We start from the raw sequence: 57,671 nt of genomic DNA, 5'->3' as shown, positions 1-57,671 counted from the left end.
GATAGTTGTCCTGGACCCGCAGCAGGATCTTGGCGAGACGGCCGTAGGGCTGGTCAAGCTTCACGATCAGCGAGCCCGCCGGGTAGGTGCCCTCCTTCAGCTTCACTTCGCGCTCGGCCTGGCCGATCTCGATGCCCTGAAGCTGCAGGATGTCGGTCACGAACTTGACGCGCGTGGGATCGGCCTGGCCTGCGGGAATGATGAAGCCGTAGGGCGCTTCACCCGCGCCGACCTTGATGGCATCCCGGCTCTTCTTGTAAAAGTTCTCGAGGATTTCTTTCGGAAAGCGCGAGGTCATGTCGAGCGCGGTAAGGACGCCCGTTTCCATGAAATTGGTGTTGTTGCGCAGCGACCACATGACCTCCTTGTAGGGAGGATTGGGGCGGTACCACTTGCGCGTGGTCTGGTCGCGGCCAAGGCCCGAGGCCGGGTCCGGTGCGACATGGCGGTACATCGTTGTCGCCCCGCCATTGCCGAAGGTCTCGTACATGCGCAGCATACCGTTGTGGTTGGACGACATGAAGGCGAGGTAGCCCGGCGTCCAGGCATCGACATAGCCGTGGGTCCACACACCCGGCATGCCATACTTGGTGAGCTGCGCCATCTCGTAGTTGGAGAACCAGGGCAGCTCGGCGAAGAGCAGCGGATCGAGGTCCGGGTTCTGCGGCGCCATGCCCGAATAGATGTAGAGGAAGGGCACCGATTCATGCAGCTCGTGCATGATCGGGGGGTGCCATTCCAGGTACCACTTCATCAGCTCCTTGGCGCTCTTGTCCGACAGATTGATGTCGCGATTGTTGTCATGGTAGATGTACTTACCCCAGTACGGCGGGCCGCCCGGCTTGTTGCGGTCGTCGCGCTCGTCGATGAGATTGCGGTAGTACCAGTCGACATAACGGTCGCGCCCATCCGCCTCGAGCACGGGGCTGAGCGAGACGATGACGTTGTCGCGGATACGCTGGAAGGTCTCGCTGTCATCGGCGAGCAGGCGATAAGCCAGCTCCATGAGCATTTCGGGCGGGCCGGTCTCGGCGCTGTGGAGGCCTGCGGAGATGTGGTAGATCGGCGGCGTCTCGGCGATGACCGCCTTGGCCTCCTCTTCGGACACACCGCGCGGATCGGCCAGCTTGGCAAGGCCCAGCCGCGTATTCTCGATGTCGGCCATGTTCTGCGCCGACGAGATCATCACGATGATGTTCTCGCGCCCCTCTTCGGTCTTGCCGATTTCGACGATCTTGACCCGGTCGGGCGCGGCCTGTGCCAGCGCACGGTAGTAGCCCACGATCTGCTGGTAGTAGTGCAGCTTGTTGGGCGCGCCGATGTGATCGCCCAGCACCTCCTTGGGCGAGGGGATGGTCGAGGATGCAGGCAGGTGATCGACCAGCGGGCTCATGAACTCGGGCTTGGTGGTCCAGGACTTCACCGCCGCGGCATAGTCGCTGTCCATCGCCGGTGCGCTTCCGGCCTGCGCATGGATTTGCGCTGCACTGCACAGCAGCAGGGCGCCGAGCGCGCCCACGTGACTCTTGCGGAACATGAAGCCTCCTGTTGTCCCTGTCGTGCAGACGGTGGGCTGGCCGCCGGGAAGCGGCCGGGCGTGCCCTGCGATCTGTCTGCAATCCCGGCGCGCACCCTTGGCGCGCTTCGCCCCCGATGCAACCGGTTTTCATGCGACTTTCCGGAAACTTGTCTGCTTCCCGGACGTGCGCCCCGTCAAATCGCGCAGATTCTCGCCAGACGAGGACAAAACAGGCGTCCTTTTGCGCATTCGTGCACGTTTGTTGCGCAAAGCGACCCGACCAAAGCCTCCCGCAACAAGTCGACACGCGATCATGCCATCATTTTGTTGCGCCCTCCCCTCTTCCATTCAGGCGCCAACCGTGCAATCGGATCTGGCGATGTACGTCCTGTCATCACGATTGCGGGGGCAAAGCCGCTTCAAGGGACAACATACATAGGCGGGGAGAGCGAAGACGCCGGATGAGGGTGGCCGCACAGCGCTGTGCGGCCAACAGGTTTCGCGCGTGCAACAAAAGAAAGCGCGCGCCGAGGATTCAGGGGGAATACCGTGTTCACGAATACTACCACGACGTTGTCGGCCCGGGCCATGGGCCGGAGCCTCTTCACGGCTGCCAGCCTGATCGCGCTTGCCTGGGCACCGCAGGCCAGCGCCCAGGAGCAGGCCGCAACGAACGGGGACACTGTCGTCGGCGCCGACATCGTGGTGACCGCGCTCAAGCGTTCGAGCTCGATCCAGGAAACGCCGATCTCGATCTCGGCCGTCACCGGCGAGACCATGGCCAACTCGGGCGTGCAGGACATTGCCGACCTGGCCGCAAGCGCGCCGGGCCTCAGCTTCGTGGACGGCGGCCCTTCGCAGCGCCGCGTCGTCATCCGCGGTATCCAGGGCTCGGGCGAGCCGATGATCGGCACCTACTACGACGAGACGCCGGTGACCGGCATGATCGGCGCGGGCAACGACGCGGGCGGTTCGACGCCGGAACTCAAGCTCTTCGACGTCGAGCGCGTCGAGGTTCTGCGCGGTCCCCAGGGCACGCTCTACGGCGCAGGCTCGATGGGCGGCACCCTTCGCATCATCTACAACAAGCCTGACCTGACAGGGCTCGGCAGCGCCGTCGATGCCAGCCTTTCGAACACCCGCTACGGCGGCTGGAACTACGATGCCAGCGCCATGCTCAACGTGCCGCTCGCCACCGACAAGGTGGGCGTGCGCGTGGTCGGCTTCTACAAGCGCCAGGACGGCTACATCGACAACACCGCGCTCGGCATCGACGACATCAACGTCCTCAAGAGCTATGGCGGGCGCCTGATGCTGCGCATGCAGCCGTCCGACCGCTGGACCTTCGATGTCACCACCTTCCTCAACCGCACGCGCACCGACACGCCGCTGTGGACCCAGGAAGCGGGCAAGTTCAATTCGGACGCCTACACCCGCCAGCCGATCGTCGACGACACCGAGCTTTACTCGATCGCCTCGACCTATGAATTCGACTTCGCGACCTTCGTCGCCTCGGGTTCGTACATGCACCGCGAACTGTCCTCGGCAAGCGATGTCTCGCGCTTCATGCAGGCCCAGCGCAGCGAAGGACGCTGCGCCGCGCTCGTGGGCGGGGGCAGCCCGTGCAGCGACAGCCAGCTGACCGACTACTACGACCTCGTCGACTGGCAGTCCTACTCGGTGCTCTATCCCCAGCAGGAGATGGACGCCTGGACAGGCGAGCTGCGCCTCAGCTCCAACACCACCGGCATCCTCGACTGGACCATCGGCGGCTTCTGGTCGGACCGCAACATCGCGGTCTGGAACCCCCAGGTGAACACCGATCCCGTCTCGGGCGAGATCGTGCGCCCGCTGCAGGTCGTGACCGGACGCCACATCGACGATTCGCTGACCCAGCTGGCGGGCTACGGCGAAGTGACGCTGCATCCCTTCGAAGGCGCGCAGCTGACCGGCGGTGCGCGCTACTTCCACTACGACAAGGACATCGTGGGCTACACCGATGTGCCCTCGATCCTCGTTGGCGCGCGCATCACCCCGCCCACCGCGGTGGATTCAACCGAGAACGGCTGGGTGTTCCGCTTCAACGGCTCGTATGAGTTCACGCCCGACGTGATGCTCTACGCCGAAGCCTCGCAGGGTTACCGTCCGGGCGGCGCGAACCAGGTGCTGGGCCTTGACGCTGCGCTCACCGGCTACAATTCGGACAGCTTGTGGAACTACGAGGTCGGCCTCAAGACCAGCTGGTTCAACCGCGCGGTGCTCTTCAACATCGATGCCTACTGGATCGACTGGAGCGACATGCAGGTCACCCAGCGCACCCCCAACGGCGCGTTCTCCTACCTCGGCAACGCGGGCAAGGCGACGGTCAAGGGCGTCGAGGCCGAAGTGAACGCGATGCTGCTCGATGGCCTCTCGCTCCAGGGCAACGTGACCTACACCGACGCCACCCTGTCGGAAGACCAGAACACCGGCGCGACGGCGACTTCGGGCCTCAAGGGCGACCGCATCCCCTACGTGCCCAAGTGGATGGGCGGCGCTTCGGCGCAGTACGACTGGTCGCTGAGTGACAGCCTTGGCGGCATGGCCCGCGTCGATTTCAACTACGTAGGCGGTTCGTGGTCGGATTTCCGCCGCAACTACACCTTCGCACGCGAGGTCGAGGACTATGCCCTCGTCAACGCACGTCTGGGCGTGGAAGGTCCGGGCCAGTCCTGGGGGGCCTACCTCTACGTGACCAACCTGCTCGATGCGACCGCGATCACCCGCGCCAGCTCGAGCGCGATCGCACAAGGGCGCACGCTGGTGAGCAGCGCGACCCCGCGTACCATCGGCGTCAACGTGCGCCAGAAGTTCTGATCCCAGACCTTCGGACCAAAGCGGCGGGGAGAGCCCCCTCTCCCCGCCGCCGTCCCCCTGCGACCAACCGGAGTTTTCCCACCCCCATGCGACCCACACGTACCTCACTTCTTCGCGCCCTGCCCGTCGTGGCCCTGGCCCTGGCCCCGCTTGGCCAGAGCGCACTGGCCCGCGACGCCGTCGTCCACGCCGGCACCCTGTTCGATGGCCAGGCGACCCGTTCCAATGTCTCCATCGTCATTGCCGATGACCGCATCGTCGCGGTCGAGGACGGCTTCGTCACCCGCGAGGGCGCCGAGGTCATCGACCTTTCGGGCGAGACCGTGCTGCCCGGCTTCATCGATACCCACGACCACGTGACGATGGGCTACAGCGGCAAGAACCCTGTCGCCGAACGCGCGCAGAAGACCGACATCGACACCGCGCTGGAATCGGTCGCCTACGCGCGCGCCACGCTGCTCGGCGGCTTCACCAGCATCCGCGACGTGGGCGGCGAGACGTCGATCGTCGTCGGGCTCAAGAAGGCCATCGCGGCGGGCGAGATCGAAGGCCCGCGCATGTGGGTCTCGGGCTATCCGCTCGGCCCCACCGGCGGCCACGGCGACCCGCAGAACGGGATGAGCCCCGAGCTCGACTTCCATTCCGAAGGCCGCGTCATCGACGGCCCCATCGAGGCGCGCAAGATCGTGCGCGGCATGCACCGCGACGGGGTCAACCTCATCAAGATCATGCCCAGCGGCGGCGTGCTCTCGATCGGCGATGATCCCAACCACCAGACCATGACCGACGACGAGATCAAGGCCGTGGTCGACACTGCCCATAGCCTGGGCATCAAGGTCGCCGCACACGCCCATGGCAAGACCGCGATCCTTCACGCGTCGCAGCTGGGCGTCGATTCCATCGAGCACGGCTCCTTCGGCGATGCCGAGACCGACAAGGCGATGAAGGCCAACGGCACCTATCTCGTGCCCACGCTGCTCGTCGCCGAGACGGTGGTGCAGATCGCCAAGACCCACCCCGAGACGCTCAACCCTTCGGCCGCGGCCAAGGCGCTGGAAGTCGGCCCGATCGTGATGAGCAACCTGGGCCGTGCCTACAAGGCGGGCGTCAAGATCGCCTTCGGCACCGACCAGAGCCTGGCGCCCCACGGCACCAACGCCAAGGAGTTCGCCCTCCTCGTGCGCGCCGGAATGACCCCGCGCGATGCGATCCGCGCGGCCACCGTCAACGCCGCGGACCTGCTGGGCGCAAGCGATGTCGTGGGCTCGCTCACCCCCGGCCACTACGCCGACCTTGTCGCGGTCAAGGGCGATCCCTTCGCCGACATCACCCTGCTCGAGAACGTCGACTTCGTGATGAAGGGCGGCGAGGTCGTGAAGGCAGGCGGCGAGGCCCAATAATTCAGGACCAAAGGATTCAAGGGGCCATCGCCCCTTGACCCCAAAATCGTCTACCTCACCTTCCGCGCGCCAGGCTAGCTGCGCAAGGTGAGGTAGACGGTATGGGGAGCCCGAGGGCGATGGCCCTCGGAATGTTCCTTATTCTTCTTCCACTCCATTGCACCGCAAGCCCGTTCGCGGATATGATGGGCTCATCATGCACCGCGCCATCACCCTTCTCCTGTCCGGCTCTCGCGGAGGCCTCGCCTCTGTGCAGCGGATCGCGGTGTTCGCGCTGGTTGCGCTTGGGCTTGCCCTGTCACCCGTCCTTTCGGGCACGGGCGAGGCCAGCCCCGCGCCTTCGCACACGATGAGCATGGCCCATACCGGCTGCGAGACCTCGAGTCACGGCGCGGGACATGACAACGCCCACGGGGAAGCCCCGCTCGCCAACCTGCACTGCATGGCCTCGTGCCTGGCCGCAACCGGGCTTGCCCTGCCCGACCTTCCCGCGCCCCCGGCGCTGCGCCCGCTCCACCGCGAGCGTCCGCAGCCGCGCGCCATGGCCGCGCTCGCCTCGCACGCCTCCCCGCTCGATCCTCCGCCTCCGCGGGCTGTCTGATCTTCGAAGTCCGGCCGCACCTGCGCGCCCGGACCTTGCCCTGCATTTCGGATTTCAGACCCGGCTCCGCCGGAAGGATACCCCATGTTCCAGACACCCCATGACCGGCGCGCGCTGCTCGCCGGCGCGCTGACCGCAGGCGGCGGCGCGGCGGCCTCGCTGCTCTTCCCCCACTGGGCCCGCGCCCAGACTCACCACCACCACAGCGCCCATCCCGCAACCGGCACCACGACCGAAGGTGCACTGAGCGGTGAGCGCATCGCCCTCAATATTGCCCGTACGCCCTTCACGCTGGGCGGACGCACCGCCAGCGCGACCACCGTAAACGGCACCGTGCCCGGCCCGCTCATCCGCCTGCGCGAGGGGCAGGACGTGGAGCTAGCCGTCACCAACCACCTCGATATCGACAGCTCGATCCACTGGCACGGCATCCTGCTGCCCTTCCAGATGGACGGCGTGCCCGGCGTCACCTTCCCCGGCATCGCCCCGCACCAGACCTTCACCTACCGCTTCCCTGTGCGCCAGTCGGGCACCTACTGGTACCACAGCCACTCCGGCGGACAGGAAGGAACCGGCCTGTTCGGCCCGCTGGTGATCGATCCCGCCCACGGTGAGCGCGTGGAAACCGAGCGCGAGATGATCCTCATGCTCTCGGACTGGAGCTTCACGCCGCCCATGGAAATCTGGCGCAAGCTCAAGGCCCGCCCGGACTACTACAACTTCCAGCAACAGGCCCTGTTCGAGAACCCTTCGGGCAAGCCCTGGACACAGGAACAGAAGCTGGCCTGGGGCCGCATGCGCATGTCGCCCATGGACATCGCCGACGTGACCGGCGCGACCTACACCTACCTCATCAATGGCCAGGGCCCGGACGCCAACTGGACCGGCCTGTTCCGTCCCGGCGAGCGGGTGCGCCTGCGTGTCATCAACGCCTCGGCCATGACGATCTTCAACCTGCGTATCCCGGGCCTCCCCTTCACCGTGATCGCGGCAGATGGCAGCGACGTCGCGCCGGTCGAGACCGACGAGATCCAGATCGGCGTCGCCGAAACCTACGACCTGGTGGTGACGCCGGACGAGCGTGCATATTCCGTGATCGCGGAATCAAGCGACCGTTCGGGCTTTGCGCGCGCCACATTGGCACCGCGCGCCGGGATGGTCGCGCCCGCCCCCCCCTTACGCAAACCGCCGCGTCTCACCATGAAGGACATGGGTATGGATATGGGCAGCGGGTCGGGCGCGATGGACCATTCCGGCCACGACATGGACGGCATGGACCACGGCAATGGCGGGATGGAGATGAACCATTCGATGCGCGATCCCGCGACCGCGCCTGGCGTGGAGCTGACACCCGGCGTCGACATGCTGGCCCCCATGCCTACCGACCGCACCGGCGAGCGGGGCCTGGGGCTCGATGACGTGAAGCACCGTGTGCTCGTCTACACCGACCTGCAAACGCCCGAAGACCGGGACGATCTCATCCCGCCCACGCGCGAGATCGTCGTCCACCTTACCGGCAACATGGAACGCTACATGTGGTCCTTCGACGGGCGGCGTTTCTCCGAGATGGTCGAGCCGATCCGCCTTGCCCACAACGAGCGCGTGCGCTTCACCCTCGTCAACGAGACGATGATGACGCACCCGATCCACCTGCACGGTTTCTTCTTCGATCTCGTCAATGGCGCGGGCACACGGCGGCCGCGCAAGCACACGGTCAGCGTACTGCCCGCGGGCAAGGTCTCCTTCGACGTGACCGCCGATACGCCGGGCGACTGGGCGTTTCACTGCCACCTCCTGCTGCACATGATGTCGGGGATGTTCAACGTCGTCACCGTGCGTCCGATGGACGGAGGTCCGGCATGACAAAGGCCCGTTTCCTGATCGGCGCCCTCACCGGCGCGCTGCTGATCCCGGCTCCTGTCCTGGCACAGGACCATTCCGGTCATGACATGTCCAGCCACGCCATGGACCATTCGCAGCATAGCGAGGGCATGACGATGCCTTCACACGATGGGCATGACGCGCACGAGGGACACGCCATGCCCATGGCCCCGGGCGCGCCATCGATGGCGCAGGACATCCCGCAAGGCCCGCCCCCGCCCGAAGCGTTCTCCGGCCCGGACCACGCCGCCGACCTATTCTTCCCAGGTGAGGACATGGCTCACGCCCGCCATATGGTCCGGCACGAGATGGGCGGCATGGGCACCACCATCGTGATGCTCGACCGGCTCGAAGCGAAACTGGGCAAGGGCAGCGACGGCCTGTCGTGGGAAGGCGCCCTGCGCACCGGTGGCGACATCGACCGGTTGTGGATCAAGAGCGAAGGTGAAGCGGCCTTCGGCGAGGGCATCGAGGACGCCGAAGTCGAAGTCCTGTGGGGCCACGCCATCGGCGCCTGGTTCGACCTTCAGGCCGGGGTGCGGCAGGAACTGGGCCCGGATCCCGACCGCACGCAGGTGAGCCTGGGGGTCGAGGGGCTCGCGCCCTACATGTTCGACATCTCCGCGCAGGCCTTCCTGTCGACCAAGGGCGAACTGACCGCGCGCATCGAGGCCGAGACCGACCAGCGCCTGACCCAGCGGCTGATCCTGCAACCGCGCGCCGAAGCGCTGTTCTCGGCCCAGCGGATTGCCGACCGCGGCACCGGACGTGGGCTCACCTCGCTCGAGGCAGGCGTGCGCCTGCGCTACGAATTCGCACGCCAGTTCGCCCCTTACGTGGGTGTCGAATGGCAGAAGAAGTTCGGCTCCACCGCCGACTATGCCCGCGCGGTGGGGGATGATCCCGACCGGGTGGTTGCGGTCGCGGGCCTCAGGGCCTGGTTCTGAGGCGACCCGAGGGGCCGGTGCGGGTGCATCGGCCCCTTCTTGGCATCACTCCCAGAATCACTCCCAAAATCACTCGGGGTGGGGAAGCGCGTGCGCGGCCAGGAAGGTCTGCGCCGCCAGTGTGGCCAGTTCCTCCAGCTGTGCCTCGCCCGGCTGCTCGGGCGCGCCCATCAAGAGGGCGTTCCAGGGCCCTGCCCTGCACAGCGCCACGAACTGCTGGGCCAGGAGGCGCGGGGCGCGCGGCGCAAGTTCACCCCGCGCGATGCGCTCCTCCAGCCAGGCGGTCACCATGTCCTCGCCCTCTTTCTGGCCCTGCTCGAAGAAAATCTGGCCGAGCTTGGGGAACCGTCCCGCTTCCCCCACCGCCAGACGGTAGTGGGCGATGGCCTCGGGCATCACGAAGAAACGGGTGAGCGCGCGCGCGAGCGCGAAGATGGTCTCGGCAAGGTCGGCCTGCGGATCGTCGAGCAGCGCCAGCACGGGCAGCCCATGCTCTTCGCTGACATCGCGCACGACCGCCCCGAACAGCTCTTCCTTGCTGGAAAAATAGCCGTAGAGGGTGCCCTTCGAGCCTCCGACGAGCGCCGCGATGGTCGCCATCGAGGTCGCTGCATACCCCCCGTCAAGGAACGCCGCGCGGGCAATGGCGACGATCTCCTCGCGCTTGCTCTGCGTCTTCTTTCGCACCGCGTCCTCCCCCTTTTCAGATACCATACGGTACGTTCGCAATAGGAGCGAAGACCGCCCCTTCGCAAGACGCCCTGTCCCGCAAACGATAGAGCCCGGCCCACACACGGCGGCGTGGACCGGGCCTGTCGCGTCCTAGAGGGACGTCGCGTCGTCCTGCGGTGACCAGCCACCGCCCAGCGCCTGATAGAGCTGGATCTCGCCGGTCAGCTGCGCGAGGTGATCGACAAGGTACTGCTGCTGCGCGGAGAAGACCGTGCGCTGCGCGTCGAGCACGACGAGATAGTCGCGCACCCCGCCCCGGTAGGCCTTGTCGGCGAGGTCGAGATAGCCTTGCGAAGACGCCACCTCGCGCTGCTGCGCGGCCAGCTGCCGGCCAAACGTCACGCGTGCGGCAAGGCCATCGGAGACTTCACGAAAGGCGGTCTGGATCGACTTCTCGTAGGCCGCCACGCGCATGTCGCGGGTCAGTTCGGCGTAGCGCAGGTTGCCCTTCAGCCGTCCGCCGGTGAAGATCGGCAGGCTGATATGCGGCAGGAACGACCAGGTCCCCTGCCCATGACCGAAGAGCCCCGAGACGCCGTCACTCACCGTGCCTCCCGCACCCGTCAGGGTCACCTGCGGGAAGAAGGCCGCGCGCGCAGCGCCGATATCGGCGTTGGCCGCCATCAGTTGGTGCTCGGCCTCCATGATGTCGGGGCGGCGCTGGAGGAGGGCTGCAGGAAGCCCGGCGGGCACGCGGGCCAGGATCGTGTCGTCGGCGATGAAGCCGCTATCGAAGCCTTCGGGCAGCGCGGTCCCGACCAGCAGGCGCAGCGCGTTGGTGTCGGTCGCGACAAGGCGCGTGCCGCGCTGCACTTCGGCCTGGGTCTGCGCCACCAGCGTTGCGGCCTGGCGCCGGTCCAGTTCGGTCGCCGTGCCGACCTCCAGTCCACGTTCGACAAGGCCAAGTGCCTCCTCGTAGTTGGTGAGCGTGCGCTGGCTGAGGTCAAGGCGCTGCCGGTCGATCTCCAGCGTCAGGAAGGCGATGGCGATGTTGGCAACCAGCGTGATCTGGCTTGCGCGGCGCGCCTGCTCGCTGGCGAGGTAGGTCTGCATGGCCTCGGAATTGAGGCTGCGGATGCGGCCGAAGAGATCAAGCTCGTAGGATGTCGTGCCCACGTCCAGGCCATACTGTTCGAAGACATGGCCCTGCCCGGTCTGCGAGACATCGGCAGGCAGGCGCTGGAACGACCCGTCCGCGCCCGCTTCCAGCATCGGAAACAGGTCCGCGTGCTGAATGCGGTAGCGCGCGCGATAAGCCTGAACATTGAGCACGGCCTGACGCAGGTCGCGGTTGTTCTCAAGGCCAAGCCGGATGACCTCGCGCAAGGGGGCAGAGCGGTAGAACTCCTCCCAACGCAGGGTCTTTTCCGCATCCTCTCCTAAGGCCGGCTCTCCGGCGGCGGCTTGCAGGTGCTGGGGCCAGTCCTGCGCCACCGGCAGGTCCGGGCGTTCGTACCTGGGGGTGAACGAACAGCCCGCGAGGACACCTGCAAAGGTCAGGGCCAGAAGGCTTGTGAGGGGTGCCTTGCGCATGATCATGCCTCCTGTCCGGTGTGCTCGGGAATGTAAGGCGTGGGGCCTGAATGCGGCTTGGAGTAGTCCTGACGCGGCACGTTGAAGAGCCTCATCACGCCCACAAAGAAGGCAGGCACGAGGAAGATCACGAGGATAGTCGCCCCGATCATGCCGCCCACGACCGCCGTGCCGATGGCGACGTGCGAACCCGCGCCTGCGCCCGAGGCAACCGCCAGCGGCAGCGTCCCCAGAATGAAGGCGAAGGAGGTCATCAGGATCGGGCGCAAGCGCTCCTTGGCGGCGTGGATCGCCGCCTCGACCAGCTCCATGCCCTGGTCGTAGCCCTCGCGCGCGAACTCGACGATGAGGATCGAGTTCTTGGTGGCAAGGCCCACGGTGGTGAGCAGACCGACCTGGAAATAGATGTCGTTCTGCAGGCCGCGCATCAGCGAGGCCGCCACTGCCCCCAGCACGCCCAGTGGCACCGCCAGGATCACTGCGACAGGGATCGCCGAGCTTTCGTAGAGCGCGGCCAGGCACAGCAGCACCGCGACAATCGAGACCACGTAAAGCTTGCCCGCCTGGCCGGACGACTGCTCCTGCTCGAAGGACACCGAGGTCCATTCATGGCTGATGCCTTCGGGCAGTTCGTCGATATAGCCTTCCATGATCGCCATCGCTTCGCCCGAGCTGACGCCGCGCGCCGGTTCGCCCAGTATCTCGATGGATTCCACGCCGTTGTAACGCTCCAGCTTCTGTGCGCCGACCTTCCAGTCGATGCGCACGACGCCCGAGAGCGGGACCATCTGGCCCTGGTCATTGCGCAGGTACCAGTAATCGAGGTCCTCGGGCTGCATGCGCTTGTCGATCTCGCCCTGGATGAAGACGCGCTTGGTGCGCCCCGACCGCGTGAACTGGTTGACGTAGAGCTGGCCGAACGAGCCTTGCAGCGTCGTGTTGATCTCGGCCATCGAGACGCCTTGCGCCTCGGCCTTCTCGCGGTCGATCACGAAGTGGGCCTGGGGAATGTCGTCGAGGCCGTTGGGCCGCACAGCGACCAGACGCGGATCGCTGCGGGCCTTGGCGAGGAGCTGGTTGCGCGCGGCGATCAGCTTGTCATGGCCCAGATGCCCGCGATCCTCCAGTTCCAGGTCGAAGCCGCTGGCGTTGCCCAGTTCCATGACGGCAGGCGGCAGGAAGGGGGTTACCGTTGCGCCCTTGTAGTCGTGGAAGTGCGCCATGGCCCGCTCCACCACCGCCATCGCGGTGTTCTCAGCGCCCTCGCGCTCCTCGAAATCCTTGAGGCCGACGATGACGATGCCCGCATCCTGCGCGCGCCCGCCAAAGTTGAAGCCCATGACCGAGAGCACGCTGTTCACGGCCTCCTTCTCGTGGTCCTGGAAGTAGGCACGAATGTCGTTGTTGACCTTCTCGGTCATCTCCGCGGTCGATCCGGGCTTGAGCTGGACCTGCACGAAGACAGTGCTCTGGTCCTCCTCGGGCATGAAGCCCGAAGGCAGGACCTGCAGCAGGTAGAGCGTGCCCGCGGTCAACGCGACATAGACGATGGCCGCGGGGCGCATGTGGCGAAGCACACCGGCAACACCCCCTCCGTAGCGCTGGACCATGGCGTCATAGCGCGTGTTGAAGCCGTGGAAGAAGCCACTCTTCTTGGCCTTGGACGGGTCGTGGGGCTTCAGGATCGTGGCGCACAGAGCCGGGGTGAAGGTGATCGCCACGAAGGCCGACAGCAGCATCGAGGAGATGATGGTGATCGAGAACTGGCGATAGACCACGCCCGCAGAGCCGCCGAAGAAGGCCATCGGCAGGAACACCGTCGAGATGACAAGAGCAATGCCCACCAGTGCGCCGGTGATCTGGTCCATCGACTTGCGCGTGGCCTCAAGCGGGCTGAGGTGTTCCTCGACCATCAGGCGCTCGACGTTCTCGACGACGACGATGGCGTCATCGACCAGCAGGCCGATGGCCAGCACCATCCCCAGCATGCTCAGGGTGTTGATGGTAAAGCCGAAGAAGCCAAGGACAGCGAACGTGCCCAGGAGCACGACCGGCACCGCGATGGTCGGGATCAGAGTCGCGCGCACGTTCTGAAGAAAGAGGTACATCACGCCCACCACCAGAAGGATCGCGACGATCAGGGTCTCGACCACTTCTTCCAGCGAGAGCTTGACGACGGGTGTCGTGTCGTAGGGGAAATTGACCGTGAGGCCTTCCGGGAAATACTGCTCCAGCCGGGTCAGTTCGCTCTTGATCGCGGCTGCCACTTCCATCTGGTTGGCGCCGGGGGCAAGGTTGATGCCGATGGCAGCGGTGTCGCTGCCATTCATCAGGCCGCGCGGCTGCATGTTCTGGCTGTTGAGCTCGACATCGGCCACGTCCTTGAGGCGCACCTGCGAACCGTCGGTGTTCACCTTGAGGAGGACATTGCGGAACTGTTCGGGGTCGGTGAAGCGTGTCGGGCCGACCACGGTGGCGTCAAGCAACTGGCCCTTGCGTGCCGGCAGCCCGCCGATCTCGCCTGAAGAGACCTGCACGTTCTGGCTGGCAATCGCGTTCTGGACGTCGCTGATGGTGAGGCCAAAGCTTTGCAGGCGTTCCGGCTTGACCCAGATGCGCATCGCGTATTCGGAGCCGAACAGGATATAGTCGCCCACGCCCGAAATACGCGCGAGCGGATTGGTCACGTTCGAGGCGAGGTAATCACCGATGGCCGCGCGGTCCATCGAGTGGTCCTTCGAGGTGAAGGAGGCGACCAGCATGAAGTTGCGCGTGGCCTTGGTCACCGAGAGCCCCTGCGCCACCACTTCGGCGGGCAGCATGGGCTGGGCAAGCGAGAGCTTGTTCTGGACCTGTACCTGCGCAATGTTGGGATCGGTGCCCTGGATGAAGGTCAGCACGATCTGCGCCGAACCATCGGCCTGCGCGTTGGCCGACATGTATTCCAGGCCATCGAGGCCGTACATCTGCTGCTCGATGGGCTGGATCACCGTGTCGCGCACCGTTTCGGCCGAGGCGCCGGGATACGTGACCGAGACCGTGATCGGGGGCGGCGCGATATTGGGGTACTGCGCAATCGGCAGCGAGACCACGAAGATCGCGCCCACCAGCATGATGATGAGCGCGATGACCCATGCGAAGACGGGTCTGTCGATGAAATAGCGGGCCATCTCAGTGGGTCTCCGCGCTCGCCACGCGCTTGGCAGCGCCGCCGCCAGAGACCTCCTCGACCGCAACCTTGGCGCCCGGGCGCACGGCTTCGAGGCCGTTGGTGATCACCCGGTCCCCGGCATGGAGCCCCTGCGTGACAATCCAGGAACTGCCGCTCGATCCATCGAGAGTGACGCGCGCTTCCTTGGCGCTGCCGTCCTTGGCCACCACGTAGACGAAAGGATCGGCGTGGATGTCGCGCGAGATCGCGTTCTGGGGAACCAGAAACGCGTTCTCCGCCACCGAGGCCCGCACCTTGGCGCGCACGTACATGCCCGGCAGCAGCAGGTGCTCGGGGTTGGGGAAGATCGCGCGCAGCGTGGTCATGCCCGTGCCCGGATCGACATTCACTTCGGAGAACGAGAGCTTGCCCTTGATCTCATAGGGCTTGCCGTCCTCCAGTGTGAGTTCGACCGGGATGTTCGCACCGCTCCCCGCCGTCAGGTTCTTGTCGGTGAGATGGCGACGCAGGCGCAGGAGTTCATCGCTCGACTGCTGGATGTCGACGAAGATCGGGTCGAGCTGCGTCACCGTGGTCAGCGCCACCGCCTGATCGGCCGAGACGAGCGCGCCCTCGGTCGTCAGCGAACGGCCGATGCGCCCGGTGATGGGCGAGGACAGGTGCGTGCGCTGCAGGTCGATGCGGGCCGCCTGCACTTCGGCCTCGGCCTGGTGCCAGGCGGCCACGGCATCGTCGCGCTGCTGGCGCGAGACGACCTTGTCGGCGACGAGATCCTCGTAGCGGCGGGCCAGATTGCGGGCCGAGGCGAGGTTCGCCACCGCGCGGTTGTAGGTCGCCTGATAGACCGAGGGGTCGATCTGGTAGAGCGTCTGCCCCTTGGCGACATCCACGCCCTCTGTGAAGAAACGGCGCTGCAGGATGCCATTCACCTGCGGGCGGATCTCGGCGACGCGATAGGCGCGCGTACGCCCGGAAAAGTCCATGTCGCGGGGCAGATCGCGCGGCTGCATGACCATGACATCGACCCGCGCGGGCTCGGGCGCCTTGGCTTCGGGTTCACCGGCGCAGGCGCCCAGCGTGAGGATCAGGGCCAACGCAGCGCCACAGGCAGCGCCTCTGGTGCGCGAGCGCCGTGCGGATCGGGGGGCATCTCCCGCAAGCGGCGAAAACATGGACAACAACGGACACTCCATAACCGTACAGAACGGTTGGCCAGTGACTCTTTAGACACAATTCGTCAATATACCGCGCTGTACGGTTATTGCGTTCGATTGTGCAGGAATTGCAACGAAGGGCAGGTCCGAGAGGCCCCGGCGATCCCCTCCGGCGCGTTCCGCTCTCACCACGCTTGCCTCGCGCAGACCGCACGCATAGCACCAGCAGACGATGACACGCCCCGCTATCCTCCTTGCCGCCCTCCTCGCCTCCAGCCTTGCACCCGTTCAGGCGAGCGCCGCCCCGCCCCCCGAATCCGCGCGCTGGTCGGCCCACGCGAAGGACGTGACGATCACGCGGGATGACTGGGGCATCGCCCACGTCCACGGCACAACGGACGCCGATGCCGTCTTCGGGGCAATCTACGCGCAGGCCGAAGACGACTTCCCGCGCATCGAGATGAACTACCTGACTGCCCTTGGCCGCGTGGCCGAGGCGGAAGGGGAAAGCGCGATCTGGCAGGACCTGCGCCAGCGCCTCTTCGTCGATCCCGCGAGGCTCAGGACCCAGTACAGCGAAAGTCCGGTCTGGCTGCGCGCGCTGATGGACGCCTGGGCGGACGGGCTCAACTATTACCTCGCCACCCACCCCGATGTACGCCCCCGCGTCCTGACCCGGTTCGAGCCGTGGATGGCGCTGTCCTTCACCGAAGGCAGCATCGGCGGCGACATCGAGCGCTCGATCCCGCTCAGCCAGCTCCAGGCCTTATATGAAAGCCGCGAGATTGCGCTGACCGCGCTGGAGACCGGCGCGGCCCCGCGCGAGCCGAGCGGCTCCAACGGCATCGCCATTGCGCCCACCAACACGAAGAACGGCCACGCGCTCCTCCTCATCAACCCGCACACCAGCTTCTACTTCCGCTCCGAACTGCAGATGACGAGCGAAGAGGGCCTCAACGCCTATGGCGCCAGCACCTGGGGCCAGTTCTTCATCTACCAGGGCTTCAACACCAGGACCGGCTGGATGCACACCTCCTCGGGCGTCGACAACATCGACAGTTTTGCCGAGACCGTGGTCGAGAAGGACGGCGCGCGCTTCACCCGCTATGGGGACGAACTGCGCCCGGTGACAGAGGAAAGCCTCACCCTCGCCTACCGCCGCGAGGACGGCACGAAGGGCACCCGCACCTTCCCGGTCTACCGCACCCACCACGGGCCCGTCGTTGCCGAACACGGCGGCAAGTGGATCGCGCAGGCGCTCATGTGGAAGCCGATTCCCGCCCTCGAACAATCCTGGCTGCGCACCAAGACCAAGGATTTGGCCAGCTACCTGGACGTGGCCGAGCGGCGCGCCAATTCCTCGAACGACACGATCTTTGCCGATACCCAGGGCGAAATCGCCTATCTCCACCCCCAGTTCGTGCCCGTGCGCGACGACACCTTCGACTATACCGAGGTCGTCGACGGCGCCGATCCTGCGACCGACTGGCAGGGCCTCCACACGCTGGAGAGCCTGCCCAGCGCCATCGACCCCGCTGTAGGCTGGGTCCACAACACCAACGATTGGCCCTGGGACGCGGCCGGCCCCGACAGCCCCAGGCCGGAAGACTTCCCCAAGTACATGGACCAGTTCGGCCCCAACTACCGCGGCGTCCACGCCGATGCCGTTTTGGAAGGACGCGCCGACTTTACGCTGGAAACGCTGGTGGAAGCCGCCTTCGACAGCCACCTGCCCGCCTTTGCCATGCTGCTCCCGCACCTGCTGGCCGACTACGACGCCCTGCCCGAAGAGGATCCCCGCAGCGCCGCGCTGGCCGAGCCGATCACGCTCCTGCGCCGCTGGGACCACCGCTGGGGCTATGCCTCGCAAGCCACCTCATTGGCGGTCGTCTGGGGGGACACCTTGGGGGCGAACTACCGCGCCAAGGCCAAGGCCGCGCACCTGCAACTGCCCGACTACATCGCCCGCAACCTCGATGGCGACACGCGGCTGGCCGCGCTTGCGGACACCGTGGCGCGCCTCACCCGCGACTTTGGCACCTGGCGCGTGGCCTGGGGCGACATCAACCGCTTCCAGCGCCTCGACAACACGCTCACCCCCCACTTCGACGATGATGCGCCCAGCCTTCCGGTGCCCTTCACCTCGGCCGTCTGGGGATCGCTCGCCTCCTTCGGTGCGAAGCCTTACCCCAACACGGCCAGGTACTATGGCACGAGCGGCAACAGCTTCGTCGCCGTGGTCGAATTCGGCCCGAAGGTCCGCGCGCTCGCCGTCACGGCGGGCGGGGAAAGCGGCGATCCGGCCTCGCCGCACTTCGCCGACCAGGCCGAACTCTATGCGCAAGGCGCCTTGCGCCCCGTCTACTTCTACCCCGAGGATCTCACCGGTCATGTCGAGAAACGCTATCACCCGGGCGGCTGAGCGTGGGACCCCGCACCACCGCTTCGCCCGCCTTCTTGCCGCCCTGCTCGGTCTTGTCGGCATGACGCTCGCGTTTGGTGCCCATGCCCAGGAGCCGGTGCGCCTGAACGTCTACGCCATTCCCTCCCCCGCGATCGAAGAGGCCGTCACGAAGGCAAGCGAGGATCTTGCCGCCCGCGGCATGACCAGCTTCCAGGCGCGGGGGCACGCCGTGCACGCAACGCTCTACTTGACGCAGTACCCACAAGGCTCGGAAGAAAAGCTGATCGCCGCCATCGGCGCCCTCGCCCGGCAGCAGGCGCGCATCCCGCTTGTCATCACGGGAGCCGAGCGCACACCCTCGGACTGGCTGTTCCTGACCCTGGAGCGCAGCGCCGCCCTCCAGCGCCTCGCCGACCTCGTCACGCTCGCGGCCGAACCCTTGCGCGACCACGCGGTAGCCCCGCCCGAATGGATGGAGGCCTATCCCGACAAACTGCCCGTTTTCGAGCGCTACGGATCGCCCAACGTCTTTGCCCAGTTCGATCCGCACCTGACCCTGCTTGCCCGCGAGACGAGCCCCGAGCTCGATGCCTTCATGGTGCAGGCGAAGGCCGATCCCCCGCACGCAGAGGGAATGGTCGAAGGGATCGGCATTGGCCGGGTCGATGCAGACGGACAGATCGTGGAGACCCTCGCCGAGTTCCGTTTCACGCGCTGAATAGGCCGGGTCAGTCGGCCTCGGTTGGCGGCTCACAGGTAAAGCTCTCCGCGCGCCTCGGATCGCCGCCCTGGTAGGCCGCATGCGCGGGATAGGGGCATAGGGGCCTGCTCTCGCGCACATGATCCTCCCCCTCACGCTTGCGATAGGCGGTCACGGCCTCGGGGGCCTTGTCCTCTTCCACGAAGGCGACGATGGCAGAGAGGAGATCGAACTCCTCGAAGCTGTTGCCGCCCGAACAGTGCAGCATTCCGGGGACCATGTAGAACCGGCTCGCCTGCGTGAAGTCCGCACCGTTCGCCTCGGCCGCGCGCTGGTAGTAGTCCCAGGTCGCAAAGGGCGAGAACCAGAAGTCCGAGACGCCGTGGAAGAACAGGACCTTGCCCCCCCGGCCCAGATAGGTGCTGAGGTTGGTCCAGTAGTTGGTGTCGGTCAGGCGCTGCCAGGCGGTGTTGCGGATCGCGTGGATGCTCGCATCAAGGTCGATCTCGGTCGCGCGGTTGGGGGGGCCGAAGGGGCCGGGAAGCCCTGTCGGCAGATAGCCCATAGGGCTTGCCACGATGCCGGTATCGGCCGCCATGCGCACGTAGAGCGGATAGCCTGCGCTGTCCTTGGGCCCCGCCAGCCCGAGCTCCAGCGCGCGCACCTGTCCGGCCGACAGGCACCCCTCGCCCGGTGCCTCCTCGCAGCCAATACGAGCCGGTTGGAAGCGGCACTGCGCGACGTTCTCCACCATGCCATCCTTCAGGCCATCCAGGCCATCGCACTGGTCGAGGATACCCGCCAGGATCGCCTTGCGATTGGCGTCGGTCAGGACCTGGCTGAGGATGGGCACGCCGTCCACATCCTTGGGCACGGCCTGATTGAACAGAACCTGGGTATATTCGACCCCGAGGTTCGAATCCGCCGAACGCATCGCGGGGGCTCCGACCACGATGCCGTCGAACAGTTCGGGATAGCGCTGGAAGGCGAGCATGCCCTCGCGCCCGCCCGTCGAGCAGCCGGTCATGTAGCTGTGCGCGATGGGCGCGCCGTAGTAACGCGTCGCGATCGCCTTGCCGAGCAGCGCCACGCGCTCCACCGAGGCTTCGGCAAAGTCGAGCGCAGCGCGCTGGTCGGCCAGGAAACTGTCGTCGAAGACCGCGCCCTTGTGCCCGCTGTCGTGGCTGATGACCGCAAAGCCGCGCGCCAGTGCCGGCGTGCCATCGCTGGCGACAGGCCCCACCGGAGGCTTCACACTGCCGTTGAGCCCGCCGCCGCCCTGGAGCAGGAAGCGCCCCGTCCAGTCATCGGGCAGCGCCATCGCAAAACCGATGCCGTAGTCCTTGCCATCGGCGCCCGTGCGCGCGTTGATGATGCCTTCGATCCGGCAATGGGCGGGGAGCGCGGACATGCGCGGCGTGCCTTGCGCGTCACCGGCCGTCGCCGGGGTCACGTCCAGATGCACGACCCGGGTCAGGGTGACATCCTCACCGAAACGCTCATGCGCGACGCGTGTGCAGCGCGCTTCATCCGCCTCGATCAAAGTCCCGTCCGCCCTCGCCAGGGCCGGTGTTGCGATCCCCGCGCACAGCAGCGCGGTCAGCGCGAATACGGCACGTGACATGTCTCTCTCCCTGCGGAATCTGTCGTCCCACGCCCTTCAGGACGCCATCTTACCACCTGTTATGAAAGGCCGGACGGCCATGGGTCAAGCGTCCGATCCGTCTACCAACACGAGACTTGCCTGCGCACCTGTGGCTGTCACGCCTGCAACAGGCGCGCCGAGAGCGGATAGCCCCATTCCTGGAACAGGGAGGCGAATGTCCGCAGGAGCGTGCCGAACTGGGGCGAAGCCTCACCGGGGCGGTGGTAGAGAATGATCGGCGAGACAGCCCGCGGCTGCACCGGACGGCAGATCACCTCGGGATGAGCGAGCCACTGCGAGGAAGCCGGGATGAGGCAGGCCCCGACCCCAGCCGAGACCATGATGAGCGCCGTCTCCAGTTCGCGCACCTCGATCACTTCCTCGGGACTAAGGCCGGAATCGCGAAAGACGGACAGGACCACGTCGGCGTGGCTGGGGCGCGGCTCACGCGGATAGAGCAGCAGGGGCATGCGCGCCAGACGGTCGAGGCCAATGGGCTCGTTCGCAGGCCCCGCGCCCGGTGGCAGCGCGGCGACAAGGCGTTCCTCGCGCAGCACTTCGCGCTCGATTGCAGGATCATCGATTCGCACACGCCCCAGTCCCGCATCGATCCGGCCTTCCTTCAGGGCCGCGATCTGCTCGGAACTGCTCATCTCGGTGAGGACCAGGTCCGTACCCGGGTCCTGCGTGCGGAAGCGCCGCACGATCTGCGGGAGGCGGACGTAGAACTCGGAGGGTTGCACGCCCAGCGTGAAGCGTGGCCGTTCCGCCTTGATGAAGCGCTCCATCGCCCGCTCCATGGTATCGTGGCGTTCGAGCACCTGAAGGGCGTGGGCGTAGAACAGCTGGCCAGCGGGCGTGAGTGAGAGCGGGCGCGAGGAACGCTCGATCAACTGCGTGCCAAGCTCTTCCTCGATTTCCTGGATACGGCGGCTGAGCGGGGGTTGCGCCATGTGGAGCCGCGCCGCCGCGCGGGTAAAGCTCTGCTCCGAGGCAACCGCCACGAAATAACGCAAACGCCGAATGTCCGCCATGGTTCCTCTCGTTGCGACCACGCCCTGCAATATACCAGATCGATATGTAAAGGAACCTAGATGGTCTTTGCATCCTTGGGGAGAAAACTTACCTCCGGCTCCATTCAGGTCGCCAATACGCGATAAAAAACAAGAGAACGGAGATGGGCATGACGAACACCAGCGCGCAGGACGCAGCCGGTTTCCTCCCCGAAAAGTATCTTTCCGGTATGTTCTACGGCAATGGCTGGACGGCTGGCGAGGACACCACGCAGGCCATCGAACCCGCCACCGGCAAGGAGCTGGGCCAGATTGCGCTCGCCAACGCCGAAGCCGTTGCCGAAGCGGCGAAGTCCGCCCGCCGCGCCCAGCGCGAATGGGCCGCCCTCACCCCCGACGCCCGCGCCGAGGTGTTCCTGAAGGCGCTGTCCATCGGCCAGACGCACTTCGAGGATATCGTCACCTGGCTGGTCCGTGAAAGCGGCTCGGCCCGCGCCAAGGCGGCGTTCGAGCTGACCGTGACGCTGAAGTCCATCCAGCTTGCCGCCGCGATGCCCCATCAGGCGCAGGGCCTTGTCCTGCCCACCACGCCCGGCCGCATCAACATGGCGCGGCGCCGCCCGATTGGCGTCGTGGGCATCATCTCGCCTTTCAATTTCCCACTCTACCTCGCCATGCGCGCGGTCGCGCCCGCGCTGGCCGTGGGCAATGCGGTGATCCTGAAACCCGACCCGCGCACCGCAATCTGCGGCGGCCTGGTCATTGCGCGCCTGTTCGAACTGGCGGGCCTGCCCTCCGGCCTCCTGCACGTCCTTCCCGGCGGCAGCGAAGCGGGCGAGGCGCTGTGCTCGGACCCCGAGGTCGGCATGATCCAGTTCACCGGCTCGACCGGCGCGGGTCGCATGGTCGGCCAGAACGCGAGCCGCCATCTCAAGAAGGTGAGCCTGGAGCTGGGCGGCAAGAACTCGATCATCGTGCTCGACGACGCCGATATCGACCTTGCGCTTCGCAACGTCGCCTGGGGCGTGTTCCTGCACCAGGGACAGATCTGCATGTCGGCGGGCCGTGTGCTCGTCCACGAAGCGATTGCCGAGGACTTCGTGAAGGCCCTGGGCGAGAAGGCCGAGGCACTCCCGATGGGCGACCCCACCGACGAGAACGTCGCCATCGGCCCGCTGATCAACCAGCGCCAGGCCGACCACGTCGCCAAGGTCGTCCAGGAAAGCCTCGATGCGGGCGCCACGCTCGTCACGGGCGGCCAGGGTGAGAAGCTGTTCTACACGCCCACCGTCCTTGCAGGCGTCACCCCCGAGATGAGCGCCTTTCGCGAAGAGATCTTCGGGCCCGTTGCGGTCGTCACCACCTTCGCCGACGATGCCGAAGCCGTAAAGCTTGCCAACCAGACCGAGTATGGCCTCTCCGCCGCCATCCAGTCGCGCAACGTGTCGCGCGCCATGGCGATCGGCGAGCAGCTCCAGACCGGCCTCCTCCACATCAACGACCAGACGGTCAACGACGAGGTGGTCAACCCCTTCGGCGGCGTCGGCGCCTCGGGCAACGGCAGCGCCATCGGCGGCCCGGCGAACTGGGAGGAATTCACCGAGTGGCAGTGGGTCACGATCAAGGGAGAGGCACCGGCTTACCCGTTCTGAAGCCGGCGCACGACATAACAAAAAGAAAGGTTACCTGATGTCTGGAAAGCACTACGACGTTCTCATCGTGGGCAGCGGCGCGGCAGGCTGCGTCGTTGCCGACTACCTCGCACAGCACACCGACAAATCGATTGCCGTGCTGGAAGCCGGGCCGCTGGATCGCAACCCGATGATCCACATTCCCGCTGGCTATTCCAAACTGCTCGCCAAGGATACCGCGGTCTGGCCCTACGACACCGTACCCGTGAACGGCCAGCGCCGCCGCTTCCGCATGGGCAAGGTCGTGGGTGGCGGCACATCGGTCAACGCGATGTGCTACGTGCGCGGCCAGAAGCAGGATTTCGACGCCTGGCAGGAGGCCGTGGGCGAAACCGGCGACTGGTCGTGGGACACGATGCGCACGACTTACATCGAGCAGGAGCGCAACGACACCTTCCACAACGAGCATCACGGCATCGACGGCCCCCTCTCGGTCGAACTGCCCAAGGGCATCAACGAGCTCAACCAGCGCTGCATGAAAGCGTTTCAGGAGTTCGGCCTGGACTACAACGCCGACTATAACGGCACGACCCAGACCGGCGTATCCCCGGTCCAGATGAACATCGACAATGGCAAGCGCGCCAGCGCGGCGGTCGCCTATCTGCATCCCCAGGTCGATGCCGGCCGCGTCGATCTCCTGACGTCGCGCACGGTGACGAAGGTTCTGATCGAGAACCACAAGGCGGTCGGCGTTTGCGTGCGCCACGGGTCGCAGGAAGAAGAAATCCGCGCCGATCTCGTCATTCTCTCGGCAGGCGCCGTGCAAAGCCCCAAGGTGCTCATGTATTCGGGCGTGGGCCCGCGCGAACAGCTCGAGAAGTTCGGCATTCCCGTGATCGAGGACCTGCCCGGCGTCGGCGAAAACCTGCAGGACCACCCGATCATTCCGATCGCCGCCTTCGTGAAGGGCAAGATGGGCTATCAGTCCGCCGCGCAAGGGGTGGGCATGCTGGCCTCGGGCGCGCGCTATCTGGTCACGGGCGACGGCCCGGCCTCGGGCAATGGCATCGAGACCGTGTCCTACTTCGATCCGGATGACCTGGAGAACCAGGAACCCACGGTCCAATGCTACCACGAGCCGATCATTTCGCAGGACGGCCTCAACCCGTCGGGTTCGCGCTCGGGCGTCACCTTCGCCACGGTGGTGCTCCAGCCCCGAAGCCGGGGCTGGGTTCGCCTTGCCGACGCCGATCCCACCTCGATGCCGCTGATCAACCCCAACTTCATCGGCGATCCTTACGACCTCAAGGTCGGCATCGCGGCGGTCAAGGCCCTGCGCAAGGTCATGGCACAGCGCTCGCTGGCCGAGGTGATCGAGGAGGAATTCGTCCCCGGCGCGGCCGTCCAGAGCGACGAGGACATCGGCGGGTTCGTCAAGCAGGTTGCCACCACCATGTGGCATCCGGTCGGCACCTGCGCGATGGGCAAGCCCGAGGACCCGATGAGCGTCGTCGATGCGCGCCTCAAGGTAAAGGGCATCGACAACCTTCACGTCATCGACGCCTCGATCATGCCCCAGATCATCAGCGGCAACACCAATGCCCCCACGCAGGCACTGGCGCGGCACGCCTCCAAGATGCTGGTCGAGACCTACTTCGCCAAGGCGCCCGCTGCAGCCTGATCCGCACGGCACCGGGCGCCCTTCGCCCCTTCCATGAGCTCCCAACCGGGATCGCCTCGGATAGCTTCGGCTTTCCGGGGCGATCTTGCGTTTGGGATAGCTCGCAAGCGAGGCTTGGGTGGCACGAGGCGCTTCACGCGGAAGCTGACAGCTCCCGAACCACATCGGCAATCAATCCCCGCAGCCAGCGATGAGCCGGGTCCTGCCGGTACCGGACATGCCAGGCCATTTCGACGGGGAACGTGCCAAGGTCCACCGGGGTTGGCAGGATTTTCAGACGCGGATCCTGCCTCAGCCGCTGACAGATAAGCGAGGGCAGCGTTGCGCAATAGTCGGTGGCCGCCACCATCTCGGCGACCGCGAAGAAGTTGGTGACGGAAATGGCCACCTCGCGCTTGAGGTCCTGCTGGGCGAGCGCCTGGAACAGACCCGCGCGCATGCGCCCCGGAGGCATGATGTTGACGTGCTTCAACGCCTCGAACTGCGCGCGCGTCATCGCGTCGCCCACAGAAGGATGGTCTGCCCGCACGGCGCAGGCCAGGCTTTCATCCATAAGGTGCTGTACGACGAGATTGTCGGGCGGATCGACGATACGGCCCAGCACCAGCGCGGTCGTGCCGGACACGACGCCCGTCTCGGCCAGATCGTTGCCATAGGGTGTCAGCCGCAGCTTGATACCCGGTGCCACCTGCTGGAGCCGGGCCACCACGGCGGGCACCAGAACGAACTCGACATAGCCATTCGGGGCGATGGTGAAGACCCGCTCGGCCTTCGCCGGATCGAAGGCCTGCTGGCCCAGCACGGCATCATCAAGTTTGGCCAGTGCCTCGGCAATCGTCGGCGCGAGTTCGAGCGCAATGGGCGTAGGCTGGATGCCATAGCGCTCACGAATGAAGAGCTGATCCTGCAGCATCACCCGCAGGCGCGAGAGCGCGTTGGACAGTGCAGGCTGCGTCATCCCGACCCGCTGCGCGGCCCGCGTAACATTGCGCTCCTCCATCAGGGCAACGAAGATGGGAAGCAAGTTAAGGTCGTAGCGCATCAAGTCATACTGACATGGACATATCTAGGATCAATATAATAAATTTCTCGAATATGTTGGGAGGAACCATCTTGCAGGCATCCGCAGCGGTTGCTGCACGTACTCAAGGAGGTTCAGATGACGCAGGCGAGAGTGCTCTTTCTCGGCTCGAATGCCACGCAGATTGCATTGCGCGGTGGTGGCTCGGCCGCGACCGGCCAATATCTCAACGAGACCGTCGTCCCCGCAATGGCGCTGATCGAGGCTGGCTACGATGTCGTACTCGCCACCCCCGATGGCACCCGGCCGCATATCGATGCAGACTCGGACACGGCCGAGCATTTTGGCGGCGATCAGGCCGCGCTTGAACGCGCCAGGCAGTTCTTCGCCGAGCACCCGGCGATGAACGCGGTACGCACGCTGTCCTCAATCCTCGCCGAGGGTTTGGATGGATTTGCCGGAGTCTTCGTTCCCGGGGGCCATGCGCCGATAGTCGACCTCATGGAGGATCGCGAGGCGGGCATGATTCTGAGCCACTTCCATGCCAAGGCCAAGCCAACCGGGCTGCTCTGCCACGGCCCCGGTGCGATTGTCGCGACGCTCAGCAACGCGGCCGCGTACCGGGCAGCCCTGATCGAGGACGACGATAAAAGCGCAAGCCGCCTGGCGCAGGACTGGATCTACGCGGGCTATCGCATGACGGCGTTCTCGGCGAGCGAGGAAAGGATTGCCGAGGAACATCTGCTCAAGGGCGAGTTGCACTTCGACATGCCCAAGGCCCTGCGCCTCGCGGGCGGCGAGGTCAGCGCTGCAGGCGAGGACTTTGCCCCGCATGTGGTCGTCGACCGCGAACTGATCACGGGCCAGAACCCGGCTTCCGATCACGCCATTGCCAAGGCCATGATCGACGCGCTTGGTGGTTCGCGCGCCGCATAATGCGCACACGCATGACCGGTGGTGCGCTTCGCATGCGCACCACCGCCCCCATCCGTTCAGAAAGGATCACCACCATGACCACGCCTGTAAAGATCGTTGCCATCCTGACCGCCCGTCCCGGAAGAACCGACCAGCTCAGCGCGCTTCTCGAAGGCATGCTCGCGCCGAGCCGGGCCGAAGCGGGCAATCTTCGCTACGATCTCTGGCAGGACCAGGGCGAGCCGACCCGCTTCGTGCTGGACGAGCTATACACCGGACAGGATGCCGTTGCCGCCCACCGTGCCACTGCGCATTTCCAGACCTATCTCGCGCAGATCGAGACGCTGGCCGAACGGGTCGCCTTCGTCCTTGATCCCCTCTCCGCAAAATGAGGGGACAGGCTAGGGGCGCCTGTTTTGCCCCTGCCCGGATTTGCCCGTCCGGCCAGAACGAGAGATCCGGCGCAGGTGGCCCCAGAGCGGAAACGCCACATGATCCCGTTGAGGAATCGGCGATCGTCTACGCGCGCCGCACTGTGTGGCTTGTTGGGAAGCAAGGGCTCGATAGTCGCCCACTCCCGATCCGTCAGTTCGCAAGGTTGCCGTGCCATCAGCTCCTCCGACATACAGGGCTCCGAATCCGAGGCGCATAAAAAATCTATCAACTTTAAGCTTACCCAGAGAATTTTGCAGAACGCATTCTCTGCAGCGGCCAGCCGACCTTGGACGCGGGAGCGGCTTTTCGCTTTTGCACCTTCGCTGGCGCAACTCGTCGGCACCCCCATCCATCACTTCATCTGACCTGCAACAAGACGATCCACGAGCCCCTTGGCTGCGGACTGGATCAATTCATCACTCGGGCTGTCCGACGAACCAATCCGGGCAGATGCAATGCCGTGCCATATGGGACGGTCCGTCTTGGCGTCGAACACATCCAAGGCCAGTGACCCTTCCGTCACGTTGCGGACGTCCACCTGGTTGTACTGATAGGCCCAACCATAGCGGTAATTGCGGCCATAGCCCGGGTAATAAGGCGCGACCGGCCCCCAGTTGGTCACATCGACCCTGTCACGTGCGCCAAGGGTGAAGGCGAGTTCCATGTCGCCTTCGCCATCGGCAGCCAGGGCGTATCCGGCTTGGGCAAGACTTGCATCGATAGCTTTCTGCACGCGCTCATAGACGAACGGATTGCCACCGTCCCGCTTTGGAAAAGCCCAGGTATAGGTCCTGTATGACGCCAGATTGATATCCGGTGCAGCTTCCGTCTTGAAGCTAGGCCTGGGAGTGGTCGAGCAGGACGCGAGAACCGCTAACGCGATCATACTTGGAAAGATCTGGAAACGTGTTCTCATGGCATATCCCTGTCCAGAAGCCCGCATCAGGGGCTGGTCAAGCAGGAAAACCAGAGGCTTAAGCCAGAGCCTATCGGGACTACCCCCAGTCCGAAGGGGGGCTAACCCTGCCTGAGGCCCAAGCAGGCTCGGCAGCTACAGGCTGCGCGGTACACGGAAACGGACCATGCGACCTACTGGCCATCGGCTGCGCGCGCAGCAGCCTCTTGCGACCACCAGAAGGTCAACATGAGAGACGGCTGAAGCGAGGCGTTAGTACAAATCACTTCTGAGCCGGCCCGAATTGCGAGCCTCATCAAGCCAATCCTTCCCCATGGCCTCAAAGAGCGCGGCAAGTGCGGCCTCGCCCATGGCGAGCCGCCCGCACAGCACCACGGCCGCCTCAGAGGTCAGGAACTCGGAAAGATCAGCGCTGTGAGCCTGGAGAATGTCGGGGACGCGCAGACCGTCCTGGCGCGAGAGGGCCAGATCGAAACGATGGAGGCTGCCCTCCTTATGCCACGCGCGCATTTCCTGAAGGAGATCAGCCGCATCGGCCTCGCCCCGTTCGCCGAAGATGAGCCAGCACGGGCGGCCGGTTGCCATGGCCTCGAGGAGGTGCGGGCGCAGCCCCGCCCAGCCCGAGCCCGCGCCTAGGGCCAGAAGAGGACCTGTTCCCAGCGGCGGGCGGAAGCCGGAATGGACGCGTATTCGGGCGCGGACACAGCCCGTCCCCACAGGCAGCGAAGTGAGCAGGCCCGAGCCGCGTCCGGGTACGCCCTTGTCGATCACACGGCGCACGAAGAGGATGAGTTCCTCTCCCCCGCACCGGTTGGCGATCGAGTAATCCCGCTGGTGCCCATCGGGCGTATGAAGTTCGAACAGGTCGCCGACGCCCCACTCGGGAAGGCGGCCATCTTCGGGGCGCAGGGCCAGACGAAACAGGCCTCCGCTCGCGCCTGTCGAGGCATCTTCGCCGACGGGCCCGGCGACGCACACACGCGAGGCGATCCGCCATTCGCGCAGCGCGTTGCCGAGACGGTCGCTGGCCATCGCGCCGACACCTTCCTGCACGAGCACCCCGTCCCACCGCACCAGGTCATCGGGGGCAAGATCATCCACCGTGACATAGGCAGTCACCTCTGCGGCCATAGCCTCGCACCAGGTCTTGAGACGCTCCCCAAAGGCGCAGAAGTGCGTATAGCGTCGATCCCCCAGGGCGAGGATAGCCACCTGCACTCCGGTCAGATCGACGTCGCTATCCGCAAAGGCACGGTCAAGATCACCCGCATCGTCGGGCGCATCGCCTTCGCCAGTCGTCGAGACCACGAAGAAGATCCGGTCTGCTTCGGCAAGATCACCCGGTTCGAGACGGTTGGCACACACGAGCCGGGCATCCCGGTCCGAGCGGAGCAGGGCTGCATGCGTGGCTTCGGCAATCTCCTGGGCGTGGCCTGTCTGGGAGGCGTAGACGACGAGGCTGGATGCCCCGCCGACGGCCGCACGCGGGCGCTTGCGCAGGCAGAGCCAGGTAAGGCCTAGCCAGGCCGCAATCAGGGCGGCGAGAATGAGCCAATCAGTAAACGAGGCACGCATGGACGGAAGAATTCCTCAAGGCAGGAGCGCAAAGGTGCTGTGACAGACGATCAGGCCTTCGGGGAAACACGGACACGGCCCAGCTCGCGGTGGCCCTGCGCGGAGGCGGCACGGACCTCACCTCCCCGGATAACAACGGGTACTTTCACGACTTCGCGCCCCGCTTTCTCCCGTGCAGCCTCGACCACGAGACTGTAGGTGCCATCGCCAAGCCCGCCGAGGCCCTTGATCTCGATGGTATGACGTCCCGCCGGGCGGGTCGGCGCGGAAATGCCGTCCGCCGGCATGGTCATGTCCCGCCCGCTCTTGCGCCACCACGTGCGCAGTTCGGAGAGCCAGCGCGACCCGATGCGGCTCTGATCATGAAGCACTGCAGAGACCGCCAGCGCCTTGCCGTTGGCATCTTCCAGCCAGGCCGCGAGGTAGGGCTTGCGGTAATTGGGATCCGAAACGCGGGGAAGCTCGATCATGACCGCACCGCTCTGCGCCTGAACCCCGGCAGGAAGCGTGAAGACGGCGGCCGTAAGGGTCGTGGTGGCCAGGGTGGTCGTACGCATCGAGATGCTTTCCTTGAAAGAGTGGTGGAACCGGAGCGACCGGCAAGCGAGGAACGCGCCTGCCGGACCTGACGCACAGGCGCCTGAGCGGCCCGATGGAAGTCCCCACGCGCCCGTCTTACTCCGGCCATGATATGCAAATGCGAGTCACTTGCATTAACGAGTGCTAGCTATCGAGAGCTGGAATTGAAGTCAACGTCGAGGCGTTCCGCGGCGTAACAGCCCCACCGCCTGAGGACGTCGCGATTTCGGTGCGACGCCCCCCTCGGACGTGCGCCCGCCTCTGCCGAGTGGTTCCCGACGGATCACAACCACGTCAGGCCCAAAAAACCGGCGCGGCCATTCACGCCGCCATCTACGCTGCCATTCGCGGCCCAGGTGAAACGGAATCTGAAGGGCGCCCCACTCCTCCTCCCCAACTGAATGACCCTACACCACAAATGCTCTTGCGAGGCATTTGCATATATGTGTAGGTCACAATAGCTAATGCGAATCACTTGCATCATTATCGCGGCCCGCCAGCATTCGGGCTCAGGGGGAAACACATTGCGACCTGATCTTCGTTCCGCCGCCACTCTTGGCGTTTCGGTTCTCGCGCTCGCGTCCATCGCGGCGCCCCTGTCGGCCAGCGCCCAGGACACGGCCGAGCGGTCTGCCGAGCAGGCACGCGAGAAGGCGGACGGCGAATTTCTGGGCACGATCGACATCGGCGAAAGCACGCGGGCCATTCGCACCGACACCGCCACGCCCATCACCTCGATCAACCGCGAGGAGATCGAGGATCGCCAGGCCAATACGATCGCGGAACTGATCGATTCGATCCCGGGGGTCACGATCGTCAACGGCTCGACGCCGATCGGCTCGGGCATCAACATCCGCGGGTTCGGCGCAACCGGCACCTACGGCACCGACCAGAAGGTTCTCGTCCTGGTGGACGGCGCGACCAATGGCTCTGAAGAGCTCTACCGCATCGGCACCCAGCTCTTCACCGACCCGCTCCTCTACAAGAGCGCCTCGGTACTGCGCGGGACGGTGGGCAGCTTCGAATACGGGTCCGGCGTGATCGGCGGCACGGTGATCCTCGAGACCAGCGACGCCTACGACTACCTCGGCGGCAAGACCGGCTTCACCGTCAACCAGAACCTTTCGGGCGCCAGCAACGGCGGCGGCTTTGCGACCTCGACCACGCTGGCCGCGATGCCGAGCGAAAACGTCGAGTTTCTGGCCAATTACAGCTACCGCAAGAGCGGCATCCAGGAAGACGGCCACGGCGAGCGGATCGAGAACAGCTCCTTCTCGCTTCCCAGCTTCCTGGTGAAGGGCGCGGTCCACTTCGGCGCCGACAACGCACATACCCTCAAGGCCAGCTTCAGCCAGACCACAACGGCCGAGCGCGACAAGCCCTATGACAGCTTCGGCACGACCGGCGGCGTCTTCGGCAACGTCGATCGCGATACGAAGTCGAAGAACCTTGTCGTGGGCTACTACTACGAGCCCCTGGGCACCGACGCGATCAACCTCAGCCTCGTCTACACCCGCGCGCAGCAGGACATCGAACAGTCCTACATTCCCTACTCCTCGCCCATTTTCGGTGAGGTGGGCACGCCGGTGACCGATGCCGACCAGCGCTATGTCACCTCCAAGGTCACGCTCAAGAACGCCGCGCTCTTTGCGACCGGCAGCGTCCGCCACAACCTGCGCGTCGGGCTGGAATACATCGACAAGGACCGTCTGGACGCAAGCTCCGCGCCGGGGGGCACCGACCGGCGCATGGCGGCCTTTGCCGTGGATGAGATCGGCCTCTTCCGCGGCTTCACGGTCACGCCTGCGGTCCGCTGGGAAACCTCGACCGTAAAGGGTGAGCTCGATGACGGCTCGAACGCCAGCTACACCAATGAGGGCCTGATGGGCGGCGTCTCGGCGCGTTACGAGCTGCCCTTCGGATTCTCGGTGTTCGGGTCCTGGGCCAAGACCCGTTCGATGCCGATCATCGATGACCTTGAAAACGTCGCTTACATGAACCAGCCGGAGAAGAGCCGCAGCTGGGAAGCGGGGGCGGCGTTCGACCGCACGGGCATCTTCACACAGAATGACCGCTTCGCCATCAAGGCCAACTACTACGACACCGACCTGACCGACAACACGTCGTACTCGGGGGTGGCCGAAGTCTATCTCGAAGGCGTCGAAATCGAGGCCTCCTATGCGACGCCGAGCGGCTTCTATCTCGATTTCAATGGCAACATCGTGAGCGGCACCCAGCTTTCGACCGGAGGGGCGCTGAGCGACTGGGGCAACCTGCCCCAGAACACCTACCAGCTCGCCCTTGGCAAACGCTTCGGGGACCACCTCGACGTGCGCTGGGAAGGCGTGCTGGCCGAGGATCTCGATACCGATGGGACAGTCGAGGAGGGCTACGACGTGCACAACCTGCGCGCCTCGTTCTCGCCCGAGGTCGGCTTCCTCAGGTTCCTCACCTTCCGGGTCAGCGTCGAGAACATCTTCGACACCTACTACGTGCCCGCGCTCGCCACGCGCCCGGCCCTGGGGCGCAACTTCAAGGGCGCGGTTTCCGTCCAGTTCTGAGCGAAAGAGGAGGCGCAGGCGATGTATCTGGCACAGGCTTCGAAGTGGGATCGGCAGCGGCTGGTCGGCCTTGCCGGCTCGGCGCTGGTCAATGGCGGGGTGCTCGCAATCTTCGTCGGCCTCGCCAGCGGGGCCGTGCACGAAACCGGAGCCGGGACCTCGCTGACCGTCATCGCCTTCAGCCAGGCCGGGGGCGCGCGCGGCGCAGCCCAGAGCGCTGAAGCGACTGCCGCCAATCCTGCGGAAGCCCCGGCACCGCGCCCTCCGCGCCCGCAGACGGAACGGTCGGAGCCTTCACAGGTCACTATGGCCCAGAACGCGCCCGCCCCTGCCCTGCCCGAGCGGGCGCACGCGGCCCCGCCGCGCGCAGCGACACCCGTGCGCGCGGACCTTGCCCTGACCGCCCCCGCCGTGATGATCGCGGCCCCGACGCCTTTGCCGAGTTCCGCCGGTCCGCAAGAGGCAGACACCACGGCTCGCGAGCCCGGGGCGGCCGACGGCAGCGCCCAGCCCCAGAAGAAACGAAGCGAGAGCCGGGCGCAGACCGGGGGCGGCGCGGCCAAATACGCGGCCGCCGTCATGCGCCACCTCATGCGCTACCGCCGGCAGAATACGGTCGGGGCGGGTGCGGCCTACATTCATTTCACCGTGATCGAGGACGGGCGCTGCCGGGACATCGGCGTAGCGCGCAGTTCAGGCTCGTCGCGCTTCGATCACGCCGCGATGCAACTCGTGCGCCGCGCCGCGCCCTTCCCCCAGCCCCCGCACGGCCAGCCCCGCAGCTTCAATTTCGAGATCACCGGCTCGTGAGCCGTACCCGAACACCAGGAGGTTTCCCATGACAGTCCCGACAGGCATCCGCTCCGCGCTTGCGCCCCTGGCGCTGGCCGCGTCGGCCGCCCTTCTTCCCCTTCCGGCCCTGGCCCATACCGGATTCATGATGCCCAATGTCTTCGTCGCCAACACCGAACGCATGGTGACGCTGGAAAGCGCCTTCTCCGAAGACTTCTTTCATCCCGAGATCGCCCTGGAATCGGAGGATTTCCACGTCATCGGCCCCGATGGCGAACGTGCCGCCTTCGATCGGATCTCAGGCCACAAGCAGGTCACGATCCTCGAGGCCGGGATGGAGGAGGAAGGCACCTACCGCTTCACCAGCGGCGTGCGCCGCGGCCGGTCGGGCAGGATGGCCATGGCCAGGGGCAAATGGGTTCCGGTGCGCGGCAACGAACTTCCCGAAGGCACCCAATACGTGAAGACCAGCCAGACCGAGACCGTCTCGGACGTCTATGTCTCGAAGAAGGGGCCGACCCGCGCGCCGGTCGATGTCCATGTCGGGCGCCTCGAAATCCACCCGATCACGCATCCCAGCGACCTCTATGTCGACGGGCCCTTCGCCTTCGAGGTGCTGTTCGATGGCAAGCCGCTCGCAGGTCAGGAGCTGAGCCTGGACAGGGGCAACGCGCGCTACGAGCAGGTCAAGCCGCACAGGGCCGTGACCACCGGCGCGGACGGGAAAGTCGACCTCAGCTTCGACACCCCCGGTGTCTACATCCTGATGACCCGCCACCGCGCCGATGCCCCGGCGGGGGCCGAGACGGATATCCGCAGCTACACCACCAGCCTCACCTTCGAGGTCCAATCCTGATCCTTTTGCGCGCAAGGCGCCCCCACAGACGAAGGAAATATCCCATGACAACGAAGACAACCCAAGCGGCGCTGGCCGCCCTCACGGCCCTCACAGCCCTGAGCGGGCCTGCGCTGGCCCAGGACGGCGAGAGCGCCGCGACGGGCACGCGCGCGACCGCCAGCGGTCACAGCAAGACGAGCTTTCTGGAGACCTATGACACGAACGGCGACGGCAAGGTCTCGGTGGCCGAATTCACCGCCGGGCGCGAGGCCAAATACAAATCCTTCGATCTCGATGGCGACGGACAGGTCTCCGAAGCCGAGTACGTCGAAGAGTACCGCGCACGTCTCGATGCCGAACTGGCGCGCCGGCGCAGCCTGCAGATCCGACAGACATACGTGCGCTACGGCGTGCTGGATACTGACCACGATCAGAACATGAGCCTTGAGGAATTCCACGAATCCGGTGGCCGTATGTTCAAGCGCCTGGATACGAACGGCGATGGCGTGATCGACGAGAGGGACTCCTCGGATCACTATTGAAACCAGCCATTGGCTTGCGCGGCATCGCCTTTACCAATCGGCCCGTGGGTGGCGCCCCGCAAGCAGAAGCATTTGATTCCGGCAGGTCGCGAGGCGGGCGATCTGCCGGGGCTTTGATGCGCAAATCGGCCACAGGGCAGCAGTTGCCTTTGAAGGCATCGATCGCGCGACACGCTGAGTTTTGGGCCTACCGAGCGCAGGCAATGGGTTGATGATAGCCGCGCGAATGTAATCGCGCCGACCTGGCGATCGAAGTCTCGGGCCGAGATCAGATCCCCCAGCAGCTTGAAGCAATGCATTTTCGTCTCGACGAAACTGCGCTGGTGATAGCCGCTCCCTCGTTTCCAGATTGCCCTGCTGAGTTGCCGTCTTGAGCAAACGATCTCCTTGCGGGCCGCAAGGCCTGACGAACTCTCGGACCATGCTTGCGCGTTGCTGCGAGCGGGGATGACGGCACAGGCATCGTGGGCGGCAATCGCTTCGTGACAGGCCCTGGTGTCAAAAGCGCCATCGGCGCTGACGATCGCGATGGCTTGATCGCATGCGATCTGCTCCAGCAGTTCCCGTAGCATGGGGGCATCGCCGACCCGGCTTCCAATCACTTCGATGGCGCGGATCTCAAGCGATCCGACGCCCCCCCCAAGGTAGACCTTTCGCCACTGGCGGCGCTTGGACGGGCCATGCTTGCCCCTGCATCATTCCCCGTCCCCCACTTCCTCGATGCCCGCGCTGGAGAAGCGCCGAAAGCTCATGCAGCGATGGTCGAATTATCTGACCGGCGCGGCGCCGGACTTGACCTGAGTGTTCATCGCCACCTGGCCGACCGACCCTAAGCCTAGACACTGGCAAGCCCCGGTCAGGTGCGAACAGCCTTGGGCACCGAAAAAGGAAAACCCCCGAAGTCTGCCCTTTAGCGGGCAATCGCGAACATCGACGATCAGGAAAATGGCGGAGCGGGAGGGACTTGCAGGACAAAATATAAGGCCCTGAAAGCTTTCACCTATTCAAATCGCCCCACGCCGATTTCCCACATTTATTACCTCATGCACTCAGAACATCTAATTTTTCCGGTGATTTAGTGAGTATGTCGATCATCGACGAGCAAGTCCAGAGGCATTCGTCAACGACCTCCCATCACCACTTTGGCCCGTGAATTTCACGGCACCTTGTACGCCGCTACGGCACACAATATTGACATATGCGCCACATCGGCGTACATTAACTTCCTTAAAGGAGGTCGCCATGCTGGCACACAACGACGTGACGAGTTCAATCGATGAACGTAGCACCGAACGCATGTCGTTTCGCACCAAGCCGCGCATCAAGGACGCCATCCAGAAAGCCGCTGCGCTTTCAGGGGTGGATGATTCCGTCTTCACAATGAACGCTGCGTATCGTGCCGCAATGGAGACGATCTCGACCCATGAACGCACGACGCTAAGCGCAGTCGATCACGAAGCGTTTTTTGCCGCGCTAGATCGCCCCCCTGCGCCGACTGACAAACTGCGCGCAGCCTTTGCCCGTCACAAAGAGACAATCGAGAGCAAGTGACCGACACTAGGGCAAATGCGAAGTTCATTATTGAGCCGCTCGATCCGTCCAGGCACGATCGAGCGGCCTTTTCATGTGGCGTTGAACAGGTCGACAACTTCTTCAAGCGCACGGCGAACAAGCTCGCCCGCGCCGGTAACATACGGGTTCACGTTCTGACTGAGCCAGATGGATCGATCGTCGGCTTCTACGCCCTTAACGCCCATTCGATCCACTACGCAAACCTACCCGAGAAATTCAGACGGGACCGCCCGGGTCATGGAACGATCCCTGCCGCCTTCATTTCCATGATTGGCGTCGACAGCCGCTATCAGGGCCGGGGCTACGGAGGCGACCTCCTCGTTGACTGCCTAAGACGCATCGTACGCGCAGCCGAGGCGATCGGCATTCGCGTCGTCCTTCTGGATGTACTCGATTGTGGCTCACCAAGCGAAGTTAAACGAAGGACGCAACTTTATCGCTCGTACGGGTTCACCTCGCTGCCGAAACAAAACCTCCGCATGTTCCTCCCACTCTCGGACGTAGAAGCATTGTTTGCAGCTGAATAACCAACCGCGACCGTTGCGACACGAAAAGCGTTCCTCTGCCCGACAAGGTGGTCAGTTTATCACCTTGTCGATAAAACCCAATGTTGAAGCGTTTTCGGTCAGCGTCCTGACCTTCGACCGATCTAGGCCAGAAGGTACCTCAGCATCGATCTCCAACCGCAGCGTGACCTCGGCGCCAGGGACCGTTGTCAGTTGCTCCACGATGGCCTCAACAATTTGGGCCATATCTCTCGCAGGGCGGTCAGCCGAGATCATGACAGTGCCTTGGAACCTAGTTGGGTCTTTGGGAGCTTCGGGGGCTGCCCCCCCTGGGACAGTGCCACCGCCTTCACGCTCCCCGTCGACTATTGTCGGCGAGACTGGGGCACCAGATGAAGTTACCGAGGTACTGGTTGTCCTTTCCGCTTGATTTAGCACCTGTTTTGCTCTCGCGGTTTCAGCAACAGTCGGTCTTACAATGACGCTGTCGGCGTCAATCGTGATGGCTGCGCTTCCTGCGTTTTCGATGGAAAGACCACGGTATTCGCTCTGAGCTTCATCAAAAGTTTCAGCATACGCGAAGGGGCCCGCCACTATTTGCGCTATCGAAGAACGAACGCAGCGGATCAAGGTATCTCGATCTTTCAGGCGGGGCAGGTAAGTATACCGGTTCAGGTATTCCCACAGGTCCTTGAGATGCAGGTGGTCGCGATCGTTCCAGATGTATTTTTCTAGCTCACGGTTCAGGCGCTCCGGGCCAATCTCGGGAAGAAGAGCTTCCTCGCTGACGAGCTTCTTGCTTGCCCGGCTCAAGAGGCCATCCTGAGCTGGAATGCGGGCCGATGAGAAGCCGACGTCGGTCTGCGCGCTGTCCTGATAAGGATAGATCAAGAAAGCCCACGTTTCCTTGAGCCTGGTCTGAACGGTCTCCTTGGCTTCTTGAGCCTTGTCTTTGGCGAGAGACATCTCGCTGGATTTGAGGTCCAGGCGTCCGCTGTTCGCATCTCGAACGATCCCATCCCATGCCAAGAGAGAGCGCATGGCGTCTTTCAGGTTGTCGAGCTGACGGGCGTCTGCAGCCAGGAAAACCAAGGTATTGCGATAAACGCGCGGCGTTGAGCCTCGTTGAAGCAGGATGTCCTTCACTTCCGTCATCGCATCCGAGTTGTCTCGGCCACTGTGCGGATGCGCCACGCCAAGAACCACGGCACGGACACCGCCCGCCTCATCTGGCACAGCTGCGGAGCTGTCCGGGGCAACCTGGACGGCATCGAAGTTCCCACGATCTGCAATGCCGTTGATGTAGGTCGACAGAGCCTTATCGATTTCGACAAGGACAAGCGCGTCCTCAAGTTGTCCTGCCCGATCTGCCGCCACCCGGTTGAGGCTCGCGGACATCGAGTACCAGTATCGACCAAGTTCACCATGCATGAACTTAGCTTGGTTGGTCAGGCGGCGCAGTGCGTCGCCAAAGATTGCGATCTTCTCTCCGGGCTGCACGACCCCGAGATTGATCTGCTTGTCATCGAGCCCCTTGTTCTCCTGAGAGTGCAGCGGGGCCGTTCCCATGAAAACCGTGCGGGCTACACGGCGCGTGGCCGAGTAGCGGTTCAGGTTCGGCGCAGCTTGGTCGACCCTGTACGGTGTTGAAGATGTGCCATCAATGTCGCCCGCAATGATCGACTGCCACGACGGGTCCAGATAGTGCAGAAGCTCGGGTTCCACGCGTTCAGAGCTGATGGACACGCTACCTGGCATGATCATGACGGAAGGATCGCCGGACATCCAAAGCTCATGAATGACCTGGGCCATGAGACGCAGAACACCACGGGTCCGCTGGAATTTCTCAAGCGACCCCCAAGCGGTGTAGAGCTGATCGAAAAGGTCCGGGTGGATCGGATAGGCTTTCTCCAGCTTCCGGCGATAGTCTTCGTCGGCGCAGCCCTGCGGGAAGTCATTCGGGCTCTCTCGATACAGCTTCGCGAACTGCTTCAGGGTGTTATCGCGATGACGATAATTATCACTCGGGATTTCCTTGAACAGACGCCGCCGGACAATCTCGTAGCTTTCTTCCTGAGATGCCGGTCGCCAAGAGCTTTCGACACGGCTGAAGGTCTGTTTCAGACGGGCCAGAGCTTCCTGCCCACCCTCACCGCCGACCTCGATCTGAGAGGCAGGCAAAGAAGCGACCAGCAGCGTTTGCGGTGCAGCTTTCACCGCCTCGGTCAGCGCTTGGACAAAGGATAGGTTCGCGTCGAACGAACCGGACGGCAGCCCCTCGATCTTGTAGATCTGGCGCAGATAGGCGACCCATTCGTCGATCAGGATCAGACAGGGCGAGAACTTGTTGAAGATCTCTTCCAGCAGGTTCGAGCCCGGCGCGATACCGCGGGCATCATTTTCCGCGATCATGTCGAAGCCAGCCTGACCGCCAAGCTGCCAAGCAAGCTCCCCCCAAGTCGTCTTGATGACCTGTCCGCCTTCCAGGGTAATGACGTCCTGCGGGCCGCGTGACGTCCCGACCAGAACGGCGCGATTGACCTCATCGGGAACATCCAGCCCGTTGCGCGACAGCAGCTGATCGAGGCCCGGCAGATCGCCGACACGGGTTTGCCCAGCCATGTGATAAAGCGCCAGCATCGAATGCGTCTTGCCGCCGCCAAAGTTAGTTTGCAGCTCGACCACCGGATCACCACCGGCCCCGGACAGGCGCTTGGCCGCGCCTTTGAGCAGGGCGCTCAGGCCCTCGGTCAGATAGGTCCGGCTGAAGAACTCGCGCGGGTCACAGTATTCCTGCGCCGCTGTGCCTTTGTGGACCTTGGCGAGGTCGGCCGCGAACTCGGCTTGCTGGAACTCGCCGGTCGCCACGTCCTGATGCGGCTCCACCACTTCCCGCCAGGGCAGAAGGCCCGAAACGGTCTCGGTCGAAATCGTCGTGGAGCTGCTCTTCTTGCGCTCCTCGTTCCGGGCAAGCTCGGTGAACTTGGTCCGCAGGATCGACTCCCGCATCTTGCCAATCTCGTCGGCGCTGTCCCCGGCGCTCACCGCGTCGAGGATGCGGCGCATGCTGTCCAGCGCCCGTTCCGCATCGTCGTAAGAGAACTTGCCGTCATGGGCAAGCTTGTTGCGGACGTCGATCAGCTCGTTGACGATCGAGCGGTGCGTCCGGTCCAGAACGTCGCGAAACGCCTCGTTCCAGAGACGCTCCATGATCTTCAGAAGCTTCTGCGTATCCGGGGTAAACTTGCCGTTGGATTCCGGCCGCCACTCGGGGAAGCGCGAGATCACGTCCTGCGGCCATCCCTTGCCTATCCCCGCTTCGAGACGTTGCATCACGAAGGGCTGAAGGCCCTTCTGCATATGCTCCATCCCCTCGAACACATATTGGCGCGTACTTTTTGCCATCTCAGATCACCTTCAAATATCCATGCGGGTCTGGCGGTTCTTGTCGGACACGTGAATCGTGGCCGCCAGCCGGGTCAAATCTGTCCAGACGGCGATCAGGCCGTTGTAGGAGGTCGCCTCCTTCGCATCTTGGCGCTTGTTGCCGCAGACGTCGTAGAGGTAATAGGCAAGGTCCTTGACCGTTTCGGCCCGCTCGCTGCCGATCTTCTTCAGCAGTTCCGCCGCCGCATACTCGCCGTCATTTTCCAGCGTGCGGATCAGGTGCTGGCAAGCCTCCCAGATCGTGAAATGATCATCAGTCTCGGGGTCCCATTCTGGGTCGATCTCGTCGCGCTTGAAGATGCGCACGCTCCCGGCCGAGCTTTCGACGATCCCGGCATGTTTGACACTTTCGACCGAGATGCCGCGCGCCGTGGCGATGCTGTTGGCGGTGCCATACTCGCCCTTGTCGAACCCGTGCTGCTGGAACCAGGTCGCGGTGAAGCGGGTCTCGGCATCGAATTCGCCATGCAGGTCGTTCAGAAACTCGTCGAGCTGAGCGTTGATCAGCTGCAAGGCGGTCTTGACCGTCATCGGGCTGTCGTCTGCTTCAAGCACGGCGGCGTACCGAGAAAAGACACCCATGCCAGGGCCGATGGCCGATTGCGGCATGTCGGCCGGTGATACGTTGGCAGCTTGAAGTTCCGTGATGCCGGGTGGAAGTTCTCGTTTGAGTGCGCGGATGAACTCTGCACGAGTGATGGTCTCGGCGGAGGCATCTTTTTTACGGCAAACAAGGACTACGGAATTGGCGAGTGCGTTGGTCCCCGTTGCGATGGTCCTGGCGGATCGCTCTGTTCGTACTGGCCACGTGCCGACAATCGCGTAGCCAGCTTCGATTACAGCCTGCAAGAATGTCGCCCATCCCGTGGAACTTAGACCATCCTGCTCCACCTCACTCTGCTTGAATGCATAGTAAATCGTTGCGGGGAACTGAGCGGTAGATTGCTGTGCCAAACTTGATATTGCCGATGTCATGCCCGTTAGAAAATGATCTTCCGCCTTAGATTTTCCGCCATGTCGATACGGAGAGGCAACCAATTCCTCCGCTTTTGGGACAGCAAGAGTACTACCAATACTCGGATAAACGTCTTTTATGTTACGACGGAGCCAGACGTAAAAATAATCAGACAAGTCGGCGTAACCGATGTTGTCGTAGTATGGCGGGTCAGTGGAGATTACCGAATTTTCAGGAAGTTGAACGCTTTGCGCGTCATTCTGAACTTCGGTGCCATTTGAAACAGGCACTAATCCTGAGAGTGCTTTCCAAACCCAGTCCACTGCACCTAGGAAGTTACCGGTGCTATCGCTGAAAAAGTTACACTCTGCAAAATCCCAGGTCATTGGGATAGCCTGACGGGCAAAGGTAAAGCGGATGAACGCTGAAGATGACCACGTGGCAATGGAGCTGCCTGCATCAGCAAGACGATCAATGGCGAACGCCAAATACACGCTTACGGCTTCTGCATAGGCTTTAGCGCCTTTTCCGCCATCTCTAAGATGTATTGCGTCAGCAGATAGATTGGCAATTGCGTCGGCTTCAATTTTAGCACGCACTTCTTGGATCAGGTCGCTGAAGGTATTCAATGCAACCAGCTGCCGATTTGTGAAAAGCTTCCCAAAGGTGTCTAGCCCGTAATCTACCGTCCAGAAATTTCTAGGATCATTTGGTAGTGGCGTCTCTGGTGACCACTCTGGCATCGCCGACATTGCAAGGTCACTCTGTCCTTCGACAGGAGCCATATAAACGCGGGACCGATTGCCCTCCGCAACAATGGCAAGCATGGTCTGTCCCATCTCGCCGGATCGTCCTTTGGATTTCACATAGTCCGGTGTGATTGCGGTATCTGATATGATGCAACGGAAGTTTGCGCCGCGACCGGCCTTGGTCCCCTCCTTGGCGTTTGCCAACTCAGCCTTTGTTCCGCCGTGCCTTATGCTATAAGAGATCGTCTTCGTCTGACGATCCACACTAGGTTCAATCCAAGCTTCTTTTCCGGCTTTTGAACTCAGTAGGAAGCTTGAAGCTATTGGAACCTGAACGTCGGCAAACGCCGGGTCGGGGCTCGGTACTGTCCGAGCCCATATCCATGCGACTACTGTTGCCTTGCCCCCGCCCTGCGCTTTCGGAAGTTCTACTTGTGGGTAGAGCTTCCCAATACGTTCCCAAGCCTTCTCACGCACCCATTCGCCGTAGTATTTCACATCCTCGGCCAGTCCTTCGGCATTGCGATAGAAGGATCGGTCCTTGATGCCCGGATGGATCGGCTCCATGTCCTTGAACTTCGGGGGGATCTCGATCATCGCCTTGCCGATCATCACCGCCACCGGGTTCAGGTCCGACCCATAGGCGGGCAGGCCCAGGCGCTGCGCCTCCAACGGGATCGAGCAACCTCCCGAGAACGGGTCATAGACCGGCGGCAGTTTACCCCCGCAGCTGCGCCGGATTTCCGCCCGCGCCCGCTCCAGGACTTCCTCGTTGGTTGAGTTTTCCCATTTCACCAGTTCTTCGATGATCTGGAACAAGCGCTTACGCTCGGCCTCCGCCGCCTCTTCGGTCGGGAATTGATCCGGGTGGCTGGAGGGGTCATCCACCAGCTGCGCGAACAGCACCGCCCGACACGCTGCCAACGGCCGCCGCGCCCACCACAGGTGCAGGGTGCTGGGATGCCCATGCCGGATCGACTTCTCCCGCGCCGACGCCGCGTTGATCGCTTCGAGAGGAAGGGCGACCTCGATCAGTTTTTTCTTGTATGTTTGGCTCACGATGGCACCTCTGCCCGCTCCAGCAGGCGTTTGATATTAAATTGAATTGCGTTCTGATCGAACGGCGGTTCACGCGAGTCAAGCGCACCGCGGAGATACCTCGGGGCTGCGGTGAACCCCTCGTTGACCTGCACGATGGCGAGAATGAATTTCTCGGGCTCGTGGAGCGAGGTGATGATTTCCTGCCGGGTCAGCATCACCGTATCGGCGCTGTCGATCCGGCCTTTGACCTCGATGAACCGCATGTGGTTGGTGTCGGGGTCGAAGGACGCGATGTCGTAGCCGATCTTGCGGGCCGACACATCCTCGGGCTCGTTTCCAAGGGCACGTTCGGCGGCCATGACGGCGCTCATCGCCTTCAGCTCGATCGCGCGGCGGGCCTCAGGGTCTTCAGAGAAGCCATTGGGCTTGGCAGAGCTGCCCTTGCTCAGGAGCAAGCCTCTCGGGACCACGACCATGCCGCCACGGACGCGCGGCGGCTGGGACGTGATGAACCGCTCCTGTTCGATCAACTCAAGACGTCGGCGCAGGCGTTCGGCCAGGTCCTCCGCCCGGCGCTCTGCATTGCGCCAGTTGGACCGGACCTTCTTGCCCGCTTTTTCCTCTTCCTTCAGCTCGGCCGCGCGAGAATCCCAGTAGTTGATCTCTTTCTTCAGTCGAGCTTTGACCTCGTGCTCGACCTTGTCGATCTCGGGGAGGCGCCGCTCTCGCACTTCGGCGACATGGCCTTGGGCAAGCTCGATGGTCGCGTATTGGACCACGCGCCTTTCCAGGTCTGCTGTGAGCCAGGGGGCACTGATCTCTGCCTGAACAGAGGCGATCTCTTCCGGTGTCGCGGCCCGCAGGTTCAGGTGCGGCGCGATCCCGGCATCATGAATTTCGCCTGCCTGATTGACCGTTGCGAACTGAAGCTTCTGCGAGACAAGGCTGGCATTGCCTGCGTGACCAGGACGCCCGTCCTGAACCGAGTGCTCCAGCAGGAAGAGGGCTTCGACTGCCGTTCCGTCGTCGGTGTCGTCGACCAGCACGGCCCCTTGCTTCATCAAATGATCGCTCTGCTCGCGGACGATACTGATCACCGCGTCCAGCAAGGGGTGCCCCGGATAGACGAAGGCTGCCACCGGCTGCTGGTTGATTTTCGACTTCTCGAAGCAGATCCGTTCGTACTTCTTCTGGATCGGTGCTCCGCCACCGATCTGGCGGTCCCGTTCCCTGATGATGAGCGGGACATGAGTGATTTCCCACCGGCCTTCCTCGCGTCGCTTGATCTGTCCGCCGAGGCGCTGGAACGCCTCGACAAAGAAACTCTGGATGTGATGCGGTTGAAGGCGTTGCGCTTCGGCCTTCTCCATCGCGATCCGGAGCTCTTGGACTTGAGCCTCTGGCATTGTGTCGTTAGTGAGTTGCCGCTTCTGCAAAAGGGTCAGGAGGTGGCTCTGATCGACTGCGCCGTCGACTGCCTTGTAGAGGCGGGCCTTCACGTCCTCATCGTCGTTGTACTGGATCGCTTCCAGCAGCAGGTCTCGAAGCGGGCGATCCTCGAAAAGCTCGCCCAGGACGTCATAGACCCGTCCGCCCAGAGCCTCACGGGCGGCTTCCAGCTTTTCTAGCAGGCGCGCGTAGACGTCGCCCTCACGGGTGCCTTTCGCGACGAGGTTCCAGAGGTGGCACACTTCGGTTTGCCCGATCCGGTGGATACGGCCGAACCGCTGCTCGATCTTGTTCGGGTTCCACGGCAGGTCATAGTTCACCATCAGGTGGCCGCGCTGAAGGTTGACGCCTTCCCCCGCCGCATCGTTGGCAATGAGGACAAGCATATCCCTGTCCTGCATGAAGCGCTCGACGACCTTGCGGCGCTCTTCCCGCGTCACGCCCCCGTAGATCACGTCCACTGCATCAGGTTTTCCGAGGCGCGCGGTCACCTTATTGCGGAGGTATTCGAGCGTGTCTTTCGGCTCGGTGAAAATGATCAGCTTGCGACGATGCCCGTCAGGATCGAGCATCAGATCATCATCAAGAATCTTGTCGAGTTGCTGCCATTTGGTGTCGTGCCCGGAATGCAGGACACGAAGGGCCATGCCCTCAAGACCTTTCAGGGTTTCAACCTCGATCTCCAGCTGTTCGGCCGTCTCGGCACTGGTAGCGCTGGTCGAGATCAGGTCTTCCATCTCGTCGATTTCGTCCTGACCATACTCATCCATATTGGTCAGCAGGTCTTGGTTGACCTTGGGCTGTGCGAAGCCCGCCCGGTCACTTTTGGCCGCAAGCCGCACTTCGCTCAGCTCTGCCTCAAGCCGTTCCCGGCGACGCTTCAGGGACTGGTAGATCGCAGCAGGGCTTGAGGCCAAGCGCCGCTGAAGGATCTGCAGCGCGAAGCCGACGTTGTTCTTCTTGCGCCCATCGGTTTCGGCGAACCGCAAGACGCGGTTCATCTCGTCACGGACATAGTCCGTAACAGCGGTATAAAGTTCAGCCTCTTCAGGGGAGAGGTCGTATTTGACTGTGTAGGCGCGGCGCTCGGGGAAGAGCGGGCGACCGTCAAACCGCAGCAGCTCTTCCTTGGTCAGGCGGCGCATCATGTCCTCAACGTCTGCGACATGGACACCGTCCCGGAAGCGCCCTTCGAACCGGTCGCCGTCTAACAGAGCCATGAATAGCTGAAAGTCGCGTTCTTTCCCATTGTGCGGTGTGGCCGACATTAGCAAGAAGTGACGGCAGACCTGCCCCAGCTTCTGCCCAAGCTGGTAGCGCTTGGTGTACTTCGCCTCACTGCCGAAGAATGTCGCGGACATTCGATGGGCTTCGTCAGCGATGATTAAGTCCCATTCGGTCGACTTGAGGAGCTTTTCTTGAAGCTCTTCGTTGCGCGCTAGGACATCCAGTCGAGCGATCATCCTGTTGCAGTCGTTGAATGGATTACCTGAGCGGGAGCTCTCGATCATGTCTCGGCTCAGGATGTCAAATTCCAGGCCGAACTTCTCTCCCAGTTCATCCTGCCACTGTTCGACAAGGCTGCCCGGAGCGACCACCAAGCACCGCTCCAGATCACTGCGAGCGATAAGCTCCTTGATTAAGAGGCCAGCCATGATGGTCTTCCCGGCACCGGGATCGTCGGCCAGCAGGAAGCGCAACGGTTGCCGTGGCAGCATTTCCCCATAGACCGCAGAAATCTGGTGGGGAAGAGGATCGACCTGGCTGGTATGGATCGCGAGATAGGGGTCGAAGAAATGGGCCAGTTTGATCCGGTTTGCCTCGGTCACCAGGCGCAAGAGAGCGCCATCGGCATCGAATGACCAATTCCGACCTGCGGATTGGACATTGAGGCGATGTTCATCGTCGCGATAGATTGTCGTTTCAGCGACCGATCCGCTCGACTGTCGATATACGACGTTGACAGCTTGGTTGCCGATCCATTCGACAGAGACTACTTCCACGGCACCGCCGGGCATAACGCCAGAGACACGCCCGCCAGGTTTGATATCTTCAAGTTTTGTCATGGCAGGTCGTGTCCGGTTCCAAAAGCGTACGGTGCAGAATATCATGACCCAGAGTCATGCGGTGTTCCTCATTCGTTCGAGGAGTTCGGAGGGGGCGGCGACAATGATGTGTTGCTGGTGGATGGGGCGAGCGTCGACATGAGTATTAAGGCCGAGCCGCTTCAGTAGGCGCAATCGAGGCGAAGGGGAGAGGGGGATCCCTCTCCGGTATCAAAGCGTCCAATCAGCTTGCTCAAGCGCCTGCTTGGTTTCAGCGCCATTCCGAAGGACGATATGCTGAGTGCGGGCTTCCTTATTTTCTGGTGCATCATTTAAACCGAGACGTTTGAGCACATAATATAGCATCGCATAACGGACTTCGATGCTCTTCGTACCATCAGCGTCCATGCTGTAGTCTTTGATGACCATCGTTTGTTGTTGCGGACTCAGGTCAGGGTGCGGAGCGATGATGATCGCGAATTTTTCGTGCCAGAACCGATCCAGTTTACCGCTTTGGCCAGGTTCGCCGAAGTCGCGGGTCTCGAAGATGCGGGGGATGAGAAAATCCTTGTACAGTTCTGCCTGATGGCAAAATGCGCGGACATGCCATCGGAAACCGTCGTATCCCATCGCATGCGGCGTAATGCGCCGCCACACTGGAGTTGGACGCTCCTTGCCCATTGATTGGTAAAAGATGTCCAGCGATCGTTCTTCACGGATCGCTTGAAGAACGGTGTGGAGACATGTCTCGTTGACCTCGCGGGTCGGACTTACAACGACATCGATCTCTGGCGGCTTGCCGATCCAGCTCTCACCAGACTCTAAAAGTCCTTCGCCCAGAGATCGCAGACGGCGCAGATATTCGGTCGAACCGGCCTTTAAGAACACGGGCTTGCACCCGTCCGCAGCGACATAGCGCTTGGAAATTTTATCGTAAGTTGCGTTCTCTGGAGCCATCTCCTGATACAACGTCAGGTCCTTGGAAGCCTGCGGTTCTGAAACATTGAACATCTTCATGATGTCCGAACGACGGATGCCGTCTTCCCAGAGCAATCGAAACTCGATGAACTCGAGGCGGCGCTCGACTCCCCATTTGATCTTCGATTGCTCTTCGGACATGAAACCTCACATGGGCGCAGAAAGTACATGGACATAGTTTTGATGCCCATGTAGAAATTACTCGTATCGGCGAATCATGTCAATCGCATCTCCCCCAAGAACCTCGATTCTGGGGTACGGCCGCGCTTTGCCTTGAACGAACGATCACTCGATACCGTTTCACAAGGACTCTCCCAATGCCTCTCAGCGACACCCAGTTGCGCTACTACGATAGCAATGTGCTGCGGCTTCCCGCCGACAAGCGTACCGAATATCACCAGCAGGTCGATCGCCTGATCGAGAGCCTGCGCAAGAACGTCCGTGACAAGACGGAGATCAAGATCACGAAGGTGACGAAGGCAGGCTCGTTCGCCAAGTACACCATCCTTCGCAAGTCCGCTGACAGCCCGGTCGATGTTGACGTTGTCTTTTACGTCAGCGGCAAGGATGCCGGTTCTGAAACGGGCGAGAGCTTGAGTAAGCAGATTTACGATCTGCTTCTGAATCAGTATCCTAACAAGTCGGTCGAGGACTTCACGATCCAGCGTAAGGCTGCGACCGTGCAGTTCGTGAAAAGCGGCCTCAGCGTCGATATCGTCCCAGTTGTCCAGGATGAGAGCCGTGAGGAGTACGGCTGGCAGTTCGACGTTCAGGATGGCACCAAGGTCCAGACCTGCGCTCCTTGTCAGATCAAGTTCGTCAAGGACCGTAAGGACAAAGACAGCGATTATCGTACGTTGGTTCGCCTGGCTAAGAAGTGGCGCAACCACACTGAACTCAAACCGCTCAAGTCCTTCGCCATTGAACTGATCATGGCCTACCTTCTCGACAAGCAGGGGAAGGACGGGAGCATCGAAGAGCGGTTCCGCCAGTTCCTGCTCTACATTGCGCAGTCCGGCCTGAAGGACGTGATCTCGTTCCCTGAGAACAGGGTCATCCGACCGACCTTCAATGACCCGGTCGTCATTCTCGACCCGGTGTGCAGCTCGAACAATGTGGCTAGCCGTATCACCGAGGACGAGCGCAAGCAGATCATTGCCGCCGCTCACGAGGCTTGGGAAACCGCCCACTTTGCGTCGACCGAGGATGACGATTCGATCTGGAAGGAAGTGTTCGGTCGTTCTTTCAAGACGGAGGCTTCGTAATGAATACGGTGACGCGCACAGTTTCGGCCTCCTACACGACCACCGACGTTGAAAAGGTTGTTCTGCGCCTGAAGGCCGATTTTCGCATGATGGCCGAGAGCACTGGCGCTTGGTCCCTCGAAGAGGCTGATCGGTACGCTCACGACGTCGAGCAGCTCGCCAAGAAGGGCTATCTTGCCTGGGTGGATGTGACCCACCTGGAGGGCACGACTGAACTTCAGGCGGTCAAGTACCACGTCGATACCGACGCGGGTAGCTTCACCAGCAGCAGGCCAGGCGGGGTCCGCTGGGATAAGGTCTCTGGCGCATGGCTCCGGATCGTCCTTCGGTACACGGCGGATTACGATGCTGATGCCAAGGACGCCATGAAGAGCAAGCTCAAGGTCTCTTGGAGCCCCACGAACGACGATACCAGCCATGCCTCCCTGAGCGGGAGTGATGGTCGCAACTACACCAGCAACAGCTTCGGGCTGCAGCGGAAGGATTGGAAGAAGTGAGCAAGCCCTCTATTTTTGACAGCGAGACCCTCGTCCCTGACGCCACACTAGCGGCGCGGGAAACTACGCTTCTCGGTTTCGAAGCGCGTTACGCGCGTGTCCATGACCAGATGCGTCTGCTGCTTAGCGGCGACAAGTTGCAGGCGTGGAGCCGTCAGTTCCACGGAGAGAGGCTGGCGATCTGCGACCGGGTTTCGGACCAGTACCCTTTGGTCATTTTTCATGGGGATGTCGGCACGGGTAAGACGGCGATGGCGGAAACCATCGCCAATAAGCTCATGACCGAGGCGAGGGTGGAGGACAGCGTGCTGTTCCGGCTCTCGAACCGCGTGCGTGGGACCGGCATGGTTGGTGAAATGGGCACGTTGCTCACAGAAGCCTTCCGCCAGGTGATCGATACTGCGGGCAAGAGCCGCCGCGCGGTCCTGGTTATTGACGAAGGAGATAGCCTTGCTGCGTCTCGGGCGCAGGATCACAGCCATCACGAGGACAAGGTCGCGGTGAACACGCTGATCCAGGCCATCGATGATCTGCGCCGCTTCAATGGCCGTATCGCGGTGATCCTGTGCACAAACCGGCTGAGCGCCCTCGATCCGGCGCTGCGTCGGCGTGCGGCCGTGGTCGAAAAGTTCGAGCGTCCCACTGATCACGAGCGTGAGCAGCTTCTTCAGATGGACCTTCAGGGTTTGAACCTCAATAGGGAGCAGCTCAGCGAGCTCGTTTCAGCCAGCGGGCCGCGCAACGACGAGCCGGGCTGGACGTTCTCTGACTTCCGCACCCGCTTCTACCCGGCCGCCGTCGCGCGCGCTTTCCCCAACGGCCCGCTGACGTTCGATCATCTGAAGTCGACGGCGCTGACTATCAGCGGCTCCAGTGTGATGGAGGACAAGTGATGCACAGGTCTCCTCTTTTTGGTCGTCGGATCCATATTTCCGGCAGCATCGACAAAGACCCGGCGATAGCGAAGGCCACCGACGTGGAAGCGAGCCGAGAGTTCGTCGCTGCGCTCGTCAAGCGCCTGGTCAAGCTCGGCGCCAACTTTGTGGTGCCGGTTGACGGGGAGCCTCATCGGGAAGTCGATGGTTTCCCGATTTGCTTCGACTGGCTCATCTGGAAATCGATCCGTGATGCGTACACCCAGCGGCCTGCCGGGGTTCCTGGGCCGATGGCCGTTGCCGTGCAGCATCATAAGACCAGGGACCAGATCCCGACGCAGTTCGCCGAACTCTGGGATGAGCTGTGCGCCGGATCGATGGTTCGTCTGGAGAACGCTTCGCATTGGAACATGGCGGCGAAGCGCATGGAAGCCCAGGCGCGCAACGGTGACATCTTGATCACGTTGGGCGGGACTGACGGAGTGCTGTATCTTGCCAACCTTTACCACGAGGTTGGGCGCCCGGTTGTCCCGCTTTGTCTTCCTCTAGTTGGCCAGTCCGAGGGGAGCCGCCGCCTGTTCGATTTTGGCATGACCGGCGATAATAGCAGCCGGCTTTTCCGGATCGCGGACGGGGGAAGCTCGCACGATGCGATGAACCGCATCTGGTGGGGTGAGCGGGACAGTCTCCAGAAGCGCGTAGACAGTTTGGTTGACTTGCTGGAAGCCTTGGAGAGGCCGCGGGCGTTCGGCGTGCGTCTGCTTGATTCCAACGACCCTGACTTCGAGGAAGTGCAGAACTTTTTCGACACGGTAGTTGAGCCGGTCATGACGGAAGAGCTGGGCTATCAGTACGCGGTGATCGACGGCGTGCAGGGCTATGACCACTCTCGGATTGACCAGGACATCTTTGAAAAGCTGCACCGCAGCAGCTTCGTGATCGCCGACACCACCGGCTCTCGCCCGAACTGCTATCTCGAGTTGGGGTATGCGCTCGGTCGTCGCATCCCGACCATGGTCACCGCTCGTGAGAATTCGGAAACGCCGTTTGACCTGAAAACCTACTCGGCCCACCACTGGAAGACCGGTGGCACGGTGAAGGAAAAGCAGCGCGCTTTCCTTGAGCACTGGACGGCCATCCAGAACCGGCCGCCTTTGGTCGATGCTGGAGGACTAATCCTGTGAGCGATGCAAAGACCGAGGTGTTCATCTCGATCGACGTCGAGACGGCTGGGCCGATCCCTGGTGAGTATAGCATGCTCACCTTGGGTGCCTGCCTGGCGTACCAGCCCGGCACCGCCTTCTCCTGCGAGATCAAGCCGACCAGCGACAAGTTCGTGCCGGCTGCCCTTGATGTGTCTGCCTTGTCGCTGGAACGCCTGCAGGAGACCGGCCTTACACCGCAGGACGCGATGAGTCAGTTCGCAGCGTGGATTGGCGAAGTCTGTGGCCCTGATAGCCAGCCAGTCTTCGTCGGCTTGAACGCGCCCTTCGATTGGGCATTCGTGAACTACTATTTCCACAAGTTCACTGGAGCCAATCCGTTCGGCTTCACTGCCTTGGACATCAAAGCCTTATATATGGGTAAAACAGGCTGCTCGTGGGGCGATACGCGCTCCAGCCGTATATCAGAGCGCGTGACCCCGAAAACTGAAGGCGATCACGACGCACTGCATGATGCCGTGTTTCAGGCGGAACTATTCCGATTGGTCATGGCCTTGGCGTAACGGACGAGATTGTGGACGGCGGCATTCATCTCCTTTCGTGTTCAGCCCTTCTCGATGAGCCCGCGCAGACTGGCGTAGGGCACGAGGGTGATCGCCCCTACCTTGACGACCTCGATGCGGCCTTCAGCAATGAGCTCATATAGCTTGGAGCGCCCGATCCCGGTGAGCCGACAGGCCTCGGGTATGCGCACCGATATCGGCTCGGTCGGGGCTTGGGTCTTGTCGCTCATAGATCGAACTCCTGCTGGATCTCGGGTTTGGGGCCTTGGCCCGATGCCTTGCCCTTGGCGGCAAGCTCACCGGCCATGCGCACGAACTGCTCGTAGCGAAGCTTGCCCAGGTGCCGGGTCTCGGCGTCGAAGGCGGGATGGTGCGCGGTCATCGTGAGTTGATGGCGTACCAACAGACCGACCACTTCGGTGAGATGCGCCATCTGCCTTTCGAGAGCTTCACTGGCCTTCACCTGACGGGCAAGCGTCGCCCCGAACTTGGCTTCGATCACCTGCCCCTCCTCGGCCGCGAACCACGCGGTCAGCGCCTTTGTCAGAACGTCGGTCTTCGAGCTCTCGGGCGCGGCGGCGGCCACCTCGAGCTTGGCCGAGAGAACGTCGGGCAGGTAGAACTGGTGGCGGGTCTTGGTCGTCTGCATGCGTACGAGGATGCACCGGCACGCCATGGTCCGACAGAACCTCTCCGGTGCCAGCTGGGGCCCCTGCCGATCTACATGCCGATTTCCGGACCGCGATCGCGGCCCTTGCCGATGGTCCAGCTCATTGCGCCTCCCCGCTGGATCCCCGAGACAAAACGGCCCCGCTCACGTTCGAGCACCGGTTGCCAAGGGACCAGCGTGAAGTCGCGCGAACGCGCAACCACGGCGAACTTGTCCTCGCCAATCTGGACGGGCTGCTTGTAGACGCCCTCCAGATACCCGCCCTTGCTCTGCGAATAGTCAAGGCCCAGCTCCTTCGCGAGCTGCCCGGCGACGCGCGTCAGCTCGCGCTGCTTGAGGCTCGCGATGAGGTCGGGTTTGTAGACCATCGCCTCCCCTTCCTGCCAGGCCAGATCCTGTTCGATCAGCCATTGCTGACGCCGTGCGAGCCCGTCGCGGATTTCGTCGCCGATCTTACCGTCAAGTTGCAGCCGTCCGGGCTCCAGGCATTTGCGGTCAAGCCAGGTCGGCCCGTCGTGACGGGCAAGGCTCGTCAGGTCGCGCTCGGTTACCACAGAGACTTGCACGGGCCGGCGCTGGCCACGGGCCTGTTCGTAGCCCTCGACGAGCGCGGTGTGATCGCGTCCGATCGCCCAGCTGCCATCGCTCGCGCGCTCCAGCTTCCGGGTCGCCTTGCGGATCGCTTCGAGCCTGCGCACATGCGCCTCGGCAAAGGTGCGCGTCGCGCCCGGATCGTGAGCCTGGTGCGCGGCGATGCTGTAGCGCCCTCCATTCGCCTCGGCGACCTCCATGATGGTCTTGTCCGAGGCGCGCAGGCCGTGGCGGCTGGGCGCGATCTCGACCAGGCGCCCGGTCATCGCCCCGTCGGCCAGATCATGGCCCAGATCGACGTAGTGCGAGCGCCCGTCGGTCGCCTCGACGATGAGGTAGTGGCGATCGCGGATTTCGTCGGAGAGCCCACGGGCCTGAATGCGGCCAAGCAGCTCCTGGCCCTTGCCCGGTTCGTAGATCGCGTAGTCATGCGCCAGCACCTGCGGGGCGGCTTTCAGTTCGCGGTGCATCGTGGCAATGATGTCGTGGCGCGTGCCCATGGTCCGCAGCGACGCTTCCACCCCCTCTTCGAGCCGGTAGCGCCCTTTGCCCTCCTCGTGGGCCAGTCCCATGCGCTGGAGGGTGCCGAGCCGAGCGGCACGCAGGGCCTGCTCGGCCGGGTCGCGGTGCCAGGCCGAAGCCATGCCGTTCTCGTCGCGATCGCGCAGCAGGCGGCGGTCGATCCCGGTGAAGCGCTCCTGGCTCACTTCACGCGCATTGCCTTGCGCGATTTCGTGCTCGGTGCGCGGGCCAAGATCGCGGTTGACGATGTCGCTCGCGCGCCCGGCAATGCCGTGGCGGATGTAATCGCGCGCGATGATCAGGTTGTGCCCGCGTTCATCGACGCCGCGCACGACGATATGGGTGTGGGGATGGCCGGTGTTGAAGTGATCGACCGCAACCCAGTCGAGGCGCGTGCCCAGATCCTTTTCGACGCCCTTCATGAGATCGCGGGTCAGTGGCTTGAGGTCCGGATATTGCGCCCCGTCTTCGGCCGAGACGATGAAGCGGAACTGGTGGCGATCGCCGGTGCCGCGTTCGAGGAAAGCCTTGCCGTCGACCGCGTCGCGATCGGGGCCGTAAAGATCGCCGCGTTCGCCCTCGCGCGTGGTGCCCTCGCGCTGGAGATAACGCAGATGCGCGGCGGCGGCCTTGGCGCCCTTGCCCGCCAGCTTCACGAAGCGTGCTTTGACGATCACGCGCCGGGCGCGCGGATTGGAAAAACGCCCGGCGTTTCCCAGTACCGTACCAATGGTCGATCCGCGTCCGATCCGGCTGCCGGTAAACCGGCCTCGGGCCCGGGCCTTGCGGGCGCCGTCCCCTCCCGCCTGGTTGACCGCGCGGCGCAGGTCGTGGCGAAGGGGGCGCTCCTTACCCATATGGCCAAGCCAGACATCGAAATCATCGTCCATCAGGTACACCTCCAGGTCCAAAAGACCCGATGAGGGAGGACCGCCCCAACGCTTCAAGGTCCTCCACCGATGTCTCGCGCCAAACCAGTGCAAATCCACGCGATTTTCCCGCGCAATCTCGTCGTGGAGGCATACTACGTTCCCCAAGCGCGCCTAATCTCCCACAAAAACGATGTGCAGACAGACAGTTAGCAGGGGGCGAGAGACACCTGCCTTTACCTTGCCTTACGCCCTATCCCCCTCTCCTGCGATCACCCCCGTCTGCCTCCCCTCATCCGACCCGCCGAGGAAGCGGCCTTCACGATGTTCGCTCTATGTTCTATATTAGAGTACCCGCATCGAGTCGCATGGAGGCATGGCAGCATGGGTGTTCACATTGAGGGTGGAGGCAAACCAAGCCTGCTGCTGACAGGCGATATCGAGACACGTCTCGATGTGCCGGCGCGCGGGATTGCCGAGGGTTTTTCGCTGGCGTTTTCGGATGGAACCTTGATCCATGGGACGTTCCTGGACGGTGCTTTCACCTGCCGTTTTGCCCTCGCGGTCGAGGGTGCGGCGCAGGTTCGCATCGCGCGTCACGAAGACGGTGACCGGGTCGATCTGGCCTCAAATTTCGAGTGGATCACGCTCGCTTGCGGCCAGGAAACCCTGCAGCCTGAAGCCGCCGATGCGGACGAGAATGTGCTGCAACTGACGCTCGATTTCGTGGTCGAGGAGCGCGTCTAAAAGGGAATGAAAACCAGCCGCTCAGCTGGCTTCGCGGGCGGTCTCTTCGAGCTGGGCGATGCGTTCGGAGCACACGGTCTGGACGACGCGGCCAAGCTCCTCGACCTGTTCGCCGAGCCAGGTCAGCTCTTCTTCACTCACGGTGTAGTGCTTGGAGTAGCGCGCCTTGACGTAAGCTTCCTTGAGCTTCTCGAACATGCCGCGCTGCCAGCGATTTTCGCGCGGCCAGGCGTAGACCAGCCGGGGATCGAGACGCTCGGCCTGGGTGCGCAGGAACGCCAGATTGTGGACGTGCGGGGTGTAGAACGTCGAGACCAGCAGGACACAGTGGTAGAAAGCCTCTGTGCCTTGATGGAGCAAGAAGGCGGCCTTTTTCCAGCTCTCCCGATCTCGATAAAACTTGTATCCTTCAATGAACTCGACAGCGCTAGGATACCACTCCTCGTAGTACTCCTTCGCCAGATCCAGCGCGGCATGCGGGGTCTTGGGTTTGGGGGTCGCCAGCTCGCTGTCGTCGGCCTCGTAAAGTGCGATGCCATCGCGGGCGATGTCCATGAAGAAGTACCGCCCCTGGGCGAGCCCGTCGTTCACTTCCTGCATGGTGTGGACGATGAAATTGACCGGCGTCTTGAGGCTCTCGGTGATGCCGTATTCGCGCATCAGCCGCTCATCGACGCGGGTCCAGTACTTGACCCGGTCGGTCAGCCGCTTGTCGCTGACGATCACCAGCAGATCGTAGTCCGACTTGTAGCCCTTGGCGGTGTGCGGCTCGTCGATCCAGTTGCCCCGGGCATAGCTGCCGTAGAGCACGATCTTGAGGATGCGCCCCTTCTTCTTCCAGTTCTGCGTCGAAAGCGCGAAGGCGTCCTCGAATTCCTCGAAGACGATCTGCACCACGCGTTCGAGCTCGCGCTGCTTGTTCGCCGGGAGATGGTCGAGGCTCGTTTTCATGGGCACAGACTTGCGCCTAACATCCTTGCTGCCAAGTGCAAAATGATAGCGGCCGGGGCCCTGTGGGCTCCGGCCGCGCGCATATCACCATCCCTTGCGTTCCTGACGCCGCAGAGAACTGGCGATCATTTCGATTGCATGGGTCAGATGGGTCTCGGCCTGCGCGTTCGAGATACCAAGTTCGGCCGCGATCCGGGGCACGTTCAAGCCTTCGATGCGGGCCAGACGAAAGGCCGCGTGCTCGGCATCGGGAAGCGAGGCCATCGCGCGCATATACCGCCGGTGCCGGGGATCGGTTACCTCCGTAAAGGCGCCCTTGAGGAACGCCTCGCGGATACGCTGGACGAGGAAAGCAAGAGGCCGGATCATGCCGCATCCTCCCCGAAGGCAAGGAGGTAATCGGCGGCCTTGCTGGCGGCACTGGCTGCACGAAAGATGGCCTTTTCGTCCTCGCGCAATACCGTGAGCCACGCACCGATATAGTCGGAATGCCGCACGCTTGGCGCGATCCCCAAAGAGGCGCAGACAAAGGCGCTGGTCATCTCGGCAACCAGTTCCTCCCGGCCATACTTCGAGGAGCGATAACGGCCCGACTGGTCCCGGTTGAGGCGGGTGGGATGCCCGGTCCAATGCCCCAGTTCGTGCAGCGCGGTGCGGTACCAGTTGATCGGATCGGGGAAAGCAACCTGTGGCGGCACCATCACGAAGTCTTCGGCCGGAGCATAGTAGGCCTCGCGCCCGCCTATCCGAAAGTCCGCGCCTGAAAGCTTTATGATCCGGTCGGCCTCGATCCGCGTCATGACCGGATCAGGTACGCTCGCGGCCGCACCGGCCTCGATGGGAAGCCCTTCGCACTGGTCAAGATTGAAGACCGTGAACCGCTTGAGGAACGCCACGGTGCGCGCGTCGCGGTCCTCGCTCTGCGCCTTTTGCACCTCGTCCTTGGGCGTGAAACGATCCGCGTAACAGATGACCGTTCCCTTCTCCCCGCGCTTGACGTTGCCGCCTGCCTTCTCGGCTTGCTTGTAGGTAAGCCAGCGCTGCGAGGAATAGCCGCCTCCGATCCCGGCTGCCCACAGGATCAGCACGTTAATGCCGCTGTAGATTCGCCCGGTTACTCCATTCTGAGGCATCGTCACCGGGCACCGCGCCGCGTCCCACGGCTGCACCCAC

44 protein-coding genes and 2 pseudogenes (2 of these 46 cut by a window edge) are annotated in these 57,671 nt (G+C 63.3%); 23 read left to right on the top strand and 23 right to left on the bottom strand.

Features of this window, described 5'->3' with window-relative positions; translation table 11 throughout:
- A protein-coding gene (locus LC060_RS03455) for a M14 family zinc carboxypeptidase (RefSeq protein ID WP_226632740.1) crosses the window boundary here: on the bottom strand, nt 1–1,537 show its 5' portion. It extends 1,277 nt beyond the left edge of the window; 1,537 of the gene's 2,814 nt are visible here — the first part of the coding sequence; the start codon lies at nt 1,535–1,537; its stop codon lies beyond the left edge, outside the window.
- Between the two features lie 531 nt (nt 1,538–2,068).
- Here LC060_RS03455 and LC060_RS03450 point away from each other — a divergent pair.
- The 5 genes from LC060_RS03450 to LC060_RS03430 all read left to right on the top strand — a co-directional run bounded on the left by LC060_RS03450 (nt 2,069) and on the right by LC060_RS03430 (nt 9,204).
- On the top strand, nt 2,069–4,375 hold the full coding sequence (locus tag LC060_RS03450; RefSeq protein WP_226632738.1) for a TonB-dependent receptor: 2,307 nt from the start codon (nt 2,069–2,071) through the stop codon (nt 4,373–4,375).
- 86 nt (nt 4,376–4,461) lie between these two features.
- Entirely contained in the window at nt 4,462–5,775 is a 1,314-nt protein-coding gene (locus LC060_RS03445) for a metal-dependent hydrolase family protein (protein WP_226632737.1), read from the top strand.
- Nucleotides 5,776–5,971: 196 nt separating this feature from the next.
- Nucleotides 5,972–6,376 carry a hypothetical protein gene (locus LC060_RS03440; RefSeq protein ID WP_226632735.1) on the top strand — a complete coding sequence of 135 codons (405 nt, stop codon included), beginning with the start codon at nt 5,972–5,974 and terminating at the stop codon, nt 6,374–6,376.
- An 84-nt stretch (nt 6,377–6,460) separates the two neighbouring features.
- Nucleotides 6,461–8,239: a copper resistance system multicopper oxidase gene (locus tag LC060_RS03435; RefSeq protein WP_226632733.1), complete on the top strand. Its 1,779-nt coding sequence runs from the start codon at nt 6,461–6,463 to the stop codon at nt 8,237–8,239.
- Nucleotides 8,236–9,204 (top strand): copper resistance protein B, encoded by a 969-nt coding sequence (locus tag LC060_RS03430; RefSeq protein ID WP_226632731.1) that lies wholly within the window; start codon nt 8,236–8,238, stop codon nt 9,202–9,204. The genes LC060_RS03435 and LC060_RS03430 overlap by 4 nt, the downstream gene beginning before the upstream one ends.
- 69 nt (nt 9,205–9,273) lie before the next feature.
- Here LC060_RS03430 and LC060_RS03425 read toward each other — a convergent pair whose 3' ends face one another.
- The 4 genes from LC060_RS03425 to LC060_RS03410 all read right to left on the bottom strand — a co-directional run bounded on the left by LC060_RS03425 (nt 9,274) and on the right by LC060_RS03410 (nt 15,735).
- Nucleotides 9,274–9,891 carry a TetR/AcrR family transcriptional regulator gene (locus LC060_RS03425; RefSeq protein ID WP_226632729.1) on the bottom strand — a complete coding sequence of 206 codons (618 nt, stop codon included), beginning with the start codon at nt 9,889–9,891 and terminating at the stop codon, nt 9,274–9,276.
- A 135-nt stretch (nt 9,892–10,026) separates the two neighbouring features.
- The gene (locus tag LC060_RS03420; RefSeq protein WP_226632727.1) at nt 10,027–11,469 is read right to left on the bottom strand and encodes an efflux transporter outer membrane subunit; all 1,443 of its coding nucleotides are present in this window, start codon (nt 11,467–11,469) and stop codon (nt 10,027–10,029) included.
- A gap of 2 nt (nt 11,470–11,471) precedes the next feature.
- On the bottom strand, nt 11,472–14,639 hold the full coding sequence (locus LC060_RS03415; protein WP_226632725.1) for an efflux RND transporter permease subunit: 3,168 nt from the start codon (nt 14,637–14,639) through the stop codon (nt 11,472–11,474).
- Between the two features lies 1 nt (nt 14,640).
- The gene (locus tag LC060_RS03410) at nt 14,641–15,735 is read right to left on the bottom strand and encodes an efflux RND transporter periplasmic adaptor subunit (RefSeq protein WP_226632723.1); all 1,095 of its coding nucleotides are present in this window, start codon (nt 15,733–15,735) and stop codon (nt 14,641–14,643) included.
- A gap of 292 nt (nt 15,736–16,027) precedes the next feature.
- On the opposite strand from LC060_RS03410, the gene LC060_RS03405 reads away from it, so the two are divergent.
- A complete protein-coding gene (locus LC060_RS03405; RefSeq protein ID WP_226632721.1) occupies nt 16,028–18,217 on the top strand; it encodes a penicillin acylase family protein in 2,190 nt (729 codons plus the stop codon).
- Entirely contained in the window at nt 18,186–18,917 is a 732-nt protein-coding gene (locus tag LC060_RS03400; protein ID WP_226632715.1) for a 2'-5' RNA ligase family protein, read from the top strand. Before LC060_RS03405 ends, LC060_RS03400 begins: the two co-directional genes overlap by 32 nt.
- A 10-nt stretch (nt 18,918–18,927) precedes the next feature.
- On the opposite strand, the gene LC060_RS03395 is transcribed toward LC060_RS03400, so the two are convergent.
- Entirely contained in the window at nt 18,928–20,523 is a 1,596-nt protein-coding gene (locus tag LC060_RS03395; protein WP_226632714.1) for a tannase/feruloyl esterase family alpha/beta hydrolase, read from the bottom strand.
- Nucleotides 20,524–20,660: 137 nt separating this feature from the next.
- On the bottom strand, nt 20,661–21,578 hold the full coding sequence (locus LC060_RS03390; protein ID WP_226632713.1) for a LysR family transcriptional regulator: 918 nt from the start codon (nt 21,576–21,578) through the stop codon (nt 20,661–20,663).
- 149 nt (nt 21,579–21,727) lie between these two features.
- Here LC060_RS03390 and LC060_RS03385 point away from each other — a divergent pair, with 149 nt between their 5' ends.
- Together LC060_RS03385 and LC060_RS03380 are read left to right on the top strand one after the other, a co-directional pair.
- The gene (locus LC060_RS03385; RefSeq protein WP_226632712.1) at nt 21,728–23,209 is read left to right on the top strand and encodes a benzaldehyde dehydrogenase; all 1,482 of its coding nucleotides are present in this window, start codon (nt 21,728–21,730) and stop codon (nt 23,207–23,209) included.
- A 37-nt stretch (nt 23,210–23,246) separates the two neighbouring features.
- Nucleotides 23,247–24,869: a GMC family oxidoreductase gene (locus LC060_RS03380; RefSeq protein ID WP_226632710.1), complete on the top strand. Its 1,623-nt coding sequence runs from the start codon at nt 23,247–23,249 to the stop codon at nt 24,867–24,869.
- 133 nt (nt 24,870–25,002) lie between these two features.
- Here the strand turns inward: LC060_RS03380 and LC060_RS03375 are convergent, their stop codons facing one another.
- On the bottom strand, nt 25,003–25,911 hold the full coding sequence (locus LC060_RS03375; protein WP_226632708.1) for a LysR family transcriptional regulator: 909 nt from the start codon (nt 25,909–25,911) through the stop codon (nt 25,003–25,005).
- Nucleotides 25,912–26,028: 117 nt separating this feature from the next.
- Between LC060_RS03375 and LC060_RS03370 the strand changes: the two genes are divergently transcribed.
- Both LC060_RS03370 and LC060_RS03365 read left to right on the top strand, forming a co-directional pair.
- Nucleotides 26,029–26,826, top strand: coding sequence for a type 1 glutamine amidotransferase domain-containing protein (locus LC060_RS03370; protein WP_226632705.1), 798 nt, complete (start codon nt 26,029–26,031; stop codon nt 26,824–26,826).
- A gap of 74 nt (nt 26,827–26,900) precedes the next feature.
- On the top strand, nt 26,901–27,197 hold the full coding sequence (locus tag LC060_RS03365) for a putative quinol monooxygenase (protein ID WP_226632703.1): 297 nt from the start codon (nt 26,901–26,903) through the stop codon (nt 27,195–27,197).
- Between the two features lie 68 nt (nt 27,198–27,265).
- Here LC060_RS03365 and LC060_RS03360 read toward each other — a convergent pair.
- From LC060_RS03360 to LC060_RS03345, 4 genes and pseudogenes are all read right to left on the bottom strand, one after another.
- Nucleotides 27,266–27,415, bottom strand: a pseudogene (locus LC060_RS03360) (transposase); the annotation flags it as partial.
- Nucleotides 27,416–27,592: 177 nt separating this feature from the next.
- Nucleotides 27,593–28,156: a DUF4136 domain-containing protein gene (locus tag LC060_RS03355; protein ID WP_226632702.1), complete on the bottom strand. Its 564-nt coding sequence runs from the start codon at nt 28,154–28,156 to the stop codon at nt 27,593–27,595.
- A 252-nt stretch (nt 28,157–28,408) separates the two neighbouring features.
- A complete protein-coding gene (locus tag LC060_RS03350) occupies nt 28,409–29,731 on the bottom strand; it encodes an NADPH cytochrome P450 oxidoreductase family protein (protein WP_226632700.1) in 1,323 nt (440 codons plus the stop codon).
- A gap of 50 nt (nt 29,732–29,781) precedes the next feature.
- Nucleotides 29,782–30,288: a DUF2271 domain-containing protein gene (locus LC060_RS03345; protein ID WP_226632698.1), complete on the bottom strand. Its 507-nt coding sequence runs from the start codon at nt 30,286–30,288 to the stop codon at nt 29,782–29,784.
- Between the two features lie 546 nt (nt 30,289–30,834).
- Here LC060_RS03345 and LC060_RS03340 point away from each other — a divergent pair.
- From LC060_RS03340 to LC060_RS03325, 4 genes are read left to right on the top strand one after another with little or no spacing between them, the layout of a single operon-like run.
- Nucleotides 30,835–32,871 (top strand): TonB-dependent receptor plug domain-containing protein, encoded by a 2,037-nt coding sequence (locus LC060_RS03340; protein ID WP_226632696.1) that lies wholly within the window; start codon nt 30,835–30,837, stop codon nt 32,869–32,871.
- A 21-nt stretch (nt 32,872–32,892) separates the two neighbouring features.
- A complete protein-coding gene (locus LC060_RS03335; RefSeq protein ID WP_226632688.1) occupies nt 32,893–33,681 on the top strand; it encodes an energy transducer TonB in 789 nt (262 codons plus the stop codon).
- Nucleotides 33,682–33,709: 28 nt separating this feature from the next.
- Nucleotides 33,710–34,519 (top strand): DUF4198 domain-containing protein, encoded by an 810-nt coding sequence (locus LC060_RS03330; protein WP_226632686.1) that lies wholly within the window; start codon nt 33,710–33,712, stop codon nt 34,517–34,519.
- A 44-nt stretch (nt 34,520–34,563) separates the two neighbouring features.
- Complete coding sequence (locus LC060_RS03325; protein ID WP_226632684.1) at nt 34,564–35,043, top strand: EF-hand domain-containing protein; 480 nt, start codon at nt 34,564–34,566, stop codon at nt 35,041–35,043.
- Nucleotides 35,044–35,211: 168 nt separating this feature from the next.
- Here LC060_RS03325 and LC060_RS03320 read toward each other — a convergent pair.
- Nucleotides 35,212–35,774, bottom strand: a pseudogene (locus tag LC060_RS03320) (IS5 family transposase); the annotation flags it as partial.
- Between the two features lie 511 nt (nt 35,775–36,285).
- Here LC060_RS03320 and LC060_RS03315 point away from each other — a divergent pair.
- Together LC060_RS03315 and LC060_RS03310 are read left to right on the top strand one after the other, a co-directional pair.
- Nucleotides 36,286–36,594 carry a DUF1778 domain-containing protein gene (locus tag LC060_RS03315; protein ID WP_226632682.1) on the top strand — a complete coding sequence of 103 codons (309 nt, stop codon included), beginning with the start codon at nt 36,286–36,288 and terminating at the stop codon, nt 36,592–36,594.
- Nucleotides 36,591–37,142, top strand: coding sequence for a GNAT family N-acetyltransferase (locus LC060_RS03310; RefSeq protein ID WP_226632680.1), 552 nt, complete (start codon nt 36,591–36,593; stop codon nt 37,140–37,142). The genes LC060_RS03315 and LC060_RS03310 overlap by 4 nt, the downstream gene beginning before the upstream one ends.
- 51 nt (nt 37,143–37,193) lie before the next feature.
- On the opposite strand, the gene LC060_RS03305 is transcribed toward LC060_RS03310, so the two are convergent.
- The 4 genes from LC060_RS03305 to LC060_RS03290 form a co-directional block, all read right to left on the bottom strand.
- Nucleotides 37,194–40,526, bottom strand: coding sequence for a DUF499 domain-containing protein (locus LC060_RS03305; RefSeq protein WP_226632678.1), 3,333 nt, complete (start codon nt 40,524–40,526; stop codon nt 37,194–37,196).
- Between the two features lie 12 nt (nt 40,527–40,538).
- On the bottom strand, nt 40,539–43,331 hold the full coding sequence (locus LC060_RS03300) for a DUF1156 domain-containing protein (protein WP_226632676.1): 2,793 nt from the start codon (nt 43,329–43,331) through the stop codon (nt 40,539–40,541).
- A complete protein-coding gene (locus tag LC060_RS03295) occupies nt 43,328–46,828 on the bottom strand; it encodes a protein NO VEIN domain-containing protein (RefSeq protein WP_226632675.1) in 3,501 nt (1,166 codons plus the stop codon). The genes LC060_RS03300 and LC060_RS03295 overlap by 4 nt, the downstream gene beginning before the upstream one ends.
- Before the next feature lie 210 nt (nt 46,829–47,038).
- Complete coding sequence (locus LC060_RS03290) at nt 47,039–47,926, bottom strand: WYL domain-containing protein (RefSeq protein WP_226632672.1); 888 nt, start codon at nt 47,924–47,926, stop codon at nt 47,039–47,041.
- A gap of 176 nt (nt 47,927–48,102) precedes the next feature.
- Between LC060_RS03290 and LC060_RS03285 the strand changes: the two genes are divergently transcribed.
- Genes LC060_RS03285 through LC060_RS03265 form a run of 5 tightly spaced genes read left to right on the top strand, consistent with a single transcriptional unit; the run spans nt 48,103 to nt 52,148 of the window.
- Entirely contained in the window at nt 48,103–49,050 is a 948-nt protein-coding gene (locus tag LC060_RS03285) for a CBASS oligonucleotide cyclase (protein WP_226632671.1), read from the top strand.
- Entirely contained in the window at nt 49,050–49,547 is a 498-nt protein-coding gene (locus LC060_RS03280; protein ID WP_226632669.1) for a hypothetical protein, read from the top strand. Before LC060_RS03285 ends, LC060_RS03280 begins: the two co-directional genes overlap by 1 nt.
- Nucleotides 49,544–50,440, top strand: a complete 897-nt coding sequence (locus tag LC060_RS03275) for an AAA family ATPase (protein WP_226632667.1) — start codon at nt 49,544–49,546, stop codon at nt 50,438–50,440. The genes LC060_RS03280 and LC060_RS03275 overlap by 4 nt, the downstream gene beginning before the upstream one ends.
- Nucleotides 50,440–51,606, top strand: a complete 1,167-nt coding sequence (locus tag LC060_RS03270) for a hypothetical protein (protein WP_226632665.1) — start codon at nt 50,440–50,442, stop codon at nt 51,604–51,606. Before LC060_RS03275 ends, LC060_RS03270 begins: the two co-directional genes overlap by 1 nt.
- Nucleotides 51,603–52,148 carry a 3'-5' exoribonuclease domain-containing protein gene (locus LC060_RS03265; RefSeq protein WP_226632663.1) on the top strand — a complete coding sequence of 182 codons (546 nt, stop codon included), beginning with the start codon at nt 51,603–51,605 and terminating at the stop codon, nt 52,146–52,148. Before LC060_RS03270 ends, LC060_RS03265 begins: the two co-directional genes overlap by 4 nt.
- Nucleotides 52,149–52,189: 41 nt before the next feature.
- Here the strand turns inward: LC060_RS03265 and LC060_RS03260 are convergent, their stop codons facing one another.
- The 3 genes from LC060_RS03260 to LC060_RS03250 form a co-directional block, all read right to left on the bottom strand.
- On the bottom strand, nt 52,190–52,378 hold the full coding sequence (locus LC060_RS03260) for a helix-turn-helix domain-containing protein (RefSeq protein ID WP_039392855.1): 189 nt from the start codon (nt 52,376–52,378) through the stop codon (nt 52,190–52,192).
- Nucleotides 52,375–52,797 carry a CopG family transcriptional regulator gene (locus tag LC060_RS03255; protein ID WP_226632661.1) on the bottom strand — a complete coding sequence of 141 codons (423 nt, stop codon included), beginning with the start codon at nt 52,795–52,797 and terminating at the stop codon, nt 52,375–52,377. Before LC060_RS03255 ends, LC060_RS03260 begins: the two co-directional genes overlap by 4 nt.
- 71 nt (nt 52,798–52,868) lie before the next feature.
- A complete protein-coding gene (locus LC060_RS03250) occupies nt 52,869–54,821 on the bottom strand; it encodes a DUF3363 domain-containing protein (protein ID WP_226632659.1) in 1,953 nt (650 codons plus the stop codon).
- Nucleotides 54,822–55,184: 363 nt separating this feature from the next.
- On the opposite strand from LC060_RS03250, the gene LC060_RS03245 reads away from it, so the two are divergent.
- Nucleotides 55,185–55,547: a hypothetical protein gene (locus LC060_RS03245; protein WP_226632657.1), complete on the top strand. Its 363-nt coding sequence runs from the start codon at nt 55,185–55,187 to the stop codon at nt 55,545–55,547.
- A gap of 21 nt (nt 55,548–55,568) precedes the next feature.
- Here LC060_RS03245 and LC060_RS03240 read toward each other — a convergent pair whose 3' ends face one another.
- The 3 genes from LC060_RS03240 to LC060_RS03230 all read right to left on the bottom strand — a co-directional run.
- A complete protein-coding gene (locus LC060_RS03240) occupies nt 55,569–56,498 on the bottom strand; it encodes a HEPN domain-containing protein (protein ID WP_226632655.1) in 930 nt (309 codons plus the stop codon).
- Nucleotides 56,499–56,582: 84 nt separating this feature from the next.
- Nucleotides 56,583–56,867, bottom strand: coding sequence for an RNA polymerase sigma factor (locus LC060_RS03235; RefSeq protein WP_226632654.1), 285 nt, complete (start codon nt 56,865–56,867; stop codon nt 56,583–56,585).
- Nucleotides 56,864–57,671, bottom strand: partial view of an ArdC family protein gene (locus LC060_RS03230; protein WP_226632652.1) — the 3' portion only. 80 nt of this gene lie beyond the right edge of the window; 808 of the gene's 888 nt are visible here — the last part of the coding sequence; its start codon lies beyond the right edge, outside the window; the stop codon is at nt 56,864–56,866. Before LC060_RS03230 ends, LC060_RS03235 begins: the two co-directional genes overlap by 4 nt.

The sequence above is a fragment of the Novosphingobium profundi genome (assembly GCF_020524485.1).
Lineage (GTDB): Bacteria > Pseudomonadota > Alphaproteobacteria > Sphingomonadales > Sphingomonadaceae > Novosphingobium > Novosphingobium profundi_A.
Note: the sequence above shows the minus strand (reverse complement) of the source record. Positions and strands in the feature narration are given on the sequence as shown.

What these genes read in the sequence shown, in the direction of transcription:
- LC060_RS03445 (WP_226632737.1), top strand. Translation starts at nt 4,462, where the DNA reads ATGCGACCCACACGTACCTCACTTCTTCGCGCCCTGCCCGTCGTGGCC.
- LC060_RS03440 (WP_226632735.1), top strand. Translation starts at nt 5,972, where the DNA reads ATGCACCGCGCCATCACCCTTCTCCTGTCCGGCTCTCGCGGAGGCCTC.
- LC060_RS03435 (WP_226632733.1), top strand. Translation starts at nt 6,461, where the DNA reads ATGTTCCAGACACCCCATGACCGGCGCGCGCTGCTCGCCGGCGCGCTG.
- LC060_RS03430 (WP_226632731.1), top strand. Translation starts at nt 8,236, where the DNA reads ATGACAAAGGCCCGTTTCCTGATCGGCGCCCTCACCGGCGCGCTGCTG.
- LC060_RS03420 (WP_226632727.1), bottom strand. Translation starts at nt 11,469, where the DNA reads ATGCGCAAGGCACCCCTCACAAGCCTTCTGGCCCTGACCTTTGCAGGT.
- LC060_RS03415 (WP_226632725.1), bottom strand. Translation starts at nt 14,639, where the DNA reads ATGGCCCGCTATTTCATCGACAGACCCGTCTTCGCATGGGTCATCGCG.
- LC060_RS03405 (WP_226632721.1), top strand. Translation starts at nt 16,028, where the DNA reads ATGACACGCCCCGCTATCCTCCTTGCCGCCCTCCTCGCCTCCAGCCTT.
- LC060_RS03400 (WP_226632715.1), top strand. Translation starts at nt 18,186, where the DNA reads ATGTCGAGAAACGCTATCACCCGGGCGGCTGAGCGTGGGACCCCGCAC.
- LC060_RS03395 (WP_226632714.1), bottom strand. Translation starts at nt 20,523, where the DNA reads ATGTCACGTGCCGTATTCGCGCTGACCGCGCTGCTGTGCGCGGGGATC.
- LC060_RS03390 (WP_226632713.1), bottom strand. Translation starts at nt 21,578, where the DNA reads ATGGCGGACATTCGGCGTTTGCGTTATTTCGTGGCGGTTGCCTCGGAG.
- LC060_RS03385 (WP_226632712.1), top strand. Translation starts at nt 21,728, where the DNA reads ATGACGAACACCAGCGCGCAGGACGCAGCCGGTTTCCTCCCCGAAAAG.
- LC060_RS03380 (WP_226632710.1), top strand. Translation starts at nt 23,247, where the DNA reads ATGTCTGGAAAGCACTACGACGTTCTCATCGTGGGCAGCGGCGCGGCA.
- LC060_RS03375 (WP_226632708.1), bottom strand. Translation starts at nt 25,911, where the DNA reads ATGCGCTACGACCTTAACTTGCTTCCCATCTTCGTTGCCCTGATGGAG.
- LC060_RS03370 (WP_226632705.1), top strand. Translation starts at nt 26,029, where the DNA reads ATGACGCAGGCGAGAGTGCTCTTTCTCGGCTCGAATGCCACGCAGATT.
- LC060_RS03365 (WP_226632703.1), top strand. Translation starts at nt 26,901, where the DNA reads ATGACCACGCCTGTAAAGATCGTTGCCATCCTGACCGCCCGTCCCGGA.
- LC060_RS03355 (WP_226632702.1), bottom strand. Translation starts at nt 28,156, where the DNA reads ATGAGAACACGTTTCCAGATCTTTCCAAGTATGATCGCGTTAGCGGTT.
- LC060_RS03350 (WP_226632700.1), bottom strand. Translation starts at nt 29,731, where the DNA reads ATGCGTGCCTCGTTTACTGATTGGCTCATTCTCGCCGCCCTGATTGCG.
- LC060_RS03345 (WP_226632698.1), bottom strand. Translation starts at nt 30,288, where the DNA reads ATGCGTACGACCACCCTGGCCACCACGACCCTTACGGCCGCCGTCTTC.
- LC060_RS03335 (WP_226632688.1), top strand. Translation starts at nt 32,893, where the DNA reads ATGTATCTGGCACAGGCTTCGAAGTGGGATCGGCAGCGGCTGGTCGGC.
- LC060_RS03330 (WP_226632686.1), top strand. Translation starts at nt 33,710, where the DNA reads ATGACAGTCCCGACAGGCATCCGCTCCGCGCTTGCGCCCCTGGCGCTG.
- LC060_RS03325 (WP_226632684.1), top strand. Translation starts at nt 34,564, where the DNA reads ATGACAACGAAGACAACCCAAGCGGCGCTGGCCGCCCTCACGGCCCTC.
- LC060_RS03315 (WP_226632682.1), top strand. Translation starts at nt 36,286, where the DNA reads ATGCTGGCACACAACGACGTGACGAGTTCAATCGATGAACGTAGCACC.
- LC060_RS03305 (WP_226632678.1), bottom strand. Translation starts at nt 40,526, where the DNA reads ATGGCAAAAAGTACGCGCCAATATGTGTTCGAGGGGATGGAGCATATG.
- LC060_RS03295 (WP_226632675.1), bottom strand. Translation starts at nt 46,828, where the DNA reads ATGACAAAACTTGAAGATATCAAACCTGGCGGGCGTGTCTCTGGCGTT.
- LC060_RS03290 (WP_226632672.1), bottom strand. Translation starts at nt 47,926, where the DNA reads ATGTCCGAAGAGCAATCGAAGATCAAATGGGGAGTCGAGCGCCGCCTC.
- LC060_RS03285 (WP_226632671.1), top strand. Translation starts at nt 48,103, where the DNA reads ATGCCTCTCAGCGACACCCAGTTGCGCTACTACGATAGCAATGTGCTG.
- LC060_RS03280 (WP_226632669.1), top strand. Translation starts at nt 49,050, where the DNA reads ATGAATACGGTGACGCGCACAGTTTCGGCCTCCTACACGACCACCGAC.
- LC060_RS03270 (WP_226632665.1), top strand. Translation starts at nt 50,440, where the DNA reads ATGCACAGGTCTCCTCTTTTTGGTCGTCGGATCCATATTTCCGGCAGC.
- LC060_RS03260 (WP_039392855.1), bottom strand. Translation starts at nt 52,378, where the DNA reads ATGAGCGACAAGACCCAAGCCCCGACCGAGCCGATATCGGTGCGCATA.
- LC060_RS03255 (WP_226632661.1), bottom strand. Translation starts at nt 52,797, where the DNA reads ATGCAGACGACCAAGACCCGCCACCAGTTCTACCTGCCCGACGTTCTC.
- LC060_RS03250 (WP_226632659.1), bottom strand. Translation starts at nt 54,821, where the DNA reads ATGGACGATGATTTCGATGTCTGGCTTGGCCATATGGGTAAGGAGCGC.
- LC060_RS03245 (WP_226632657.1), top strand. Translation starts at nt 55,185, where the DNA reads ATGGGTGTTCACATTGAGGGTGGAGGCAAACCAAGCCTGCTGCTGACA.
- LC060_RS03240 (WP_226632655.1), bottom strand. Translation starts at nt 56,498, where the DNA reads ATGAAAACGAGCCTCGACCATCTCCCGGCGAACAAGCAGCGCGAGCTC.
- LC060_RS03235 (WP_226632654.1), bottom strand. Translation starts at nt 56,867, where the DNA reads ATGATCCGGCCTCTTGCTTTCCTCGTCCAGCGTATCCGCGAGGCGTTC.